Annotated in this window: 56 protein-coding genes and 1 pseudogene (1 of these 57 running past the window's edge); 48 read left to right on the top strand and 9 right to left on the bottom strand. The window is 45.1% G+C overall.

What is annotated here, in order from left to right; genetic code table 11:
- Positions 1-88 (bottom strand): annotated as a pseudogene (locus RWX26_RS09380) (RpiR family transcriptional regulator); the annotation flags it as partial.
- Between the two features lie 414 nt (positions 89-502).
- Between RWX26_RS09380 and RWX26_RS09385 the strand changes: the two are divergent.
- The 12 genes from RWX26_RS09385 (at position 503) to thrC (ending at position 13,042) form a co-directional block, all read left to right on the top strand.
- Positions 503-826, top strand: a complete 324-nt coding sequence (locus RWX26_RS09385) for a hypothetical protein (protein ID WP_314581169.1) — start codon at positions 503-505, stop codon at positions 824-826.
- A complete protein-coding gene (locus RWX26_RS09390) occupies positions 816-2,771 on the top strand; it encodes a V-type ATP synthase subunit I (RefSeq protein WP_314581171.1) in 1,956 nt (651 codons plus the stop codon). Before RWX26_RS09385 ends, RWX26_RS09390 begins: the two co-directional genes overlap by 11 nt.
- Positions 2,772-2,903: 132 nt before the next feature.
- Positions 2,904-3,383 (top strand): V-type ATP synthase subunit K, encoded by a 480-nt coding sequence (locus RWX26_RS09395; protein ID WP_002898768.1) that lies wholly within the window; start codon positions 2,904-2,906, stop codon positions 3,381-3,383.
- Positions 3,384-3,393: 10 nt separating this feature from the next.
- Positions 3,394-3,984: a hypothetical protein gene (locus tag RWX26_RS09400; protein WP_314581173.1), complete on the top strand. Its 591-nt coding sequence runs from the start codon at positions 3,394-3,396 to the stop codon at positions 3,982-3,984.
- 10 nt (positions 3,985-3,994) lie between these two features.
- Positions 3,995-5,008, top strand: coding sequence for a V-type ATPase subunit (locus RWX26_RS09405; RefSeq protein WP_314581176.1), 1,014 nt, complete (start codon positions 3,995-3,997; stop codon positions 5,006-5,008).
- Complete coding sequence (locus RWX26_RS09410; RefSeq protein ID WP_002894448.1) at positions 4,995-5,315, top strand: V-type ATP synthase subunit F; 321 nt, start codon at positions 4,995-4,997, stop codon at positions 5,313-5,315. Before RWX26_RS09405 ends, RWX26_RS09410 begins: the two co-directional genes overlap by 14 nt.
- A gap of 7 nt (positions 5,316-5,322) precedes the next feature.
- Positions 5,323-6,018 (top strand): GNAT family protein, encoded by a 696-nt coding sequence (locus tag RWX26_RS09415; RefSeq protein WP_314581179.1) that lies wholly within the window; start codon positions 5,323-5,325, stop codon positions 6,016-6,018.
- Between the two features lie 109 nt (positions 6,019-6,127).
- Positions 6,128-7,918 carry a V-type ATP synthase subunit A gene (locus tag RWX26_RS09420; RefSeq protein WP_314581182.1) on the top strand — a complete coding sequence of 597 codons (1,791 nt, stop codon included), beginning with the start codon at positions 6,128-6,130 and terminating at the stop codon, positions 7,916-7,918.
- Positions 7,905-9,299, top strand: coding sequence for a V-type ATP synthase subunit B (locus RWX26_RS09425; RefSeq protein ID WP_314581184.1), 1,395 nt, complete (start codon positions 7,905-7,907; stop codon positions 9,297-9,299). Before RWX26_RS09420 ends, RWX26_RS09425 begins: the two co-directional genes overlap by 14 nt.
- The gene (locus tag RWX26_RS09430; RefSeq protein ID WP_314581185.1) at positions 9,296-9,919 is read left to right on the top strand and encodes a V-type ATP synthase subunit D; all 624 of its coding nucleotides are present in this window, start codon (positions 9,296-9,298) and stop codon (positions 9,917-9,919) included. The genes RWX26_RS09425 and RWX26_RS09430 overlap by 4 nt, the downstream gene beginning before the upstream one ends.
- Positions 9,920-10,362: 443 nt before the next feature.
- Positions 10,363-11,445, top strand: a complete 1,083-nt coding sequence (locus RWX26_RS09435; protein WP_314581187.1) for a LysM domain-containing protein — start codon at positions 10,363-10,365, stop codon at positions 11,443-11,445.
- Positions 11,446-11,557: 112 nt separating this feature from the next.
- Positions 11,558-13,042, top strand: a complete 1,485-nt coding sequence (gene thrC, locus RWX26_RS09440) for a threonine synthase (RefSeq protein ID WP_314581189.1) — start codon at positions 11,558-11,560, stop codon at positions 13,040-13,042.
- Between the two features lie 43 nt (positions 13,043-13,085).
- Here the strand turns inward: thrC and pulA are convergent, their stop codons facing one another.
- Positions 13,086-15,161 (bottom strand): type I pullulanase, encoded by a 2,076-nt coding sequence (gene pulA, locus RWX26_RS09445; protein WP_314581190.1) that lies wholly within the window; start codon positions 15,159-15,161, stop codon positions 13,086-13,088.
- A gap of 117 nt (positions 15,162-15,278) precedes the next feature.
- Complete coding sequence (locus tag RWX26_RS09450; protein ID WP_002907713.1) at positions 15,279-16,262, bottom strand: LacI family DNA-binding transcriptional regulator; 984 nt, start codon at positions 16,260-16,262, stop codon at positions 15,279-15,281.
- Between the two features lie 435 nt (positions 16,263-16,697).
- On the opposite strand from RWX26_RS09450, the gene malQ reads away from it, so the two are divergent.
- The 4 genes from malQ (at position 16,698) to nrdI (ending at position 21,755) form a co-directional block, all read left to right on the top strand.
- Positions 16,698-18,209 (top strand): 4-alpha-glucanotransferase, encoded by a 1,512-nt coding sequence (gene malQ / locus RWX26_RS09455; protein WP_314581195.1) that lies wholly within the window; start codon positions 16,698-16,700, stop codon positions 18,207-18,209.
- Positions 18,210-18,242: 33 nt separating this feature from the next.
- Positions 18,243-20,504 (top strand): glycogen/starch/alpha-glucan family phosphorylase, encoded by a 2,262-nt coding sequence (glgP, locus tag RWX26_RS09460; RefSeq protein ID WP_002917857.1) that lies wholly within the window; start codon positions 18,243-18,245, stop codon positions 20,502-20,504.
- A 181-nt stretch (positions 20,505-20,685) separates the two neighbouring features.
- Positions 20,686-21,204 (top strand): hypothetical protein, encoded by a 519-nt coding sequence (locus tag RWX26_RS09465; RefSeq protein ID WP_314581196.1) that lies wholly within the window; start codon positions 20,686-20,688, stop codon positions 21,202-21,204.
- Between the two features lie 62 nt (positions 21,205-21,266).
- Positions 21,267-21,755 carry a class Ib ribonucleoside-diphosphate reductase assembly flavoprotein NrdI gene (gene nrdI / locus RWX26_RS09470; protein ID WP_314581198.1) on the top strand — a complete coding sequence of 163 codons (489 nt, stop codon included), beginning with the start codon at positions 21,267-21,269 and terminating at the stop codon, positions 21,753-21,755.
- A 31-nt stretch (positions 21,756-21,786) separates the two neighbouring features.
- Here the strand turns inward: nrdI and argS are convergent, their stop codons facing one another.
- Positions 21,787-23,475: an arginine--tRNA ligase gene (gene argS / locus RWX26_RS09475; protein WP_314581199.1), complete on the bottom strand. Its 1,689-nt coding sequence runs from the start codon at positions 23,473-23,475 to the stop codon at positions 21,787-21,789.
- A 300-nt stretch (positions 23,476-23,775) separates the two neighbouring features.
- Here argS and argR point away from each other — a divergent pair, with 300 nt between their 5' ends.
- Together argR and mutS are read left to right on the top strand one after the other, a co-directional pair.
- Positions 23,776-24,213: an arginine repressor gene (gene argR, locus RWX26_RS09480; RefSeq protein WP_002920445.1), complete on the top strand. Its 438-nt coding sequence runs from the start codon at positions 23,776-23,778 to the stop codon at positions 24,211-24,213.
- 78 nt (positions 24,214-24,291) lie between these two features.
- Complete coding sequence (mutS, locus tag RWX26_RS09485) at positions 24,292-26,835, top strand: DNA mismatch repair protein MutS (RefSeq protein WP_314581202.1); 2,544 nt, start codon at positions 24,292-24,294, stop codon at positions 26,833-26,835.
- Positions 26,836-26,883: 48 nt separating this feature from the next.
- Here mutS and RWX26_RS09490 read toward each other — a convergent pair whose 3' ends face one another.
- Together RWX26_RS09490 and RWX26_RS09495 are read right to left on the bottom strand one after the other, a co-directional pair.
- Positions 26,884-27,354 (bottom strand): DUF3021 domain-containing protein, encoded by a 471-nt coding sequence (locus RWX26_RS09490; RefSeq protein WP_314581205.1) that lies wholly within the window; start codon positions 27,352-27,354, stop codon positions 26,884-26,886.
- Positions 27,351-27,791, bottom strand: a complete 441-nt coding sequence (locus tag RWX26_RS09495) for a LytTR family DNA-binding domain-containing protein (protein WP_314581207.1) — start codon at positions 27,789-27,791, stop codon at positions 27,351-27,353. Before RWX26_RS09495 ends, RWX26_RS09490 begins: the two co-directional genes overlap by 4 nt.
- A gap of 184 nt (positions 27,792-27,975) precedes the next feature.
- On the opposite strand from RWX26_RS09495, the gene mutL reads away from it, so the two are divergent.
- On the top strand, positions 27,976-29,919 hold the full coding sequence (mutL, locus tag RWX26_RS09500) for a DNA mismatch repair endonuclease MutL (RefSeq protein ID WP_314581209.1): 1,944 nt from the start codon (positions 27,976-27,978) through the stop codon (positions 29,917-29,919).
- 48 nt (positions 29,920-29,967) lie between these two features.
- Here mutL and RWX26_RS09505 read toward each other — a convergent pair whose 3' ends face one another.
- The gene (locus RWX26_RS09505; RefSeq protein WP_314581211.1) at positions 29,968-30,477 is read right to left on the bottom strand and encodes an RDD family protein; all 510 of its coding nucleotides are present in this window, start codon (positions 30,475-30,477) and stop codon (positions 29,968-29,970) included.
- Positions 30,461-30,967: a helix-turn-helix transcriptional regulator gene (locus RWX26_RS09510; protein ID WP_314581266.1), complete on the bottom strand. Its 507-nt coding sequence runs from the start codon at positions 30,965-30,967 to the stop codon at positions 30,461-30,463. Before RWX26_RS09510 ends, RWX26_RS09505 begins: the two co-directional genes overlap by 17 nt.
- A 169-nt stretch (positions 30,968-31,136) precedes the next feature.
- Here RWX26_RS09510 and ruvA point away from each other — a divergent pair, with 169 nt between their 5' ends.
- Positions 31,137-31,727, top strand: coding sequence for a Holliday junction branch migration protein RuvA (gene ruvA / locus RWX26_RS09515; RefSeq protein WP_314581215.1), 591 nt, complete (start codon positions 31,137-31,139; stop codon positions 31,725-31,727).
- 9 nt (positions 31,728-31,736) lie between these two features.
- Positions 31,737-32,309, top strand: a complete 573-nt coding sequence (locus tag RWX26_RS09520; RefSeq protein ID WP_314581218.1) for a DNA-3-methyladenine glycosylase I — start codon at positions 31,737-31,739, stop codon at positions 32,307-32,309.
- 9 nt (positions 32,310-32,318) lie between these two features.
- Here the strand turns inward: RWX26_RS09520 and RWX26_RS09525 are convergent, their stop codons facing one another.
- A complete protein-coding gene (locus RWX26_RS09525; RefSeq protein ID WP_314581219.1) occupies positions 32,319-33,167 on the bottom strand; it encodes a helix-turn-helix domain-containing protein in 849 nt (282 codons plus the stop codon).
- A gap of 607 nt (positions 33,168-33,774) precedes the next feature.
- Between RWX26_RS09525 and RWX26_RS09530 the strand changes: the two genes are divergently transcribed.
- The 27 genes from RWX26_RS09530 to RWX26_RS09660 all read left to right on the top strand — a co-directional run.
- Complete coding sequence (locus RWX26_RS09530; protein WP_223310420.1) at positions 33,775-34,053, top strand: bacteriocin immunity protein; 279 nt, start codon at positions 33,775-33,777, stop codon at positions 34,051-34,053.
- Positions 34,054-34,462: 409 nt separating this feature from the next.
- Entirely contained in the window at positions 34,463-35,719 is a 1,257-nt protein-coding gene (locus tag RWX26_RS09535) for a competence/damage-inducible protein A (RefSeq protein ID WP_314581224.1), read from the top strand.
- A gap of 58 nt (positions 35,720-35,777) precedes the next feature.
- Positions 35,778-36,926: a recombinase RecA gene (gene recA, locus RWX26_RS09540; RefSeq protein WP_314581227.1), complete on the top strand. Its 1,149-nt coding sequence runs from the start codon at positions 35,778-35,780 to the stop codon at positions 36,924-36,926.
- 85 nt (positions 36,927-37,011) lie between these two features.
- On the top strand, positions 37,012-37,410 hold the full coding sequence (spx, locus tag RWX26_RS09545) for a transcriptional regulator Spx (RefSeq protein ID WP_002894078.1): 399 nt from the start codon (positions 37,012-37,014) through the stop codon (positions 37,408-37,410).
- Positions 37,411-37,545: 135 nt separating this feature from the next.
- Entirely contained in the window at positions 37,546-38,118 is a 573-nt protein-coding gene (locus RWX26_RS09550; RefSeq protein ID WP_314581229.1) for an SP0191 family lipoprotein, read from the top strand.
- 105 nt (positions 38,119-38,223) lie between these two features.
- Positions 38,224-38,766: a hypothetical protein gene (locus RWX26_RS09555; RefSeq protein WP_314581231.1), complete on the top strand. Its 543-nt coding sequence runs from the start codon at positions 38,224-38,226 to the stop codon at positions 38,764-38,766.
- Between the two features lie 177 nt (positions 38,767-38,943).
- Positions 38,944-39,210, top strand: coding sequence for an IreB family regulatory phosphoprotein (locus RWX26_RS09560; protein ID WP_002894075.1), 267 nt, complete (start codon positions 38,944-38,946; stop codon positions 39,208-39,210).
- On the top strand, positions 39,210-39,629 hold the full coding sequence (gene ruvX / locus RWX26_RS09565; protein WP_002902035.1) for a Holliday junction resolvase RuvX: 420 nt from the start codon (positions 39,210-39,212) through the stop codon (positions 39,627-39,629). The genes RWX26_RS09560 and ruvX overlap by 1 nt, the downstream gene beginning before the upstream one ends.
- A 24-nt stretch (positions 39,630-39,653) precedes the next feature.
- Complete coding sequence (locus RWX26_RS09570; protein ID WP_002894073.1) at positions 39,654-39,965, top strand: DUF1292 domain-containing protein; 312 nt, start codon at positions 39,654-39,656, stop codon at positions 39,963-39,965.
- Positions 39,966-40,146: 181 nt separating this feature from the next.
- Positions 40,147-41,379 carry a folylpolyglutamate synthase/dihydrofolate synthase family protein gene (locus RWX26_RS09575; RefSeq protein WP_314581234.1) on the top strand — a complete coding sequence of 411 codons (1,233 nt, stop codon included), beginning with the start codon at positions 40,147-40,149 and terminating at the stop codon, positions 41,377-41,379.
- A gap of 57 nt (positions 41,380-41,436) precedes the next feature.
- Positions 41,437-41,916: an SP_0198 family lipoprotein gene (locus RWX26_RS09580; RefSeq protein ID WP_314581236.1), complete on the top strand. Its 480-nt coding sequence runs from the start codon at positions 41,437-41,439 to the stop codon at positions 41,914-41,916.
- A gap of 194 nt (positions 41,917-42,110) precedes the next feature.
- Positions 42,111-43,646, top strand: a complete 1,536-nt coding sequence (cls, locus tag RWX26_RS09585) for a cardiolipin synthase (RefSeq protein ID WP_314581238.1) — start codon at positions 42,111-42,113, stop codon at positions 43,644-43,646.
- Positions 43,647-43,824: 178 nt separating this feature from the next.
- The gene (locus tag RWX26_RS09590; protein WP_002931878.1) at positions 43,825-43,968 is read left to right on the top strand and encodes a hypothetical protein; all 144 of its coding nucleotides are present in this window, start codon (positions 43,825-43,827) and stop codon (positions 43,966-43,968) included.
- 38 nt (positions 43,969-44,006) lie between these two features.
- A complete protein-coding gene (locus tag RWX26_RS09595; protein WP_314581240.1) occupies positions 44,007-45,554 on the top strand; it encodes a heme transporter CcmD in 1,548 nt (515 codons plus the stop codon).
- Between the two features lie 222 nt (positions 45,555-45,776).
- Positions 45,777-47,972 carry an anaerobic ribonucleoside-triphosphate reductase gene (gene nrdD, locus RWX26_RS09600; RefSeq protein ID WP_314581268.1) on the top strand — a complete coding sequence of 732 codons (2,196 nt, stop codon included), beginning with the start codon at positions 45,777-45,779 and terminating at the stop codon, positions 47,970-47,972.
- A 1-nt stretch (position 47,973) separates the two neighbouring features.
- Entirely contained in the window at positions 47,974-48,114 is a 141-nt protein-coding gene (locus RWX26_RS09605) for a hypothetical protein (protein ID WP_002902050.1), read from the top strand.
- 52 nt (positions 48,115-48,166) lie between these two features.
- Positions 48,167-48,664, top strand: a complete 498-nt coding sequence (locus RWX26_RS09610; RefSeq protein WP_314581243.1) for a GNAT family N-acetyltransferase — start codon at positions 48,167-48,169, stop codon at positions 48,662-48,664.
- Between the two features lie 9 nt (positions 48,665-48,673).
- Positions 48,674-49,219: a GNAT family N-acetyltransferase gene (locus RWX26_RS09615; protein ID WP_314581245.1), complete on the top strand. Its 546-nt coding sequence runs from the start codon at positions 48,674-48,676 to the stop codon at positions 49,217-49,219.
- Positions 49,185-49,784 carry an anaerobic ribonucleoside-triphosphate reductase activating protein gene (gene nrdG, locus RWX26_RS09620; RefSeq protein WP_002899261.1) on the top strand — a complete coding sequence of 200 codons (600 nt, stop codon included), beginning with the start codon at positions 49,185-49,187 and terminating at the stop codon, positions 49,782-49,784. The genes RWX26_RS09615 and nrdG overlap by 35 nt, the downstream gene beginning before the upstream one ends.
- A 204-nt stretch (positions 49,785-49,988) precedes the next feature.
- A complete protein-coding gene (locus RWX26_RS09625) occupies positions 49,989-51,497 on the top strand; it encodes an LCP family protein (RefSeq protein ID WP_314581248.1) in 1,509 nt (502 codons plus the stop codon).
- Positions 51,494-52,225 (top strand): capsular polysaccharide biosynthesis protein Cps4B, encoded by a 732-nt coding sequence (gene cps4B, locus RWX26_RS09630; RefSeq protein WP_314581251.1) that lies wholly within the window; start codon positions 51,494-51,496, stop codon positions 52,223-52,225. Before RWX26_RS09625 ends, cps4B begins: the two co-directional genes overlap by 4 nt.
- Positions 52,226-52,232: 7 nt before the next feature.
- Entirely contained in the window at positions 52,233-52,928 is a 696-nt protein-coding gene (locus RWX26_RS09635; protein ID WP_002894051.1) for a Wzz/FepE/Etk N-terminal domain-containing protein, read from the top strand.
- 10 nt (positions 52,929-52,938) lie between these two features.
- Positions 52,939-53,637 (top strand): polysaccharide biosynthesis tyrosine autokinase, encoded by a 699-nt coding sequence (locus RWX26_RS09640; RefSeq protein ID WP_002911466.1) that lies wholly within the window; start codon positions 52,939-52,941, stop codon positions 53,635-53,637.
- A gap of 38 nt (positions 53,638-53,675) precedes the next feature.
- Complete coding sequence (locus RWX26_RS09645; protein ID WP_314581254.1) at positions 53,676-55,052, top strand: sugar transferase; 1,377 nt, start codon at positions 53,676-53,678, stop codon at positions 55,050-55,052.
- Positions 55,053-55,086: 34 nt separating this feature from the next.
- Positions 55,087-56,259, top strand: a complete 1,173-nt coding sequence (gene cps2T, locus RWX26_RS09650; protein WP_314581256.1) for a beta 1-4 rhamnosyltransferase Cps2T — start codon at positions 55,087-55,089, stop codon at positions 56,257-56,259.
- A 3-nt stretch (positions 56,260-56,262) separates the two neighbouring features.
- Entirely contained in the window at positions 56,263-57,420 is a 1,158-nt protein-coding gene (locus RWX26_RS09655; protein WP_314581259.1) for a glycosyltransferase family 4 protein, read from the top strand.
- A gap of 2 nt (positions 57,421-57,422) precedes the next feature.
- Positions 57,423-57,671: the beginning of a Stealth CR1 domain-containing protein gene (locus tag RWX26_RS09660; RefSeq protein WP_314581262.1), read on the top strand. Its footprint extends 750 nt past the window's final position; the window shows 249 of its 999 coding nt (coding positions 1-249); it begins with the start codon at positions 57,423-57,425; its stop codon lies beyond the right edge, outside the window.

Below are 57,671 nucleotides of genomic sequence, written 5' to 3' on the forward strand. Positions count from 1 at the left end.
CCAAAAAATAGTGACCAATCCTCTGTTCCAAGTCGGTCATCTTGTCAAGATGGCTTTCAATGATGGCCAAGATATTCTGCTGACTCATAAAATCACTTTCTTCATGGGATAATGTTTATTAAAAGTTTAAGGGCTGTTCTGGCTGGAAGGTACATTTGAAGCCACTTTTACTTTTCTGCTATTCTATATTTGTCTTAGAATTTGTTTATATTATAACATAGTTATAGACAAATAAACCGTTTGCAAGACTGAAACTTATCAAGAGTGTACAGCTGAGACTGATTTGTAAGTATTGAAATGAATCAAATCTATATTGGCTTTTCCTATCAGTTTGAGATGGATGTTTAGCAATCTCTGACTGTTTTTCTGAAAATATGTTATAATTTATGCAAGTACGAAGCTGTATTCTAGAAGCTGACTGTACCAGATGCGGGACAGTCAGCCAGGAATGCGGATTTTAAAATCCGTTTTCGAAGGTTTTTGAAAACGAGGGGGTGAATAGATGGCCAATGAAACACTTGAAAAAATGCAGGAAATTGAGACTGCTGCAGAAGAAGTTTTGATGGGCTACAGGAAGCAGACTCAGGAGTTGCGACAGCAGGTAGATGAAAATCTCAGGCAGCTAGGTCTAACTTATGACGCTGAAACGCAGAAGCTGGCAGAGGAATTAACTGCGACTTCCCAGCAACAGTTGGTGCACCTGCAGCAAGACTTGGAGCAGACAACCCAGCAAAATGAGGACAAGGTTGCGGCTGCGCTGACGGATAAAAAAGCAGACTTGGCGCGAGCCATTGTAGAGAAGGTGGTAGAAGCCTATGGCCATTAGTCAAATGCGACAGCTGTCTCTGCTTCTGCCCAAGGAACTGCTGGACCAGCTTCTCTTTTACCTACAGGGTTTAGAGTCGGTTCAGATTCATGACTTGCGGCAGGAAGAGGACTGGCAGGCAGCCTTTGAGCAGGCTTTAGTCGGCCAGCCAGATCAGCAGTTATCTCAGCAGGATTTGCTCAGTCGTCAGGAGAAATTGGAACGGCTAATTGCAGAGCTGGAGCCATTTATGCCCAAAAAGAAACTGCTGGAATCCTTAAAAGAAGAGCCTTTGGAGCTGTCCTTTGCTGCTTTAGAGCAGGCAGGGAAGGCTCGGGATGAGGTGGCGCTATTAGAAGGAATCAGCAAGCAGCTCAAGGTCTTGCAAGAGGCCAAGGAACAGATAGAAGCTGACCGCTTGGAAGTGGCTGCGCTGGAGAAGTGGGAGCCTTTGGAGCTAACACCGCAAGCAGCTGCGACTTTCAGTCATCTGGGAGCTTTGATTGGGACGATTCCTAATACTGACGACGATGCTCTGCGTCTGACTTTGGGAGCACATCCCGACCTGAAGTTTCAGGAAGTCTTTACCGATGATACGGAGCATGGGGTTCTTGTCTTTTATAAGACAGGCTCTCTGGAAGAAGTTCGCAAAATCCTGAAAGAGTACGGTTTTAAGCCTTTTGAGTACGACCATGCAGAGTTGCCCTCTGAGAGGGTAACCCAACTCAAGGCCAATATTCGACAGCAAGAGGCTGTGGCAGATGCTATGACCAAGAGTCTGGCAGCTTCCAAGAATGAACTGGATCAGCTCAAGGTTCAGCTGGACTATCTCTGCAATCTCTCCTCCCGTCAAGAAAGTAAAAATCAGTTAGCCAGTACGCAAAATCTGGCAGCCTTGGAAGGCTGGATCGAAAGCAATCAAGTTCAAGCTCTTGAGGCTTGCTTGACAGAGCAGTTTGGTCAGAGCATTCTCATCCAGACCAGAGAGATTCGACAGGATGAGGAAGATAAGGTTCCGACCAAGCTTAAAAACAATGTCTTGGTGGAGCCCTTCGAGCTAGTGACGGAGATGTATTCCCTGCCTAAGTATGGTGATAAGGATCCAACCCCCGTCGTTTCCCTCTTTTATTTTGTATTCTTTGGGATGATGGTCGCTGACATCGGCTACGGTCTCTTGCTCTTTGTAGGCACCAGTCTGGCGCTGCAATTCTTGCATGTCAAGTCGGGACTGGCTAAGAATCTGCGATTCTTCCGCCTGTTGGGTGTGGCAGTCATCATCTGGGGGCTGGTTTATGGCTCTTTCTTTGGCTTTGAACTGCCCTTTGCTCTGATCAGTACCAGCTCTGATGCCATGACGATTCTGGTTATTTCGGTCGTCTTTGGCTTTGTTACAGTGCTGGCGGGCCTTTTCCTCAGCGGTCTGAAAAATATCCGCCTCAAGGATTATGCGGAAGCTTATAATGCAGGCTTTGCTTGGGTGCTGATTTTGCTGGGGCTGCTACTCTTGGCCTTGGGAAATTTCTTCCCATCCTTGGCCTTTGCTGCAACGATTGGTCAGTGGCTGGCTATCATCAATGCTCTGGGCATACTGGCAGTATCCATTGTCAGTGCTAAGAGCTTGGCAGGATTGGGCTCAGGTCTCTTTAATCTCTACAATGTCAGTGGTTATGTAGGGGACCTTGTCAGCTTTACACGGCTGATGGCTCTGGGGCTTTCGGGGGCCAGCATTGGCTCGGCTTTTAACTTGATTGTCAGCCTTTTTCCACCTGTCGCTCGCTTTAGCATTGGCATTCTGCTCTTTATTGCCCTGCATTTGGTCAATATGTTTCTATCTTTTCTGTCCGGTTATGTACACGGAGCGCGTTTGATTTTTGTGGAATTCTTCGGGAAATTCTACGACGGTGGCGGCAAGCCTTTCACTCCGCTCAAGCCTAGTGAGAAATACGTTCAGCAAAGCAAGAAATAAAGATTAGGAACTATGGTAAGAGATGAGAAGCTCATCTTTAGAAAAACACTTTCTACAACATCAAAACAAGCATTATTCATTCAACTAGCTGTTGATTATACGACGATTACAGCATTTTCATAGGAGTAAATCATGGAACATTTAGCATCATATTTTGGAACTTACGGCGGCGCCTTTTTTGCAGGTCTGGGAGTAGCTTTGGCGGTCTTTCTCAGTGGAATGGGTTCAGCGCTGGGTGTTGGAAGCACTGGTCAGGCAGCAGCGGCCCTCTTGAAAGAACAGCCGGAAAAATTCGCTCAAGCTCTGATCTTACAGCTTTTGCCAGGTACCCAAGGTCTCTACGGCTTTGTTATCGGGATTACCGTCTTCTTTAATATCAAGCCGGAATTGGCTCTGCAATCAGGCGTAGCTTATTTCTTAGCTGCTTTGCCAGTTGCCATTGTTGGTTACTTTTCAGCCAAGCATCAAGGACGAGTGGCGACAGCTGGTATTCAGATTTTGGCCAAGCGTCCGGAAGAGGTCATGAAAGGGGTTATCCTAGCGGCCATGGTTGAAACCTACGCTATCTTGGCCTTCGTTGTATCCTTCATCATGGTTCTGAATGTGAAGTAAGGAGGCTTTTATGTCTGACATATCAGATCTCAAAGCTTCTGTCTTGGAGCAGGCTCACGAAAAGGGGCGTCTGCTTTTGGCCGAGGCTACTGAGAAAATAGAACAGGAAGCCAAGGAACGCGAGGCCCAGCTGGTTCGGCAAAAGCTTGGACAGCGAGAGCAGCAGCTGAAAGAAATCGGCCGGCGCAGTCAGCGCGATATTCAGCAGCTGGAAAATCAAAAGCGCCAGTCTACTCTGGTCATCAAGCAGCGGGTTCTCAGAGAGCTTTTTGAGGAAGCCTATGCTCAGATGACGGCTTGGTCACCAGCTGAAGAAGAGCAGTTTCTAAAGAGTGTCTTGACTAAATATCCAGAGGAAGAGTTGACGCTGGTTTTCGGTGCTCTATCAGCTGAGAAATTGAGCTCCAGCCAGTTAGAAGACTTGAAAAAGGCCTTTCCGCAAGTGCATTTTTCAGATCATTCCATAGCAGGCCAGGCAGGCTTTGTGCTGAGCCAAGGACGGGTGGATGATAGTTATCTCTATCGCGACTTGCTGGACTCTGTCTGGCAGGAGGAAAGCTACCGTCTGGCTCAGGACATTTTCAAAGACCAGGCAGAATAGGAGGCGGACCATGAGTGAAACAAGCTTCTCTCAAGTCAATACAGCCATTAGTGTGCAGGAGGCTTTCTTTTTGACGCCCCAGCAATATGATCAATTGCTGCAGGCTGACGATGCTGCCAGCCGTTCGGCTCTTCTGCAGGGAACGGTCTACGCCATGGATGCTGAAGCGATTAAGGATCTCAATGCCATTGAGCAGGTGCTGATGAAGCATTTGTATTCCGTTTATAATTGGGCGCTTGAGATTAGTCCTAGTAAGGAGCTGGTGGAGATTTTTACGCTCCGCTACACCTACCACAATCTCAAAGTTTTTCTTAAAGGTCGGGCGACAGGTCAGTCCTTGGAGCATTTGCTGATGCCAGTGGGGACCTATTCGCTGGAGGTTTTAGAGCACCTAGTTATGGCCTTTTCGGCTGAGTATTGTCCGGATTTCATGCTGGACGAGGTGCTTGCGACCTGGCAGGAATATCAGGATTATCAGGATGTGCGCGTGCTTGAGATTGGTATGGACATGGCTTATTTCCAGCATCTCAAGCGCCTGACACAGGAGTTGAAAGATGAGAGCCTGCTGCAGTTGGTGAATCTGACTATTGATTTTTATAATGCCATCACCGTTAAGCGGGCTGTTGACTTGGGAAAACCGCGCAGCTTTATGAGGCAGCTCCTGTCTGATGAAGGGAGCCTCTCTGCTGCCAACTGGATTGCCATGGCAGAGCAGGGGGATTTCTTGACTTGGTTTAGCCAGGTCAATCCCTGCGGTTACGATCTGGATCTGCGCTCCTATGAGGAAAAAATGCGGAACCAGACCTTGACGACAGTAGAGCTAGAATATCTAGCGGACCTCTTGCAGGCTAAGTTGCTGGCGGCTGGTCAGTTTGAGACAGATGGCCCGCTTCCTCTGGCCCGCTATCTGCTGGGCAAGGAGCTGGAAGTCAAGAATCTGCGGCTGATTTTGACAGGTATGGACAATCAGCTGCCGGTAGAGCTTATCAGAGAAAGGATGCGACCGATTTATGGACAAGACTAGCTACAAGATTGCTGTCGTGGGGAATCGTGATACTATTCTCCCGTTTAAGCTGATTGGTTTTCAGACCTTTCCGGTTAAGGAAGCTCAGGAGACGGTCAATACCCTGCGTCGGCTCGCCCGTGAAGATTTCGGCATTATCTATCTGACGGAGGATATGGCTGCAGATATTCCAGAAACTCTGGCCTACTACGACCAGCTGGAGATTCCTGCTCTTGTGCTCATTCCTACCCATAAGGGGAGCACGGGACTGGCTCTTTCGCGGATTCATGAAAATGTCGAGAAGGCTGTCGGACAAGATATATTGTGAGGTTTTTATGCGAATCAATCAACTAGGTCAGCCCATTGGGGATGCTCTTTCGGATTTTCAGCCGGGGGACTTGCCTAACCTGGAGCGAATCGAAGGGCAGTATGTTATTATCGAGCGTCTGTCCAAGGACAAGCATGGGGCGGATTTGTATGAAGTGTATGGCCCGGATTCTCCTGCGGATATGTGGACCTATCTCTTTCAAAATCCTGCCCAAAGTCAGGAGGAATGGTCCCAGAAGCTAGATCAGATGCTGGCGGCTCAGGATCGTTTTCACTATGCGATTGTGGACAAGGAGAGCGGCAAGGCTCTAGGAACTTTTGCCTTGATGAGGATTGACCGAAATAACCGCGTCATCGAAGTGGGAGCTGTGACCTATTCGCCCAAGCTGAAGCGCACCAGACTGGCTACTGAAGCCCAATACTTGCTGGCACGCTATGTCTTTGAAGAGCTGGAGTATCGCCGCTATGAATGGAAATGCGATGCCCTCAATCAGCCGTCAAGGCGGGCAGCAGAGCGGCTTGGTTTCACCTACGAAGGCAGGTTTCGTCAGGCTCTTGTCTATAAAGGGCGCAACCGAGACACTGACTGGCTGTCTATGATTGACAAGGATTGGCCGGCCGTCAAAAGTCGTCTAGAAAAATGGCTGAGCCCAGACAATTTCGACGAAAAGGGCCAGCAAATAAAAGCCTTATCTGATTTTTAAAATAAAAAAACAATAATACTCTTTGGAAATGAAATTCAAACTACTACTTGGTTTGAGCTTTGATTTTCATTGAGAAACAACAAAAATCTCCCAAGAATGGAGGAAGATTGTGAGTCAAGGAAAGATTGTCAAAGTTTCTGGTCCTCTGGTGTTGGCATCAGGGATGCAGGAAGCGAATATTCAGGATATCTGCCGGGTTGGCGATTTGGGGCTAATCGGTGAAATTATTGAAATGCGGCGGGACCAAGCCTCTATTCAGGTTTATGAAGAAACTTCTGGCTTAGGTCCAGGAGAGCCGGTCATCACGACTGGAAGCCCTCTGTCTGTTGAGTTGGGACCAGGTCTGATTTCTCAGATGTTTGACGGGATTCAGCGGCCTTTGGAGCGTTTCCAAACTATCACGGAGAGCGACTTCCTTGTCCGTGGTGTCCAACTGCCAAATCTAGACCGAGAGACTAAGTGGGATTTTGTTCCAAGTCTGTCTGTCGGAGATGCGGTTGAGCCTGGCGATATTCTGGGAACGGTGCAGGAGACCAATCTTGTGGAGCACCGCATCATGGTGCCAGTCGGAGTCAGTGGACGTTTGACCAATATCTCGGCTGGCAGTTTTACTGTTGAAGAGACTGTTTACGAGATTGAGCAGACGGACGGGGCTACTTTTAAAGGGACTCTCATGCAAAAATGGCCGGTCCGTCGTGGGCGTCCTTTTGCTCAGAAGCTGATTCCGGTTGAGCCTTTGGTGACAGGTCAGCGGGTCATTGATACCTTCTTCCCAGTGACCAAGGGCGGAGCAGCAGCTGTACCAGGACCATTTGGAGCTGGTAAGACTGTGGTTCAGCACCAGGTAGCCAAGTTTGCCAATGTTGACATTGTTATCTATGTCGGCTGCGGTGAGCGTGGCAATGAGATGACCGACGTACTTAATGAATTTCCAGAACTAATTGACCCAGCAACTGGCCAGTCCATCATGCAGCGGACGGTGCTGATTGCCAACACCTCCAATATGCCGGTGGCGGCTCGGGAGGCGTCGATTTACACAGGAATTACGATTGCAGAATACTTCCGTGACATGGGTTATTCCGTGGCCATCATGGCGGATTCTACTTCGCGTTGGGCAGAAGCCCTGCGGGAAATGTCCGGACGTCTGGAAGAAATGCCAGGTGACGAAGGCTATCCAGCTTATCTTGGCAGCCGGATTGCGGAGTATTACGAGCGGGCTGGCCGGGTCAAAACACTCGGTTCAACTGCGCGCGAAGGCTCTATAACCGCTATCGGGGCCGTATCACCTCCGGGTGGAGATATTTCTGAGCCGGTAACGCAAAATACCCTGCGCATTGTCAAGGTCTTCTGGGGCTTGGATGCCCAGCTGGCTCAGCGCCGGCATTTCCCAGCTATCAACTGGCTGAGCTCTTACTCTCTCTACCTAGACGAAGTGGGAGCCTATATCGACAAGCATGAGAAGATTGCTTGGGCAGAAAAAGTCACCAAGGCCATGAATATCCTGCAAAAGGAAAGCGAACTGCAAGAAATCGTGCGTTTGGTTGGTTTGGATTCCTTGTCTGAAAAGGACCGGCTGACCATGAATGCGGCCAAGATGATTCGTGAGGACTACCTGCAGCAGAATGCCTTTGATGATGTTGACACCTATACTTCTTTCAAAAAGCAGGTGGCTTTATTGAGCAATATCCTGACCTTTGATGCGGAGGCCAATCGTGCCTTGGAGCTGGGGGCTTATTTCCGAGAAATCATGGAAGGAACGGTGGAGCTGCGTGACCGAATTGCTCGCAGCAAGTTTATCCATGAAGACCAGTTGGAAAAGATTCAGGCCCTCAGTCAGATTATCGAGGAAACCCTGCACCAGATTCTTGCCCAAGGAGGACTAGACAATGAGCGTCATTAAAGAATACCGCACCGTTAGTGAAGTTGTCGGCCCTCTGATGATTGTCGACCAAGTTGCTGGCGTGCATTTCAATGAATTGGTAGAAATCCAGCTGCATGACGGCAGCAAGCGTCAGGGCCAGGTCCTAGAAGTCCAAGAAGACAAGGCTATGGTCCAGCTTTTTGAGGGTTCTAGCGGTATCAATCTGGAAAAAGCCAAGGTTCGCTTTACCGGGCGCCCGCTAGAATTGCCAGTGTCAGAAGACATGGTGGGCCGGATTTTCAATGGAATGGGCAAGCCGATTGATGGTGGCCCAGCTATCTTGCCAGAAAAATATCTGGATATTGACGGTCAAGCTATCAATCCAGTAGCTCGCGACTATCCGGATGAGTTTATTCAGACCGGTATCTCGGCCATCGACCACCTCAATACCTTGGTCCGGGGGCAAAAGTTACCAGTATTTTCTGGCTCTGGTTTGCCTCATAAGGAATTAGCCGCTCAAATCGCCCGTCAGGCCACAGTGCTTAACTCTGATGAAAACTTCGCCGTGGTCTTTGCGGCCATGGGGATTACCTTTGAAGAAGCCGAGTTCTTCATGAATGACCTCCGAGAGACAGGAGCCATTGACCGCTCGGTGCTCTTTATCAATCTAGCCAATGACCCAGCTATCGAGCGGATTGCGACGCCGCGGATTGCCCTGACAGCTGCCGAGTATCTAGCTTATGAAAAGGACATGCACGTTCTGGTCATCATGACCGACATGACCAACTACTGTGAAGCCCTGCGGGAAGTTTCTGCAGCTCGTCGCGAGGTGCCGGGCCGTCGTGGGTATCCGGGTTACCTCTATACGAACCTGTCAACCATCTATGAGCGGGCTGGACGTCTGGTTGGCAAGAAAGGCTCAGTGACGCAGATTCCGATCCTGTCCATGCCAGAGGATGACATTACCCATCCGATTCCGGATTTGACAGGCTATATTACAGAAGGTCAGATTATCCTTTCGCGTGACCTTTATAACAGCGGCTATCGTCCGCCCATCAATGTCCTGCCATCTCTATCTCGTCTTAAGGACAAGGGTTCAGGTGAGGACAAGACCAGAGGTGACCATGCTGCAACCATGAACCAGCTTTTTGCTGCCTATGCCCAAGGCAAGCAGGCCAAGGAGCTGGCTGTCGTTCTAGGAGAATCCGCCCTGTCCGAAACGGACAAGCTCTATGTGCGCTTTACTGACCGCTTCGAGCAGGAATACATCAATCAAGGTTTCCAGACCAACCGAACCATTGAGGAAAGCTTGGATCTGGGCTGGGAACTCCTGTCCATCTTGCCAAGAACAGAACTCAAGCGGATCAAGGATGATATGATTGACCAATACCTGCCGCAGACCAAGGAGGAAGAAAGATGACACGACTCAATGTCAAGCCGACTCGGATGGAGCTGAATAACTTAAAAGCCCGTCTCAAAACGGCTGTTCGTGGGCATAAACTGCTCAAGGACAAGCGGGATGAGCTGATGCGGCGCTTCATTGAGTCTGTCCGTGAGAACAATCAGCTCCGCCAAAAGGTCGAAGCAGCTCTGGTCGGTCACCTGCAGGATTTTGTCATGGCCAAGGCACTGGAGAGCGACCTCATGGTCCAGGAAATCTTTGCTGTGCCCATGCGGGAAGTCAATCTGCATGTGGAAACAGAGAATATTATGAGTGTGCGCGTGCCCAAGATGCATGCCCATATTGACAATTCATACAGTGATGACGAGGGAGACGTGGTTTATAGCTATGTGGCGTCTAACAGCCAAATGGATGAAACTATTGAAAGCATGAGCGATCTGCTTCCCGACCTGCTGAGACTGGCAGAGATTGAGAAAAGCTGCCAGCTCATGGCGGATGAAATCGAGAAAACCCGTCGACGGGTCAACGGACTAGAGTATGCTACTATCCCTGACCTCAAAGAAACCATCTACTACATCGAAATGAAGCTGGAAGAAGCCGAACGCGCCAGCCTCGTCCGAATGATGAAGGTGAAATAAGATGCGGAGGCGTTAAAAAACGACTGAAAAATAGGAACTGGACGATGGATTCGATGAATCCGAGTTCAGTTCTCTTTTTTCCGAGTTTTTAGCCGAAGCTCGATTTAGCTGAGCTAACCTAGACTGAATAGATCTATTCACAGCAAAAATAGGAAAATAGACGAAAAAGTGACAGCTTCTAGGAGATTTTATCTTTTTTTCCCAGAGCTTAGGTCGGGTTCAGTTCACCAGAGTAGAAAAAATTCAAATAAGCCCAAAAGAAACAGAACCTCTCTAAATCGAGGTTCTTTTGCTTATTGCTAATTTTAATATGTTACAAACAAATCTCCATATTACAGGGGACGGACAGTTCTGTTAAATAGGTCGAAAAAGGCTTTTTTCTTAGAAGATTTATGGTAAGATGGTTTTTGTATCATGAATGATTAGGAAGGTGCATTTTGCATATGAAAATGAATAAGAAATTACTTTTGGCTTCAACTGTTGCTTTGTCAGCATTGCCTTTGTTGACAACGCGAGCTGAGGAGCAGCCACAAAACTGGACTGCCAGAACAGTTGAGCAAATTAAAGCGGATATTACGAGCAATGAAAACCAACAAACTTACACTGTTCAATATGGAGACACTTTAGGCAATATCGCTCAAGCGATGAACATTGACCTTGTTGACTTGGCTAAAATCAACCAAATTGCCAATGCAGACTTGATTTTCCCAGGTACTGTTTTGACTATTACAACAAATGGACACAACGAAATTACCTCTGTAGAAATCCAAAGCTACCAAGCAGGAAATAATGCAGGATTGGTAACGGAAGATTATACGGCTAGCGAGATTTTTGGTACTGAACAAGCCGCTCCAGCGGTACCGGCTCAAGCAGCAGAAACTCCAGCTCCAGCTGTTGAGGAAGCTGTTGCAGCTCCAGCAGACCAAGCACCAGCGCCTGCTGAAGAAGCTCCTGCCCCAGTAGCAGAAGTTGCAAGTGAAGCAGCCCCAGCTGCGGAAGAAAATGCAGCAGCGCCACAACCAGCAGTAGCTGCAAGTCCAGAAGCGCCAGCAGAGGCAACTCAAGAAGTGACTGAATTAGGCCAAGACCAGGTCAGTCAAGCAACTGCCGCTGTTGAACCAACAACTTACAATGCTCCAGCTGTAACAGATGCTGCTAGCGTAACAACTAACAATCCTGCTAATGAAGGTCTTCAGCCACAAACTGCAGCTTTGAAAGAAGAGATAGCAGCTAAATATGGAATTACAGAATTTAGTCTCTACCGCCCAGGTGATAGTGGTGACCATGGTAAGGGCTTGGCGGCTGACTTTATCGTTGGTGAGAATACTGAATTAGGAAACCAGGTCGCAGCCGATGTTACTTCTAACATGACTGAAAGAGGAATCTCTTACGTTATCTGGCAGCAACAGTTCTATGCACCATTTGAAAGCATTTATGGACCAGCTAATACTTGGAACCAAATGCCAGACCGTGGCAGCGTAACTGAAAACCATTACGACCACGTTCACGTATCTATGAATGAATAAGATGGATACAAGCCCAGAAATGGGCTTTTTCTGATATTCTCTGTGAAAAAGCGAGAATTTTCTGATAAATTTTGGTATAATAAAGCGAACTACAGATAAAGGATGAGAGAGAATGACCTTAGTTTATCAATCAACACGCGACGAAAAGAATAGAGTAACAGCTAGTCAGGCGATTCTGCAAGGCTTGGCAACAGACGGCGGGCTCTTTACGCCTATTACCTATCCGCAGGTCGATTTGGACTTTGCCAAGCTCAAAGACGCTTCTTATCAGGAAGTAGCCAAGCTGGTTTTGTCTGCATTTTTGGATGATTTTTCTGAAGAAGAACTGGACTACTGTATCAACCATGCCTACGAAAGCAAGTTTGATGATGCGGCGATTGCTCCCTTGGTCAAGCTGGCTGGTCAGTACAATCTAGAGCTTTTCCACGGAGCGACCATTGCCTTCAAGGACATGGCTTTGTCTATCCTGCCTCACTTGATGACAACTGCAGCTAAAAAGCACGGTTTGGAAAACAAAATTGTCATTCTGACGGCAACTTCTGGCGACACAGGCAAGGCAGCTATGGCAGGCTTTGCGGATGTTCCAGGAACTGAAATTATCGTCTTTTATCCGAAAGACGGTGTCAGCAAGGTCCAAGAGCTGCAAATGACGACGCAGACAGGTGCCAATACGCATGTGGTGGCTATTGATGGCAACTTTGACGATGCCCAGACCAATGTTAAGCACATGTTCAATGACACAGACCTACGGGCTCGTCTTCTGGAGCATAAGCTGCAGTTTTCATCTGCTAATTCCATGAATATCGGCCGTTTGGTGCCTCAGATTGTCTACTATGTCTATGCCTATGCTCAGCTGGTGAAGACGGGAGAAATCACAGCAGGAGACAAGGTCAACTTTACCGTTCCGACAGGGAACTTTGGTAATATTTTGGCGGCCTACTATGCCAAGCAAATCGGTCTGCCAGTTGGCAAGCTGATCTGTGCATCGAATGAAAACAATGTCCTGACTGACTTCTTCAAGACCCACGTTTATGACAAGAAGCGGAGCTTCAAGGTGACATCTAGTCCATCCATGGATATTCTGGTTTCCTCTAACTTGGAGCGTTTGATTTTCCATCTATCTGGTAACAGCTCTGAGAAAACAGCTGCTTTGATGGCGGCTCTGAATGAGCATGGACAGTATGAACTGACGGACTTTGATACTGAAATTTTAGAGCTCTTTGCGGCTGACTATGCGACAGAGGAAGAAACAGCTGCTGAAATCAAGCGGATCTATCAGGCATCTAACTACATCGAAGACCCTCATACTGCCGTTGCGTCCGCTGTCTATCAAAAGTACTTGGCAGAGACAGGTGATCAGCGCAAGACTGTTATTGCGTCTACCGCTAGTCCTTATAAATTCCCAGTTGTAGCCGTTGAAGCTGTGACCGGTCAGACAGGACTCAGTGACTTCGAGGCTTTGGACCAACTGCACGAACTTTCTGGCGTAGCCCTTCCACCAGCTGTGGACGGCTTAGAAACTGCCCCCGTTCGCCACAAAACGACGGTCGCTGCAGACCAAATGCAGGCAGCAGTCGAGGATTATTTGAGATTGTAAAAAACAAAAACATCAGCTTATTCATTGGCTGATGTTTTATAATCTATTTCAATACAATCAACTGTTTGCCAGCTAGGCTGTAAATGTCAGCTAGCGGTGCGATTGGTTTTTGGGCATCAATGGCTGGGTATTGGAGGTGTAGCTTCTGCTTGTTTTTGTTTTCGTAGACAGCCTCTTGGTTGCCAAAGTTGATGACGATTGTCATACTTTCTTTGCTGTCTTGAATCTTGTACTCCAATAAACTGTCTGTCAGCCAGTTGACCTGACAGGCTTGCTTGATGGCGGTGCTGGTCTTTAGATGCAGCAACGGATGTGCCCTGCGAAAGGCAATCAGCTTTTTAAGAAAAGCAATATCCTCTGTATAATGCAGGGAGCGCAGCCAGTCTAGCTTATTGATTTCGTCGGGCATATTGTAGGTGTTGTCAATCAGATTTTTAGTCCGGAAAAATTCCTGACCGCTATGGATAAAGGGCACACCCTGAGCCAGCAGGACGAGATGGAGAGCCAGCCGCGAATTGGCCAGCCGATCCCGTAGGGTGATAGCAGGGTTGACGATATCAAAGTAGTCAAAAACTGTTGCATTGTCATGGCACTCGACATAATTAATAGCTTGCTGAGGCGCTATGAAGTGAGCCTCACCTTTTAGACCTACATTGGCTGTCAGGACATTTTCAAGCTGACTGGCAGGAGTCTTACTCTCGATTTGCCGGCCTTGGGCGATGGTCTGCTTGAGACTGTCGCGAAAATGGTCGCTGAAAAATCCATAATCTGGCAATTGGGCAGCATTGTACTGATGGGCCAATCGCTCACTTGCCAGCCCGGTATCCATCTGCCAGCCTTCACCGTAGAGATAGATGTTAGGATAGAGCGTCTTGAGTTCGTCAGCTATCTGCTGCATGGTTTGGATATCTAAAATCCCCATTAGATCAAAGCGGAAACCGTCAAAGCCATAGAGACTGACCCATTGCTTGACCGATTGCTTGATATAACGGCGGGCCATGGCCTTCTCACTGGCTACATCATTGCCGCAGAAAGTCCCGTTGGTCCGGTAGCCCATGTCATTGAGTCGGAAAAAATAGCCGGGCACAATTTTTTCAAAAGCATAGCTGTTGGCATCATAGACATGATTGTAGACCACGTCCATGATGACGCTGATATCAGCATTGTGGAAGGCAGTAATGGCCGCCTGTAGCTCTATGATACGGGCATAGGGGTCTCGTGGGTCGCTGGCAAAACTGCCGTCTGGGACATTGTACTGGACAGGATCGTAGCCCCAGTTGTAGACGAGCTCAGGATGCTTTTCATCAACGCTGCCAAAATCGTAGACAGGCAGAAACTGCACGTGGCTGATACCTAGCTCTTTCAGATAGTCCAGACCAAACTTCTGACCGTGAACGACTGGAGATTCGCTCAGCGAGGCAAACTTCCCAGGATAGGAGAAACCAGCTTCTTTCTGCATAGAAAAATCGCGGACGCTCATTTCATAAATGACGGCTTCTGTCGGATTCAGCTGTGTTTTTGCTCGTTTGATAGGCTTTTTAATCTTGTCTAGATCGATGACATAGCTGTTTCCCGAATTGACATCTGAGGATAGGGCGTAGGGATCATGGACTTCCACCCATTTGCCATTGATCTTATGGAGATAAGAATAAGAGGCTCCCTCTATATCTCCCTCAATACGTGTATGCCAGACGCCCTTATCCAGACGTTTGAGATGGTGAACCTGGTCTTTCAGATGCAGGAGGACTTTTTCAGAAATAGGTGCCCAGAGTCTGAAGTCGGTGGCTTGGGGACTGTACTGAGCTCCTAAATCGTCGCCTGCATAGTCAAAAATCTCATCGAAAATGGGCTTTTTCACGATATGGCGGTACTGCAGGTCGGTATGGTTGCGGTCTTGGTCATAGACCTTGTAGGACTGCGTCAGGTCAATGGGCTCATTAGCCGACACGGTGTAGATAATCCGCTCTTCCTGATTGTTGATATTTTTGATAGTTAAAGGGCTGGAGCTGTGCTTGTCTTCCAGTGTAAAGTGGATGGAGTAGGCTTCAAAGCTCTTTTCCAGTTCGATGGTGATGATATTTTCGTCATCTAAATAGGCTTGAAAAATACGAAAGGCCATGTTTTTCCTCTTTCTTTGTCAGTTTCTCTTCGTGTAATTGTTTTGAGTTTAGGCTCTGTCCTGGGTTGGGACAAGGCCGTTCAGTGAATCGTTGATAAATGAGCAAAAGCACTCGGATTAGCGAGTGCTGATGCTATGCGGGATCAACTGGCGATAGCAGATTTGCTTGTCTTCTTTATTGTCCTTTATAATTTGGAAGAGGGTCCGGAAAGACTCTTTCCCAAGCTCGAGGGCATTGATATCGATATAGGCATCCACATCAATGCGCGGTTTGAGAGAATCAAAGGTGATAATGGGAATCTGGTAGTCCTGATCTTTGAGATAGTGCAGGGCTCCTTCTGCTACCAAGGTATCAGATGTCACGATAGCTTCAATCTCATCCAGCGGCAGCTCCTCCATAATCTTGTAACTGTTATCTTCCAAAAGGAAGCCGAAGGCAAATTTGATAATGCGTTCATCTAAAGGTCGTTCTGCTTCATTCAGGGCTTGCTTGTAGCCTGTGTAACGATCCTGGGAAACGACCAACTCCTTATTCCCGGCCAGAAAGGCGATTTTTCGATAGCCCTTGTCTAAGAAATATCTGGTCGCGTCATAGCCAGCCTTGATATTGTCATTGTCCACCAGAGAGATGAAAGGTGAGACAGCTTTCCCTAGGATCAGGAAGGGGAAGTTGTTCCTGACTGCAAAGTCGACCAAAGGATCGTCCTGCTTAGAATAAAGGAAAATCAGTCCGTCAACTCGCTTGCCCAAAATCATCTGCTTCAGATTTTCCAAGCGATGCTCTTCATCTTGCCCCGTGCTGATCTGGATGGCATAGTCATAGTCAGAAGCAATCTGAGAAATCCCCCGCAACACAGTTGGGAAAAAAGGGTTTTGATAGAAGACATCTGAGTCATCCGGCAGGACCAAGCCGATGACCTGGCTGGACTGGCTGACCAGACTTCTGGCATTGAGGTTGGGATGATAGTCCAGCTCCTTCATAGCAGCACGGACCCGTTTTTTAGTTTCTTCACTGATGGTTGATTTATTTTGCACGACGCGGGTCACGGTAGAGGGTGATACGCCTGCTAGTTTTGCGACTTCTTTGATAGTAACTCGCATAAAAACCTCCTAAAGGCCTGCATTTGCTGGAAATCCTTACGATAACATGAACTATTTTAAATCTACTAGTAGAAGCACTTGCTTTCTAAGAGTCATGCAAACCTGTGCCAAAAATAGCTAGCAGCGACAGTGGTTTTGCTTGACTATTGTGGTCAAAAAAGCAAGTATGAGGCGGATTCTCCACAAACGCAAACGTTTTCTGTTTGTAAGAACATTTTAACACAAAAAGAGAACGCTTGCAAGAAGAGAAAAACGGTAAACAATTGGGGCTGTAAGAGAGTCCTAAAAGAGCATTATATCCATTAACCAATAAATTGAAAAAAATCTCAAAAACCCCTTGCACTAAAAAAAAAAATAGGTTATAATCAAGTCGACGCAAACGTTTGCATTAAGTAAAAATGAAAAGACGTAGAGGAAAAATAACGAGGTGACAAAATGAAAAAACGTCAAAGCGGCGTGCTCATGCACATTTCATCCCTTCCGGGCAAGTACGGTATCGGATCTTTTGGCCAAAGTGCTTATGATTTTGTAGACTTCTTGGTTCGCACCAAGCAGCGCTATTGGCAGATTTTGCCACTGGGAACTACCAGCTATGGTGATTCTCCTTATCAGTCTTTCTCTGCTTTTGCGGGGAATACCTACTTTATCGATTTTGATATTCTGATAGAAGAAGGACTGCTGAACGAGGCGGATGTTAAGGGAGCTGATTTTGGAGATGATCCTAGAAAAGTGGATTATGCAAAGATTTTCGATGCTCGCCGTCCAATCATGGAAAAAGCAGTAGCTCGCTTCTTGAAAGCAGACGATCTGTCTGACTATGAGAGCTTTGTGAAGCAAAATGCAGCTTGGCTGGAAGTTTTCGCTGAGTACATGGCTATCAAAGAGCATTTTGATAATCTAGCTTGGACAGAATGGCCAGATGAAGCCATCCGTCGCCGTGACGCTACTAGTCTCGCTTCTTATCGTGAGAAGCTGGCTGACAAGCTGACCTACCATCGTGTGACCCAGTATCTCTTCTTTAAGCAGTGGTTAAGATTAAAAGCCTATGCTAATGAACACCACATCGAAATTGTCGGTGATATGCCAATCTATGTGGCAGCTGACAGTGCTGATGTGTGGGCACAGCCTCACTTCTTTAAGACAGATGCTGTTGGCAAGCCGACCTGTGTGGCAGGCTGTCCGCCAGATGAATTTTCAGAAACTGGCCAGCTTTGGGGCAATCCTATCTATGACTGGGAAGCTATGGATAAGGATGGTTATGCTTGGTGGATTGAGCGTCTGCGTGAAAGCTTCAAGATTTACGACATTGTCCGTATCGACCACTTCCGCGGCTTTGAGTCTTACTGGGAAGTACCTGCTGGCTCAGAAACATCTGCTTCTGGTAAGTGGGTCAAAGGTCCAGACTACAAGCTCTTTGCAGCAGTTAAGGAAGCCTTGGGTGATTTGAATATCATCGCAGAAGACCTAGGCTTTATGACGGATGAAGTGATCGAACTGCGCGAGCGCACTGGTTTCCCAGGAATGAAGATCTTACAATTTGCCTTCAATCCTGACGATGAAAGCATCGACAGCCCGCATCTAGCGCCAAACAACTCAGTCATGTATACCGGAACCCATGATAACAATACTGTTCTGGGCTGGTACAAGGATGAGATTGACGACGCTACTCGCGAGTATATGGCTCAGTACACCAACCGCAAGGAGTACGAAACAGTACCCCATGCAATGCTGCGCACAATCTTTTCTTCAGTCAGCTTTATGGCCATTGCGACCATGCAAGATTTGCTGGAATTAGACAGTGCAGCACGGATGAACTATCCATCCACAATTGGTGGTAACTGGACTTGGCGGATGACAGCTGAAGAGCTGAATCCAATCGTCGAAGGTGAGCTTTACAGCTTGACTAAGACTTACCGTCGTATGAATACCGATTTAATTAACGAATAAAGAACAGCCGAATCAGGCTTGAAGGGATTAATCATGTCAAACTTACAAACTTATATCAAAAATACTTATTCAAAAAATCTTGCTGATTGCAGCAACGAAGAACTCTACCTGGCTCTTTTGAACTACACTAAATTAGCCAGCGCTCAAAAGCCAGTCAACACTGGTAAGAAAAAACTCTACTACATCTCAGCTGAATTCCTGATTGGTAAACTCTTGTCTAACAACTTGATCAACCTTGGACTTTACGACGATGTGAAGCAAGAGTTGGCAGATGCTGGCAAGGACTTGATTGAAGTAGAAGAAGTTGAGTTGGAGCCGTCTCTGGGTAACGGAGGCTTGGGCCGTCTGGCTGCCTGCTTCTTGGACTCTATTGCGACCTTGGGTCTCAATGGTGATGGTGTAGGACTGAACTACCACTTTGGTCTCTTCCAACAGGTTTTGAAAAACAACGAACAGACAACGATTCCTAACTTCTGGCTGACTGAGCAAAACTGGTTGGTTCGCTCTAGCCGCAGCTACCAAGTGCCATTTGCTCACTTCACCCTGACATCTACTCTTTATGATATTGATGTGCCAGGTTACAAGACAGAAACTAAGAACCGTCTTCGTCTCTTTGATTTGGACTCAGTGGATGCAGATATCATTACTGACGGTATTGACTTTGACAAGACAGATATCGCTCGCAACTTGACACTCTTCCTCTATCCAGACGATAGTGACAAGCAAGGGGAATTGCTCCGTATCTTCCAGCAGTACTTCATGGTTTCAAATGGTGCTCAGCTGATTATTGACGAAGCGATTGAAAAAGGCAGCAACCTGCACGACTTGGCAGATTACGCTGTCATCCAAATCAATGATACCCACCCATCTCTGGTTATCCCAGAAATGATTCGTCTCTTGACTGAACGTGGTTTGGATCTGGATGAAGCAATTGCCATCGTACAGAAGATGACTGCTTATACAAACCACACGATTCTGGCAGAAGCTCTTGAAAAATGGCCTCTGGAATTCTTGAAAGAAGTAGTACCGCATCTGGTACCAATCATCAAAGAGCTTGACAAGCGCGTGAAAGCTAAATACACAGATCCAGCAGTGCAAATCATTGATGAGGACGACCGTGTGCACATGGCTCACATGGATATCCACTACGGATACAGTGTCAATGGGGTTGCCGCTCTGCATACAGAAATCCTGAAAAACTCTGAGCTCAAGGCCTTCTACGATATCTACCCTGAAAAATTCAATAACAAGACCAACGGTATTACTTTCCGCCGCTGGCTCATGCATGCGAACCCACGTCTGTCTCATTATCTGGATGAGTTGCTGGGCCGTGACTGGCACCATGATGCAACTAAGCTCGAAGGCTTGTTGGAATTTACTGGCGCTGCAAATGTTAAAGAAAAATTGGAAGGTATCAAGGCTCACAACAAACGTAAATTGGCTCGTCACTTGAAGGAAGCCCAAGGCGTGGAAATCAATCCAGAATCTATCTTTGATATCCAAATCAAGCGTCTGCATGAGTACAAGCGCCAACAAATGAACGCTCTGTACGTTATCCACAAGTATCTGGACATCAAGGCTGGCAACATCCCTGCTCGTCCAATCACTGTCTTCTTCGGTGGTAAGGCTGCCCCTGCTTACACGATTGCACAGGACATCATCCACCTCATCCTTTGCTTGTCAGAAGTGATTGCTAATGACCCTCAAGTGGCTCCACACCTGCAAGTAGTTATGGTAGAAAACTACAATGTTACAGCGTCTAGCTTCTTGATTGCAGCTGGTGACATTTCTGAGCAGATTTCCCTGGCTTCTAAGGAAGCATCTGGTACTGGTAACATGAAGTTCATGCTTAACGGTGCTTTGACACTTGGTACTATGGATGGAGCGAACGTTGAGATTGCAGAGTTGGTCGGCGAAGACAACATCTACATCTTCGGTGAAGATTCTGAGACTGTTATTGACCTCTACGCAAAATCTGCTTACAAATCTAGTGAGTACTATGCACGTGAAGCTATCAAGCCATTGGTTGACTTTATCGTCAGCGATGAAGTATTGGCAGTTGGTAAAGCTGAACGCTTGGAACGTCTTTACAATGAACTGATCAGCAAGGACTGGTTCATGACCCTGCTGGATCTAGAAGACTATATCCAAGTCAAAGAGCGCATGCTGGCTGACTATGAAGACCGCGATGCTTGGATGGACAAAGTTATCGTCAATATCGCCAAAGCTGGTTTCTTCTCATCTGACCGTACTATCGCTCAATACGAAGAAGAAGTATGGCACTTGAATAGCTAATATTCTTTAAATCAAAACAAAAGCCGAGACATCAGTGTTTCGGCTTTGATTTTTCAATCGAAGATATGAATGAGGATTTAGCTATTGTGAGAGTTTCTGAAAAGGTGTAAGTCAATCGGCCTTGTCAGCTTTTCCTTTTCGGTGTATAATAAGTGAAAATATTTCTTTACAGGAGGCGTTCATGAAAAAGAAACCAATTTATCTTTATGTTTTGCTGGTCTTGTCAGCAATCGGAACTTTACTGGGAGTATGGAGCCGTTTTTTCTCCAAGTTTTCTGAGGTAGATTATACACAAATCGGTTTCTCAAAAGAGTTGAGTGATCAGACAAATCAGTTTAATAAACTTTATTTTGAATTTCTTCGCAATGGAATGAATATGCTGATTTTTTTCGTTATGACGGCTCTGTTAATAGCATCTATCGTCTTTTTGGTTAGAAAAAATCTGCAGATGGCTAATATTAGCTATATCGTTTATATACTAGTCAGTTTGTTATCTCAAGTTTACGTCTATATTTCATCGAAAGGAATTGTAGGAAAGGTATTTACAAGCCCTGAGAACATTGCGACGCATTCAAACAGTCTTCTTTTAGGAACAGTGCTGGGCTTTATTATCAGTTTAATTTATCTTTCCATCGTCGTCTTTAAGCTAATCCAGCAGCAAAAAGAGGCTGAGAAAGCGGAACTAGCTGCAAAGGAATAAAATTTGACAAATAACAGATAAGTGCTTACAATTTTAAGAAGCAATATCTGTTATTTTTTAGAATGGAGAGTAAAATGACAAAGGTTTCCCTGGTTTACATCAGCTTGAGCGGCAATACAGAGAGTTTCGTCCGTCGGCTGACAGACTATTTGTTGGAGCAGCATCCAAACCTAGAGGTGGAGAAGATTCATATCAAAGACCTGGTAAAGGAAGGGCAGCCCTTTTTTGAAATGGGCAATCCTTTTATCGCTTTTCTGCCGACTTATCTGGAGGGCGGCAATGGTGTGGACAATGGCGATGTAGAAATTCTGACAACCGATGTGGGGGACTTTATCGCCTATGGTCAGAATGCCAGCAAGTGTCTGGGCGTCATTGGCAGCGGCAATCGTAACTTTAATAATCAATATTGTCTGACCGCTAAACAATATTCAGAGCGCTTCGGATTTCCGGTTTTGGCCGATTTTGAAATGCGTGGCATGTTGGGAGATATTAAGAAGGTTGCAGGGATTATTGAAGAACTGTATCATATTGAAAAAAACGAAAACCAGTGAGGTTTTCGTTTTTTGATGTTCTAAATCAAGCTTACATCTTTTCTGGCGCTTCTACTCCCAACAGACGCAGAGCTTCTTTGAGGACAACAGCTGTTGAGTAGCTGAGAGCCAGACGGCTGTCTCGCTCAGGGCTTTCATCCAGAATCCGAGTGTGTGCATAGTATTTGTTAAAGGCTTGAGCCAGACTGATAGCATATTTGGCAATCAGAGATGGCTCATAGTTATCAGCAGCACGCTTGACAACGCGACCGAAGTCTTGGAGCAGCTTGATAATTTCCCAGCTTTCTGGATCGTTCAAGCTGTATGCAGCCTCTGCATCTGGCTGGAAGTTCGCCTTGCGCAGGATAGACTGGATACGAGCATAGGCATACTGGATGTAAGGGCCTGTTTCTCCCTCGAAGGAAACCATAGCTTCCAAATCAAAGTCGTAACCATTGCGGCGGTCAGTTTTGAGGTCGTAGAACTTAACTGCTCCAACCCCAACTGCACGAGCAACAGCGTCCTTGTTTTCCAAATCTGGGTTTTTAGCTTCAATCTGGCTCTTAGCCCGGCTGATAGCTTCCAGCAGAGTTGGTTCGAGAAGGATGATATTTCCTTTACGTGTAGACAGTTTTTGACGGTTCTTAGTCACCAGACCAAAGTCAACGTGAATCATGTCATCGCTCCAGTCAAAGCCCATCTTTTTCAGAACAGCCTTGAGCTGTCTGAAGTGGTTGGCCTGCTCTTGACCTACAACATAGACATTTTTGACAAAGTTGTAAGTGCGAGCCCGGTAGATGGCTGTTGCGATATCACGTGTGATGTAGAGGGTAGCACCGTCTGATTTTTTAATCATAGCAGGCGGAAGGTTGAAGTCTTCCAAGTCTACAATGCTAGCTCCTTTTGACTCCTGTAAAAGCCCTTTTTCTTCGAGGATTTGAATCCCTTCGTCCATCTTGTCATTGTAGAAGGCTTCACCGTTTAGGCTGTCAAACTCGACACCTAGGAGTTCGTAGATACGGTTGAATTCTGTCAGACTTTCATCTCGGAACCATTGCCAGAGCTCAGTTGCTTCTGGGTCGCCATCTTCTAGCTTCTTGAACCAAAGGCGGCCTTCTTCATCCAGAGATGGGTCGTTTTCAATCTCGGCATTGATACGCACATAGAGTTTGAGGAGCTCGTCAATAGGGTTGGCTTCAACAGCTTCCTGATTTCCCCACTTCTTATAAGCTACCATCAAGAGACCAAACTGTTTGCCCCAGTCTCCCAAGTGGTTGATTTTGATGGTGTTGTAGCCAATCTTGCGGAAGATGTTGGAAAGAGCATCACCGATAACAGTAGAGCGCAAGTGGCCGACTGAGAAAGGCTTGGCAATGTTTGGACTGGACAGGTCGATGGTGATATTCTGATTATTTCCTTCGCTTTGCTGGCCATAGTCAGCTCCATCTTTGATGACTTCTTTGATGACTTGGCCAGAAATTTCAGCCTTGCTGAGGAAAAAGTTGACATAAGGACCAGTCGCAACGACTTTATCAAAATGCGCTGTATCAATCTTTTCAGCGATATCAGCAGCGATGATTTGAGGAGCTTTGCGCTCAGTCTTTGCCAGAGAAAAGGCTGGGAAGGCGATATCACCAAGTTCAGAGCTCTTTGGCTGCTCCAATAAATTTAAAATAGCGTCTTGATCAAGGCTGTCAATAACCTTGGCCAATTCGCCGGCAATCAACTGTTTGTTATCCATATTTGCTCCTTTGTGTCTTTTGTTATTATTTTATCACATTTTTCAAGGAATCTTCAATTTTTTTGGGAATAATTTTTGGGCTAATAGGAATTTTTCTGATATAATAAGAGGGATAAGAACCTGTATTTATAGATGAGTTTTCCATCTAAATGCTTCCTTCCCTGACACTCTTGGTTAAAGTTTTTTGTTTATTCTCAGTATTCCTGCAAATCTTTGCCTAGATTGATGGAGAAGCAGCCTTTGATCGGATGAAGTGCCCTTCATGAATGCAGCTTCTAAATATTCAATAATGAGGTAAAAATGAGAAAGAATGACCGTCATCAGTTAGTCAAAACGATGATTAAGGAAGAAAAGCTAGGAACGCAAAAGGAGATTCAGGATCGTCTGGAAGCGCAAGGGATTTATGTAACGCAGACTACCCTGTCGCGTGACCTCCGTGAAATCGGCCTGACTAAGGTTAAGAAGAAGGGGCTGACTTATTATGTTTTGGCGCATGAGACTGAAGAGATTGATTTTATAGAGTTTTTAGCCAAGCATGTGGAGAGTGTAGCCAGGGCAGAGTTTAGTCTGGTTCTTCGTACGGGCCTGGGAGAGGCAACAGTGCTGGCCAATGTCGTGGATAGCTCGCTGGATAGCCGTATTCTGGGAACCGTTGCGGGTGCTAATACTCTTTTAGTGGTTTGCCGGGATCAGGCAGCTGCTCAGGAGATTGAGGAGCAAATACAGGAAGTAATGTAAGAATCACAGTTTTTTCAGGAAAAATGGAGAGGTTTGAGACGGAAGTCCTGACCTCGTTTGTTTTTAGAAAGGATAGAGATGGCAGTAGAAAAGTTATCGCCAGGCATGCAGCAGTATTTGGATATCAAAAAGGACTATCCAGATGCTTTCTTGCTCTTTCGGATGGGGGATTTCTATGAGTTGTTTTATGATGATGCGGTCAATGCCGCCCAGATTTTAGAGATTTCTCTCACCAGCCGCAATAAAAATGCTGAAAACCCCATTCCCATGGCCGGAGTTCCCTATCATTCGGCTCAGCAGTATATTGATGTTTTGGTCGAATCAGGCTATAAGGTAGCGATTGCGGAGCAGATGGAAGATCCCAAGGAAGCCAAGGGAGTTGTTAAGCGGGAGGTCGTTCAGGTTATCACACCGGGAACGGTGGTGGACTCCAGTAAGCCGGACTCTGCTAATAACTTTCTGGTGGCTCTGGATTACTCAGACGGCCTCTATGGTCTGGCTTATATGGACTTGGTGACCGGTGAGTTTCAAGTGACCAGTCTGGAGGACTTTAGCTTGGTCTGCGGGGAAATCCGCAATTTGAAAGCTAGGGAAGTGGTGCTGGGCTATGCCTTGCCAGAAGCTGAGGAGCAGGTCTTGGCTGGACAGATGAACCTTTTGCTGTCCTATGTACAGACGGCTGATGTACAGCTGTTGGGAGAGGAACTGTCTCCTATGGAGCGTCAGGCAGCGGGGAAATTGCTGGAGTATGTGCACCGGACCCAGATGAGGGAGCTCAGCCATTTGAAGAAGGCTCAGCATTATGAAATCAAGGACTTTCTGCAAATGGACTATGCCACCAAGGCGAGTCTGGATTTGACAGAAAATGCTCGTTCAGGCAAGAAGCACGGCAGTCTTTATTGGCTGATGGACGAGACGAAGACGGCCATGGGGGGCCGTATGCTGCGCTCTTGGATTCAGCGTCCACTGATTGATGAAGCGCGAATTAGCCAGCGGCAGAATGTCGTCGAGGTTTTTCTGGATCATTTCTTTGAGCGAAGTGATTTGACGGAGAGCCTCAAGGGAGTCTATGATATCGAGCGGCTGGCCAGTCGAGTGTCTTTTGGCAAGACCAACCCCAAGGATCTGCTGCAGCTGGCAGCTACATTGGGCAATGTGCCTCAGATTAAGGCTATCCTGCAAGGAATCGGCAGCCCGCACCTAGCTCGTTTGATTGAGGGCTTGGATCCTATTCCAGAGTTGGCGGGCTTGATTAGCTCAGCTATTTCGCCGGATGCACCTCATATCATCACCGAGGGCAATATCATTCAGACCGGCTTTGATGAGACCTTGGATCAGTATCGGCTTGTGCTGAGGGAGGGGACCGGATGGATTGCAGAGCTGGAAGTCAAAGAACGTGCTAACAGCGGCATCAGCAATCTGAAGATTGATTATAACAAAAAAGATGGTTACTATTTCCATGTGACCAATTCTCAGCTGGCTCATGTTCCCAGTCATTTCTTCCGCAAGGCGACCCTGAAAAATTCGGAGCGTTTCGGAACAGAGGAGCTGGCCCGGATTGAGGGAGAGATGTTGGAGGCGCGTGAAAAATCTGCTAATTTGGAATACGAGATTTTCATGCGAATTCGCGAGGAAGCTGGCAAATACATCCAGAGCTTGCAGGCCTTGGCACAAACGCTGGCAGCTGTAGATGTCCTGCAGAGCTTTGCTGCGGTGGCAGAACAGCAGCATTTGGTGCGCCCTATCTTTACTGGGGAGCGCCGTCTGCAGATTGAAAAAGGCCGGCATGCTGTTGTGGAAAAGGTCATGGGAGCCCAAAGCTACATTCCAAATAGTATTCTGCTGGACCAGGAAACGGACATCCAGCTGATTACCGGGCCTAATATGAGCGGGAAATCGACCTATATGCGCCAGTTGGCTATCATCGTTATCATGGCACAGATGGGATCTTATGTGCCCGCTCAGTCTGCTAGTCTGCCACTATTCGACGCGATTTTCACTCGCATCGGCGCAGCGGATGATTTGGTGTCCGGCCAGTCCACTTTTATGGTGGAGATGATGGAGGCCAATCGGACCATTCGGCAGGCCAGCGATCGTTCGCTCATCCTCTTTGATGAGCTGGGCCGTGGAACGGCGACTTATGATGGGATGGCGCTGGCTCAGGCTATTATTGAACATATTCATCACTATACTGGGGCCAAAACCCTCTTTGCCACCCACTATCACGAGCTGACAGCCTTAGAGGATAGTTTGGAGCATTTGGAAAATGTCCATGTGGCAACCTTGGAAAAGGACGGTCAGGTGACCTTCCTGCATAAGATTGAGCCGGGTCCGGCTGACAAGTCCTACGGAATCCATGTGGCGAAGATTGCCGGACTTCCTGAGAAATTACTGGATCGGGCGAATAGCATTTTGAGTCATTTGGAAAGTCAGGATACAGGACTAGACTCCGAGCTTCCTGCTGCATCCAGACAAAAACGGTCGCAAGTGGCGGAGCAGCTCTCTCTTTTTGCAGAAGGATCGGAAAATCCAGTCCTGACTGAACTCCGAGACTTGGACATCTATAATATGACTCCCCTGGAAGTCATGGCGGCGGTAGCCGAGCTCAAGAAGAAGCTGTAAAAACAAAGAACAGACTTGTTAATGTTTCAAGTCTGCTCTTTTTATTTCTCACGATTTGCTAGACAAACCGCTATTGATTTTTTGAATTTTACGGTAGGTGTGGTAGTAGATGGCGCCTGAAATGACCAGATAGATGAGGATGAATTCCCCGACGGCAGTCAGTGTCAGGTTGAGTATTTTTTCTCTTGGGAAAAATCCAGCTAGATTAGCCAAAAGTGCAAAGGTCAGAATCATCACACCATAGTGGCTGACGATGGAACGCAGGATGCTCCAGTCTCTTTGGAAGAAGCTTCCGCTCCATCTGAAAATAGCTCCCATGATAAACCAGATAAGCATGCAGTAGAGCATGATGAGGGAAACATGGACATGCTGGCTCAAAAAGAAGTAGCCGATAGGAGAGCGAGGGTGAAGCGGTAGATAAGCTGGATTGTAAAAATAAGAAACAATCATGGAGAAGAATAGACCGATGAAAATCCCCCCAATTCCTCCGAAAAAGAGTTCTTTAAGACGAGTTTTCATAATTGCAACCTTTCTTTGATAGATTTGAGATAACGGCGGGACGAGTATGTCTGATCGCCGTTTTTCAGAAATATTTGAATCAGACCATTTGGAGTCAGCTTGAGATGGCTGATTTGTCGGCTGTTGATAATCTCCGACTGAGAAATCTGCAGGAAATAGTCCGGCAGGACCTGCAGCAACTGATAAAGAGCTTGTTGAGCACGATAGCTGTCTTTTGCTGTTTGGACCCGAACCTGACGATTTTCTGTATAGATTCGGTGGATTTCTTTAGCATCCAGCAGATAGATGTCGTCCTCTTTTTTGACATGAATCTTGTCCTCTTTGCCTAGATGTTGAGCAAAGTGGACCAATTCCTGAATACTTTCTGTCATGAGGCGAGCCTCAATGCTAACGGAGTCTTCGGTAATTTGAGAATCGATTCTTAGCTTAACTTTCATAACTTCCTCCTTTCACCTTTATTAAACCGCAACCATGCAAAGAAAACAAGCCCTTTTGCCTATGTGGCAGTTATTTGTGTCTATCTGGTTTGGCTTGAGAGCAGAGTGGTTGAGATAAGGCTGCCTTCTGATAGAAAGAGCCCAATGTGTTATAATAGATAGCAGAACAAATACGGAGAAAAAGATGTCAAAAATTATCGAACTTCCAGAAATTCTAGCCAATCAGATTGCGGCAGGTGAGGTCATTGAGCGACCTAGCAGCGTGGTCAAGGAGCTGGTGGAAAATTCAATTGATGCGGGTGCAAGTCAGATTACTATCGAAATCGAGGAGGCCGGACTCAAGAGCATTCAGGTAACGGACAATGGCGAGGGCATAGAGCACCAAGATGTCCCTCTGGCACTTCGCCGCCATGCTACTAGCAAAATCAAGAAACAGGCGGATCTCTTTCGGATTCGGACGCTGGGTTTTCGTGGTGAGGCCATTCCTTCTATTGCTTCTGTCTCGCGTTTTACCATTGAAACAGCAACGGAAGCCGGCCAGCACGGGACTCTACTGGTTGCCCAAGGCGGTGAGATAGAAGAGCACGAGCCTGCTAGCAGTCCAGTGGGAACGAAAATCAAGATAGAAGATCTCTTCTTTAATACTCCAGCCCGACTCAAGTATATGAAGAGCCAGCAGGCTGAGCTGTCCCATATCGTTGATGTGATTAATCGGCTCAGTCTGGCCCATCCGGAAGTGGCTTTCACCCTTATCAGCGACGGCCGCGAAATGACACGGACTGCCGGTAGTGGCAATCTGCGTCAGGCTATTGCAGGAATTTATGGTCTGGCAACAGCTAAGAAAATGGTGGAAATCTCTGCTTCGGATTTGGACTTTGAGGTGAGTGGCCATGTCAGCTTGCCTGAGCTGACTCGTGCAAATCGGAATTATATTACGATCCTTATCAACGGCCGCTATATTAAGAATTTCCTGCTCAATCGTGCTATTTTGGACGGCTACGGCAGCAAGCTTATGGTAGGCCGCTTTCCACTCGCGGTCATCAATATTCAGATTGACCCCTATCTAGCTGATGTCAATGTCCATCCGACCAAGCAAGAGGTGCGGATTTCTAAAGAGCGGGAACTCATGGCCTTGGTTTCGCAAGCCATTGCGACCAGTCTCAAGGAGCAAGACCTTATCCCGGATGCTTTGGGAAACCTAGCCAAATCAACTGTTAAGCGTGCGACTAAGCCCGAACAGACCAGTCTTCCGCTGAAGGAAAATCGGCTCTACTACGATAAGGAGCAGAATGACTTTTTCCTCAAGCCACAGGTGGCCGAGCAGCAGCTATCCTTTGAAGAATCAGCGGAGCCTGTTCATGAAGCGACAGATGAAAAAGCAGAACCGCAACCGACTTCGGTCAAATTCGCAGAGAGAAAGCCGGCTAGCTATGACCAGTTAGACCATCCAGAGCTAGATCAAGCCAGTCTGGAGCGGGCTGTGGATAAGTTGGAACAGGAAGAGAAGTCAAGCTTCCCAGAGTTAGAATATTTCGGTCAGATGCATGGCACTTATCTCTTTGCTCAGGGCAAGGGCGGTCTTTACATTATTGACCAGCATGCTGCCCAAGAGCGGGTCAAGTATGAGTATTATCGGGAGAAGATTGGGGATGTGGACAATAGCCAACAGCAGCTCTTAGTGCCCTATATCTTTGAATTTCCAGCGGACGATATGTTGCGAATCAAGCAGCGGATGGAGCTGTTAGAAGATGCTGGCATCTTTTTAGAAGAGTACGGAGCCAATCAGTTTATCCTCCGCGAGCATCCCATTTGGTTCAAGGAAGAGGAGATTGAGGCAGGCATCTATGAGATGTGTGATATGCTTCTCCTGACCAAGGAAGTTTCCATCAAGAAATATCGAGCAGAGCTAGCTATTATGATGAGCTGCAAACGCTCCATCAAGGCCAACCACAGTCTGGATGACTACTCTGCGCGTGACTTGCTCTTTCAGCTGTCCCAGTGTGACAATCCTTACAACTGCCCTCACGGCCGACCGGTCTTAGTCAACTTTACCAAGTCGGATATGGAAAAAATGTTCCGCCGCATTCAGGAAAATCATACTAGCCTGCGGGAGTTAGGGAAATACTAAACTTTATAGAAGATAAAGCAGCCCTAGTCATAGAACTAGAGCTGTTTTTTAATGTTTGACCTGAACTTGTGTTCTAGCAAGCAAATCAGCTGGATGGCGTTTGTCCTTGCGAAACAGTCCCATCAGCAGAAAGATTAAGAAGAGAATCCCTGCCGAAGTTGACAAGAAAATTGACAAAGCATCTGCTTGATAAGCACTACGGATAGCTCCCATATGCCCCAGCTGCCAAGGGAAAAACTTAGTAGCAGAGCGCAAAAGGTTGTGAGCAAAGCTCCTATGCTTGTAAACCAGCTGTAAACCTGCCCAACGCTTGCCAAAACTGCCTTTTCTATAGTCTAGCCAAGCAAAGATGATAGTTAGAGGCAGAACTGAGGTAGAAAAAGCCAGAAGTTGGCTCTGAGCTTCAGTGAATGCAGGAATGCCTCCTAGAACCAGATTGTAAAAGCCCATAGCCAGTAAAAAAAGAGCAATGAGGTAGCCCGAGATGAAAAGCCAGTCTCCAAGCAGCTCCTTCAGACGATTTTTGACAGGTATGGGATTGTCAGTTTTTAGTTTCATCTTTAGCATCTTCTTTCTTAGAATCCTCATCAAGGCCTATAACCTTGTCCAGATACTTTTTCTTAATCTTTAGCGCCTTGTTAATAGCCATCGCTGATGCGACTAAGAGGAAGAAGGATAGCCAGACCAGTTCAGTGAATTTTGCTGGAAAGCTAGAACCCGCAAAAAAGAGAAAGATAGCCAGAGCTGATACAAAAATATACAGAACCTGCCAGAAGCCATAAGATTTTACTTCCTTGTAGTAGCGATCTTTTTCGTCTTCTGAGAGGACGGGTTTTATTTCCGGCTTGTCGCTTTCTTCTAAAAGCAGATAATCTGTCGTCACTTGGAAAATCTTGCTCAGTTCTACAACTTTTTCGAGTTCTGGCAGCGCTTGGCCAGACTCCCACTTGGAAATACTCTGGCGAGAGACATTGATTTGTTCAGCCAGTTTTTCTTGTGACCAGCCTTTTTCTTTTCTTAGTTCAAATAATTTATCGGCGAGTTTCATCATCACAGCCTCCTTTTCTTTCCTAACTCTATCCTAACAGCTTTTAGTCATCTTGAGAATACAGCTTCCTGTACATTTTGTCAACCACCGGTTGCACTTCTATTTGCAGTTTCTAGACCAAAAATATGATATACTAGATAGGCCAAATGATACAAAAAGAAGGAAGATTATGTACGAATATTTTAAAGGAATCATCAGCAAAATTACAGCTAAATACATTGTATTGGAAGTCAACTCTATTGGCTATATTCTTCATGTGGCCAACCCCTATGCTTACTCAGGGCATCTTCATCAGGAAGTCAAGGTTTATGTTCACCAAGTGGTGAGAGAAGACGCGGAGCTCCTGTACGGTTTTGCGACCGAGGAGGAGAAGCAACTCTTTCTCAGTTTGATTTCGGTTTCGGGTATAGGCCCAGTCTCTGCTCTGGCAATTATTGCGGCTGATGATAATGCTGGTTTAGTGCAAGCCATTGAGCAAAAAAACATCACCTACTTGACCAAGTTTCCTAAGATTGGTAAGAAGACAGCCCAGCAGATGGTGCTAGACTTAGAAGGCAAGGTAGTGGCGGCAGGCAGCCCAGCAAAAAGCAAGGCGTCCGTCCAGACTGTGGATAATCAGGAGCTGGAGGAAGCCATGGAAGCCATGCTGGCTTTGGGCTACAAAGCTGCTGAACTTAAGAAAATCAAGAAATTCTTTGAAGGAACAACTGACACAGCTGAAAACTATATCAAGTCAGCTCTCAAGATGTTAGTGAAATAGGAGTAAGCTATGACCAAACGCTGCGGCTGGGTAAAAATGAACAACCCCTTGTATGTAGCCTACCATGATGAGGAGTGGGGCAAGCCTCTCCATGATGATCAGAAATTATTTGAATTGCTCTGCATGGAGACCTATCAGGCCGGACTTTCTTGGGAGACCATTCTGAATAAACGTCAGGCTTTTCGGGAAGTTTTTCATTTTTATGATGCCCAGAAAATTGCTCAGATGACGGATACAGATCTGGATGGTTTGTTGGACAATCCTGACATCATCCGTAACAAGATGAAAATTTATGCGACTAGGGACAATGCCCAAGCTTTTTTGGCTGTTCAAAAGCAGTTTGGCTCTTTTAATGACTATATCTGGTCCTTTGTCGGTTTTAAAACGATTGACAATCAAATTACGAACTACAAGGAAGCACCTACTAAGACAGAGCTGTCAGAAACTATGTCCAAGGCGCTGAAAAAGCAAGGCTTCAAGTTTGTCGGTCCAGTTTGTGTCTATTCATTCCTAGAAGCAGCTGGACTTATCAATGATCATGAAAATGATTGTGACTTCAATCCACATAAAAATACCGTTTGAGAAAAACTCTCAACGGTATTTTTCAATTTCTTCTTTTAGCGATTTTACTAGCTCTTTTTCATCGGCAAGTTGTAGTAGAGCAATCCCTTTTTTTATTAATTCGTTATCATTTTTGCAAATTCCAAGTCGAATCTGTGAAAGCCCGAGGGAATCATAACGTTTTTCTTTTTTTGACAAATCGTAAATGTACGTAGTAATTTCAGCGCATTCTCTCTTTAATCCATTATAAAGATAGATGGTAGAAAGGTTGACTAAGAGTCCGATTTGTACATTATTCCCATAGCGAAATGATTTGTATTTTTTTATGCTATTTAAAATCTTTTGGGTAAATTCTTTAATATTTTCTAAAGGGAAGAAATAAAGGATAGTAGAAAGAAGTCGAAAATCACTTTCATACCAAGTGTCCTGTTTCTCTAAATACGCCCAAATTTTATTGGTAGTAGCATTAATTTCTTTTGTCTCAGCAATTCCATTTTGTCTTAAATGAATAGTAATATTGATGCTATCTAAAGCATGTTTAATCGGAATATCGGAATGTTTATATAGATATGCCTCGCATTCTCTCTTCAATTGTAACAAGCTTTTCGTCCCTACAATAGACTCACCTTGGTTGTAAAGAGAATTTAAAATTTTCTGTCTCTGACTAGGTTGATAATAATCACAAATGTATTTAAATTCTTCTAGTGTCATATCTATCTGGCGAAGTAAAAAAATCATGGTATCGAACTTTGGCACGACTTGCCCGCTTTCAATTCGTGCCAAAGTTGAGCGAGCTAAAAAATCCCCACAAATTTCTTCTTGAGTCAACCCTTTTGATTTCCTAATTTCTTTATAGATTTTTCCATAATCCCAGCGCATAAGAACCCTCTTTGAAAATGTTACTAAAAGCTACGTTTTGAGAAAGCGTTTTAAAATAGTATATCATTAAATAAAAGGGAGGGCAAATATGAAAAAAGTGAAATACAATTCTATTTTATTGGCAATGACGCTAATAATGCTTGTAAATGTACTCCCATGGTGGTGGCCTTGGGAATAGGTCTAAATATGAAAGAGAGGAGGGTGAGCCCAAAAGGCTAAATAAGACTTTACATTAAATTATATTACCTTTGAAAACAAGTAGTCAGTGAGGTACTAAAAATGAGGAAAAGCAGAATAAAATGGTTTTATTCCGTTGTTTTGTTGGTATTTGTTTTATTTGCACCTGTAGCAAGTATCAGAGCTGATATAGTGAACAGCGGAGAGGTAAAAATACAAGGAGAGGTTCCACGATATACTGACCCGGCCAATCAGTTTTACTATAGATATACAGCGAAACCTTATGATTTTTATTATAATCCTTATACAGGTGAGTGGAAAATGGTTCAAGTAATACCCACTTTACAGCACATGGTAAATGTTATGTTTGATGGTTGGGCTAGATACGGACCGTGGGTACCGCGTGTTTATAGATAAGGAGGTAGCTGCTGTGAGAAAAGCTAAAGAAAAAGAGCTTTTACATCTATTGCAAGAAGTATACCATTTAGATACGACTAAAAAGGATGAGAAATTTTCACAGCTAATCTTATCTACTGTTTATAAGATTGAAAATGGTAAGAATGCTTCAATTGAGTGTGTCCGTCTAATCCCTTTTTTAAATCAGTATCTATTGTCTGCCCCTTCAAAAGAATTAGTAGACTTACAGACCTTCTTGCAAAGGGAAAGTAATTTTTACAGGGGCTGGATTAGTTTTTTTAGCTGGTTTTAGTTGTATTTAAAAGAACCTGGGACAAAAGTCCAACCTCAAATATAAAAAGCGAACAAAACTAGTTTTCTGGTAATCAGAATTCTGCTTTGTTCGCTTTTCGCATTTAATTATAAATTTGAAGGGCTTAATAATTAAGATTTTTAAAAATTGAAATCTTTTTGTCCCAAACTCTTTTTATTGGAATTTATCTCTCCATTATAAAAAGATTCAAACCATTTGCCAATAGCATTTTCCTAACAATCTAGTTATTCTGCATAACACCAGTCATTCTTAAAAGTTTTCCACAGCATGTTGACAAGTTTGTCAAGGAACTTGACAGCTCTTTTTATTTCCTGGAATGAAAATCAACTTTTTTAAGATTTTTTGTGATAAAATAAAGCCAATTCCGAATAGTAAGGTAGGAGGTTCTATGAAAGCAGAAATTATTGCTGTGGGCACTGAGATTCTGACCGGTCAGATTGTCAATACCAATGCCCAATTTTTATCTGAAAAACTGGCGAGTCTGGGGATTGATGTCTATTTTCAGACAGCAGTAGGGGACAATGAAAATCGTCTCCTCTCTGTTTTGGAAATTGCTCAAGGACGCAGTAATCTAATTATCCTGACAGGAGGCTTGGGCCCAACAGAGGATGATTTGACCAAGCAAACCTTGGCTAAATTCTTAGAGCGCGAGCTCATTTTTGATCCTCAGGCTGTGGAAAAGCTGGATCGCTTTTTTGCTAGCCGGCCGGATTATGCTCGAACGCCCAATAATGAGCGTCAGGCCCAGCTGGTCGAAGGCTCAACTCCGTTGTCAAATGCGACCGGCTTAGCTGTCGGAGGATTGTTAGAAGCAGACGGAGTGACCTATGTAGTCCTGCCTGGCCCGCCTAGTGAGCTCAAGCCCATGGTCAATAACGAGCTGGTTCCCCTCTTATCCACAGGTCAGAAATTGTATTCACGGGTGCTGCGCTTCTTTGGTATCGGCGAGAGTCAGCTAGTGACTATTTTGGCAGAAATGATTGAACAGCAGAACGACCCCACCATTGCTCCTTATGCAAAGACAGGGGAAGTTACCCTGCGACTGTCCACCAAGGCTCTGAGTCAGGCAGAAGCTGACACCAAGTTTGAGGCTGTGGAAAAGTTAATTTTGGCACACAAGACTTTTGAGGGACATTCACTGTCAGAGATTTTCTATGGTTATGGGGATGACAATTCCTTGGCACAGGCGGCTTTTGACTTGCTGAAGAGTCAAGGAAAGACGATTTCGGCGGCGGAGAGTCTGACAGCAGGGCTCTTTCAGGCGACCTTGGCTGATTTTGCTGGAGCCTCTTCCATTTTTTCAGGTGGCTTTGTCACCTACAGCATGGAGGAAAAGAGCCGGATGCTGGATATTCCGTTGGGAGACCTGGAGAAGCACGGTGTCGTTTCCGCTTTTACGGCTGGGAAAATGGCAGAGCAGGCTAGAAAGCTGACCGAAAGTGACCTAGCTGTCAGTCTGACAGGTGTGGCTGGTCCAGATTCACTGGAAGGCCATCCAGCAGGGACCGTTTTTATCGGCTTAGCAAGTGCTTCAGGAACAGAAATTATTAAGGTCAATATTGCTGGACGCAGTCGGTGTGATGTGCGGAAAATTGCTGTTCTGCACGCCTTCAACCTAGTACGAAAAACTTTATTAAATAGCTGATTTTTGGTATAATGACGAAGATGGCCAAAAGACATTTTAGAAAAAACAGGAGAAATAAATGGCAAAGAAACAAAAAAAATTAGACGAAATCTCAAAGAAATTCGGCGATGAGCGCCAAAAAGCCTTGGATAATGCTCTTAAAAACATTGAAAAGGACTTCGGTAAGGGAGCCATTATGCGTCTTGGCGAGCGGGCAGAGCAAAAGGTTCAAGTTATGAGTTCTGGCTCTTTGGCCTTGGATATTGCCCTTGGTGCTGGTGGTTACCCTAAGGGACGGATTATTGAAATCTATGGTCCGGAGTCTTCTGGTAAGACAACCGTTGCGCTTCACGCTGTTGCTCAAGCGCAAAAAGAAGGTGGTATCGCAGCCTTTATCGATGCTGAGCATGCTTTGGATCCGTCATACGCGGCTGCTCTAGGTGTTAATATTGATGAGTTGCTGCTGTCTCAACCGGATTCTGGCGAACAGGGACTGGAAATTGCCGGTAAGCTGATTGACTCAGGTGCGGTGGACTTGGTGGTTGTGGACTCAGTTGCAGCCCTGGTACCGCGTGCGGAAATCGATGGCGATATCGGTGACAGCCATGTCGGCTTGCAGGCTCGGATGATGAGCCAAGCGATGCGCAAGCTGTCTGCTTCTATCAACAAAACGAAGACGATTGCGATTTTCATTAACCAGCTGCGCGAAAAAGTTGGCGTTATGTTTGGTAATCCTGAAACAACACCAGGTGGCCGTGCACTGAAGTTCTATGCTTCTGTCCGTCTGGATGTCCGTGGTAATACTCAAATCAAGGGAACTGGTGATGAGAAGGATACCAATGTTGGTAAAGAAACCAAAATCAAGGTCGTTAAAAATAAGGTAGCTCCGCCATTCAAAGAAGCTTTCGTGGAAATCATGTACGGAGAAGGTATTTCTAAGACAGGTGAGCTGATTAAGATTGCGACTGATTTGGATATCATCAAAAAAGCTGGTGCTTGGTACTCCTACAATGATGAAAAAATCGGTCAAGGATCCGAAAATGCCAAGAAATACTTGGCGGATCATCCAGAAGTCTTTGACGAAATTGACCGTCAGGTTCGTGTCCGCTATGGTTTGATTGAAGGCGATGAGCTAGCAGAAGCGGTTGGCAGCAAGGCTGACAGCCCTGTGGAAACGATGGAAGAAGTGACTCTGGATTTGGACGATGCCATCGAAATTGAAGAGTAATTTTGCAAAATAGGTCGCAAGACCGATGGTTTTTGTGATATAATAGACTACGATATTAGTATCGTGTAGCGAAAGGAGTACTTACATGATCACAATCTATACTGTCTCAAGTTGTACTAGTTGTAAAAAAGCAAAAACCTGGCTAAACGCTCATCAATTAACTTATAAAGAACAAAATTTAGGCAAAGAAGGCATCACCAAAGAGGAACTTCTGGATATTTTAACCAAAACAGAAAATGGTATCGCGAGCATTGTTTCATCAAAAAACCGCTATGCTAAGGGGTTGGGTGTTGACATTGAAGAGCTAAGTGTCAACGAAGTTCTTGACATCATCATGGAGACCCCGCGTATTTTGAAAAGTCCTATCTTAGTGGATGATAAACGTCTCCAAGTTGGTTACAAAGAAGATGATATCCGTGCTTTTCTGCCGCGTTCTGTTCGCAATGTTGAAAATGCAGAAGCTCGTCTGCGGGCAGCTCTCTAATCTTTGAATATAACTGAAAGAGTCGGGAAGAGGATCTCGGCTCTTCTTTTTGTTCAGATTGACAGCAGTCTTTAGCGACTGGATGGATTGACAAGGAGCAGAACTGTGATACAATATCTCTGAGGAGGATGGAAGATGAAGAAAATTTTATTAGGACTGGGATTGAGTGTGGCACTGTTAGCAGGCTGTGGACATAAAAAGACAGAGACGAATTCGAATGCGGCTGACAAGAAAGAAATCAGCAATAATCTGCCTATCATTGATAATGCCAAGCAGCAGGAAGTGATTACTCGGACGCTTGTTTTTCCAAAGGATGAACGAGGAAATCAGCAGAGTCAGATAGTGACTTATCAGGGAGAGCATTTCAAACGCTTGGTCGTTGAAAGGCTGACTGCGACTGATGATGAGATGAAAGAAGCCATCAAGCAAATGGGGCTGGAGGAAGCGCAGAAGTCGCTCAATGAGTCACTGGAGCAGGATGCAGACTATGTGCAGGCTCGTGGACTTCAAGGCTTCAGCGGTTCAGTGACAATTTTGAATGAGAACGAACTGAAAATGACTTCTACCTATGACTTTGAGAGTTTGGATATTGAAAAAGCAGCGTCTATGCCTTATTTTCAAAATCTCAAGCTCAAAGAAATGATCAAGCTGACGCCAGAAGAATATATCAACAATCTCCTGATGAATGGAGCAGAAGAGCAGAAATAAGCTGCTCTTTTTTATTACATTTTAATGACAGAGTGACAATCAGTTTGACAGCGCCATTTTTATAATGATATGATAAAATCAGCTCAATATTGAAGGAGATAAGACATGAGAAAATTAATTGTCTTTTTGCTGGCAGCTTTGGCAATCTTAACAGCTTGCAGTCAGCAGTCAAATAACAGTTCATCCTCACAGGGAGGAGCTGGAAAAGGAGATATTGTCACTAAGTCCTATAAAACTGAGAAGCAATTGGAACATGGAAAAGAAACCAGAATCTTAACCGTCAGCTACAGCGATCAGAAGTATGATAAGGTTATCCTGCATGTCAGCAAGGCTATTCCTGACAACATCAAGGAAGCTCTGTCAAAACAGGATGTTTCCACTGTGAAGAAGGAAATGCTGTCTTTGATCGAGGAAGCACTGGGTCTGAAAGAAGCGGTGAATATCACCGGTCTTGACTTGAAAACAGATATGACAGCGGAAGAGATTTCCCTGGAGATGACTATCGATCCTGAGAATCTAGACTACGAAGCAGCCAAAAAGCTACCAAACTACGCGCAGCTGTTTGAGCAAATCGAGACCCTGACTCCAGAAGAATTGCTGAACAAGTTTAAGGGAAGCGACGGCGTGGAAGTGCCCGCTTCAAATTAGGAAGTTTCCATCCAGCTCTCTGAAGAGAGCTGGATTTTTGCTGGATTTCAGAGCCAGACTTGGGATAAATATTAGCTAAAGCTTATTGAAAAATTAGGAGAATTCGGGTGAATTAAATTTGTGAAAAGCCTATAATTATGCTATAATAGGGATATTCTAAAGAAAGAGGGTGTAATTGTGGGATTTACAGATGAAACAGTACGTTTTAATCTCGATGATTCAAATAAAAAGGAAATTAGCGAGACTTTGACCGATGTCTACAAGTCGCTCAATGAAAAAGGATACAATCCAATCAATCAAATCGTGGGATACGTACTCAGTGGCGATCCTGCGTACGTACCTCGCTATAACAACGCCCGCAATCAAATCCGCAAATACGAGCGCGATGAGATTGTTGAGGAGTTGGTTCGTTATTATTTGAAAGGACAAGGCGTCGATCTCTAATGAGAATTATGGGATTAGATGTGGGCTCGAAAACGGTTGGGGTTGCCATTAGTGATCCTCTTGGTTTTACGGCCCAAGGACTGGAGATTATTCCGATTCATGAAGAAAAGGGTGAATTCGGCTTAGAGCGCTTGGGCGAGCTGGTGAAAGAGTACAAGGTTGATAAGTTTGTTATTGGCCTGCCTAAGAATATGAACAATACCAGCGGGCCTCGAGTGGAGGCTAGCCAGGCTTATGGCCAGCGGGTTGCTGAGCTATTTGGCCTGCCGGTTGACTATCAGGATGAGCGCTTGACGACTGTGGCTGCTGAGCGCATGCTGGTGGAGCAGGCGGACATTAGCCGCAGTAAGCGCAAGAAAGTTATTGATAAGCTGGCGGCGCAGCTGATTTTGCAGAATTATCTGGATCGAAATTTTTAGAAAAGAAATGAAGGAGACACTAGTATGACACATGATCATAACCATGACCACGAGCATGAAGAGCGTGAATTAATCACCTTGGTTGACGAGCAAGGAAACGAGACTTTATTTGAAATTCTTTTGACCATTGATGGTAAGGAAGAGTTTGGCAAGAATTATGTTCTTTTGATTCCGGCCAATGCGGAAGAAGATGAGAACGGTGAAGTAGAGATTCAAGCTTATTCCTTTACCGAAAATGAAGACGGTACAGAAGGCGACCTGCAGCCAATCCCAGAAGACTCAGATGCTGAATGGGATATGATTGAAGAAGTCTTCAACAGCTTTATGGAGGAGTAAGACTGGCCTAGCCTCGCTTCTGGAAATGGGCAAGCGCAGGCAAGATGCTAGCTGAACTTGACAGATAAAGGAAGTAGCCAAGGCTGGGCTATTTTCCATCTCATATCATAAACATTAGAAAGAGGAGCGAGTTGCAATTCAGATTTGAGTTCTGCTTCGCTGCTCTTTTTTAGGTAAGAAAATGAATGAAATTGAAGAATGGCTGAACAGCCGAATTGGTCTAAACTTTCGTTCGGGTCTGGGGCGGATGCAGCAGGCTGTAGCTCTTTTGGGGAATCCTGAGCGGAGCTATCCAACGATCCATGTAACGGGTACAAATGGCAAAGGTTCTACTATTGCTTTCATGCGTCGGCTGTTTGCGGAGCATGGTCGCAAGACAGGAAGTTTTACCTCGCCCCACATGATTAGTATTCATGATCGGATTTGTATCAACGGTCAACCGATTGCCTCGGCTGATTTTATCCGTCTGGGTCAGCAGGTGCAAAAGATGGAGCAAGAACTGATCAAAAGTCATGACCAGTTGTCCTATTTTGAAATTCTGACCTTGATTGCCTTTCTTTATTTCAAGGAGCAGGCAGTGGATCTGGCCTTGATTGAGGTGGGGATTGGCGGACTCTTGGACACGACTAATGTCATTACAGGAGATATTGCAGTCATCAGCTCTGTGGGCTTGGACCATCAGGAGACTCTGGGAAGGAGCTTGACGGCGATTGCGGAGCAAAAGGCAGGGATTTTCAAGCCGGGGCGGCCAGCGGTCATCGGGCCGCTGCCAGAGGAGGCACGATTGGTTTGTGAGCAGCGAGCTCAGGAGCTGGGAATAGAACTCTATCAGTATGGTCGCGATTTTTTTCTGACGAATCAGACTTTTTCTAATTCGATTAGGACCCTATCCAATCTTGAACTGGGACTCAAGGGAGGCTATCAGGAGGAAAATGCAGCGCTGGCTCTGCAGGCTTTCCTGCTCTTCATGCAGCAGCAGGGCTGGGAGATAGATTCTGCTAAGATTCGGATGGCCTTGCAGGAGACTCGATGGGCAGGGCGCTTGGAAGAAGCCAGCCCAGGTATTTATCTTGATGGGGCTCACAATCTGCCCGCGCTGGAGAGGTTAGTGGAGTTTATCCAGAGCCAGAATGACAAAGAGTGCTTGCTTCTTTTTGGTGCTCTCAAGCGTAAGGACTATAGCACTATGCTGGCTTATCTGCGAGAGGCTCTGCCAGATGTTCAGTTGACGGTCACTTCCTTTTCTGATGGAGATTCCCTTGGTCAAGCTGAAGCGGAAGGCTTCTTATACATAGAGGATTATCGGCAGCTTATTCAGAATTTTCAAGAGAGACAAAACGATAATCAGCTGCTTTTCATTACGGGCTCTCTCTATTTTATTGCAGAAGTCAGAGCTTATTTGACAAGTTTATAAATTGACCGCCGGAGTCCTGCTTTGGTACAATAAAGACAGAAGAAAAAGGAGAATACTATGGCAATTTCTAAAAAGTTAATGTTTTCAGGTCTAACTGCTGTGGCTGTTTTTGCCTTGGCAGCTTGCGGTTCTAATCAGAACCAGACGGCACCTTCCTCTCAGTCTCAGTCAGCCGCTTCCAGCAAGCCAGCAGAGTCTTCGTCGATAGCTAGCACGTCTAGTGCGGCCAATAACAGCTCATCTGCTTCAGCAACTTCTTCTGAGCAAGCAGGCAATGGCGAGCTGGATGGCAGCTACCAGACAAGTCATGAAGGCGATCAGCTGACCTTGCAGATTTCAGGCACTACTGGCCAGCTGACCAAGGTTGAGGCGGATGGTGAGCAGGAGATTGAACAGGTTCAGATTGATGCTACCAACCAGACCATGATCATTGGGGATGACGTCAAACGCTATCGCATTGAGGGCAATCAGCTGACAATTGAGGATCTTTCCCAAGAACCTTATGATGATGACACACTGGTCTTTACGAAACAATGATGAAAGAGCCCTGTCTTGAATAGGGCTTTTCCTTTTATCAGTTGTAATCTTGTAGTGAAATTTTGAGGATAGCGGTCTTCAAATACTGTTCTTGGATTTTCATCAGCTAGAAATACAGTTTGCATTGATATAAACGTTGTTTTAAGGCAGTTTTACTGATATACTAGAATATATGTAATGAGATAGGAGAGTGTATGACTTTCAGGAAATTCCGCTTATTAATGTCAAAATACGGCTTCAGCATCATTATTATGCTGCTGGAGCTAGCCTTTGTCTTTGTTGCGTTCTTCTATTTTAATGAGATTGCACCCAACTGGCTGTCAGTGGCGATGATTGTTTTCCTGTATATTGGGACTATTTTAGCGATTGTCAACCGCAATATGCCGCCTGAGAGCAAGGTCACCTGGCTCCTGATTGCTGTGGTGCCGGTATTTGGCTTCCTACTCTATCTGATGTTTGGCGAGCGGCGGCTGTCTAAAAAGGAAATGATCCAGCTGGAAAATATGGACTCTATGAAATTTCGAGAGGACAATAGCTATGATCTTCGCGTCCAGCTGAAAAAGGAAAACAAGTCGGCTTACGGTATTATCAAGTCGCTGCTGAGTATGGACAATAACGCAGATGTCTATGACGGTACAGCTTCTCGTTATTTTCCCATCGGTGAGGAGATGTTTGAGGCCATGCTAGCAGATCTGCGGGCTGCTGAGAAATTCATTTTTCTGGAGTTTTATATCATCGATGAAGGACTGATGTGGAACAGTGTTCTGGATATCTTGGTCGAAAAAGCCGCCCAGGGCGTTGAAGTCAAGCTGCTCTATGATGATATTGGCTGCATGGCAACTCTGCCGGGCGATTATACCCGTAAACTGCGCAAGATGGGCATCGAGGCTTATAAGTTTAACAAGGTGATTCCGCGAATGACGGTATCCTACAACAACCGTGACCACCGCAAGATTTTGGTCATTGACGGTCAGGTTGGCTATACTGGCGGCATCAATCTAGCTGACGAGTATATCAATCATATTGTTCGTTTTGGCCATTGGAAAGATGGCGGCGTACGCTTGGAAGGTCGGGCAGTCAAGGCTCTGACGCGGCTCTTTCTCATGAACTGGTACATCAACCGCGGGGAAATCACAGACTTTGACAAGTACCATCTGGAAAATAAAGCTGTCAAAGGCAAAGGGCTTTACGTTCCCTATGGCAGCGGGCCTAAGCCTATTTATAAGGGTCAGGTTGGCAAAACGGTCTATCAAAATATCATCAGTCAGGCTACGGACTATGTCTACATTACCACGCCTTATCTGATTATTGACTATGACCTGACGGAGGATATCAAGAATGCTGCTATGCGGGGAGTGGATGTCCGCATCGTGACTCCTTTCATTCCGGACAAGAAGCTGATTCAGATTGTTACCCGCGGAGCCTATCCAGATCTGATGGAGGCAGGGGTTAAAATCTTTGAGTACACGCCAGGGTTTATCCACAGCAAGAATGTGGTGGCTGATGATGAATTTGCTGTGGTAGGGACGATTAACTTTGACTACCGCAGTCTGGTGCACCATTATGAAAATGCAGTTCTGATGTACCATACGGAGAGTATCCCAGCTATCAAGGAAGATTTTGAAGCCATTTTTGAAGCTTCTGAGGAAATTCTTCCTGAAAATCTTGATAGCAGCTGGTATCGTCGCCTTATCAAAGAAATCATGCAGCTCTTTGCACCTATGCTCTAATGCCGGAGGAGGGTAAGTTCTGCAGAAATATACAGAAAATCTGAGGCGGAAGTCTCAGATTTTTTTGTATGTGCTTTTGCGGTTTGTGCTGAGATATCTTTTTGGCATTCTCACTTTTATATGGGGACGGATTTTTGCTCTGTTTTTACGAATGTAAAAAATAAAGGAATTTTTTAAGATGATAATGGAGAAAATTTCCAGTCAGCCGCTTGCTTATGAAACGAGAGAATATCGCTGTTTTCGGGAATTGGAGGAGCTGGCTAGAAGCTATAATACTCAGAAGAAGGGGCAAGAGAAAGCTGACAGGAGGACAGGAATTTGATATACTAGATGGGACTGATATCAAGGAGAATATTTTATATGCATGATACAACGGAAGAAAAAGTTTTAGAGGTTTCAGAGGAGCAGCTGACTAGGGCTGAAAGGTCTGAGCAAAAATTCACCAAGCCAGAGCCGACGCCCTATTTTTTGACCCTCTTGTGCAGTTTGGCTATCAGCCTACTGAGTGTGGTCAATCCTTTGTTGACTAATCTAGCAACGAATTTACAAAGTCAGAACCTCTATGCCGGCTGGGCCATGACTCGGGGGCAGGTGCCTTATTCGCAAATATATGGGACTAGTGGTCTGCTTTACTATCTGATGGCTTGGACTAGCAGTCTGGCTTTTGGACAGCTTTTGTGGATGGTCTTTCAGACGCTGGCTCTGTGGCTGGCCGGACTTTTCCTGTACAAGACCTTGGTGCTCTTACAGCCTAAACAGGATTTATCGCGCAGCCTCCTGCTGCTCTTTTACCTGCTAGTCTTTGCCCTTGGATTTGGCGGTCTTTACTCTAGTATTTTTGTTCTGCCCTTTATTTTTTGGAATCTATCTTTTTTGGTGCGCTATCTGCAGGATTCAATCAAGGATGAAAAGTTCATTCTTTATGGGGCTTTCGGAGCCCTTGCTTTTATGATTGATCCGGTTTCCAGCCTAGTCTTCTATTCTTTGACTGCTCTGGTACTTTTGGTCTACAATATCGCAGCCAAGCGTGCGGCTCGAGGCTTCTATCAGCTTTTAGCTGGTCTCTTTGGCTTCTCAGTGATTTTTTATCCTATTGGCTACTTTACTGTTGCCAATCAAACCTTTGGCCAAGCCATTAGTCAGGTGACCTATGCTTGGGATTCTATTAGCTTGATTGGCAGTCATAGTCTTTCTAATTTGATTTATTATGGCTTGCTGACGGTCGGTCTAGGTTTCATTTCTGCTTTGGGTATCAATCTCTTTTCAAGAGAAAAGGGACAAGCAACTAGCTTGCGCGTCTTGCGCTTTATCGGTCTGCTAGGGCTCTTCATTACTGTCTTTGCGGCTTTTATCCTGCCAGATCAGGGCAGTTATCAACTGCTTCCGGCCCTACCTTTTGCCATGATTCTTTTTGCTTTGTGGTTCAATAAAGGCAAGCAGCAGGCACCAGGGCGTCATCGCCGGGATCGCCGTCGTCCTACGATGTGGACTTCCTATCTCTCAGGCCAGTTCTTTCTGCCGCTCGTAGCCATTTTCTATCTGATTGGCTATCCTTTGGTGAATGAGTATATCCTTTCCAGCGGTGTCTCTGCTGAAAGAAGTGAGGCAGCTCAGTACATTAAGGAAAAGACCAAGGACGGGGATACTATCTATGCTTGGGATACCTCGGCTAGTCTGTATCAAAAGAGCGGCCGTCTATCTGCTGTCTCTCTCTTGTCTCCAACTTTGTATGTGGGAACGGCTGAAAATCGTTTGGGTCTTCAGAATGGACTGGAAAACAGTCAGCCCAAGTATATTTTGGTTAACAATGATGTCAAACTGCTGTCGGATGTGAAACAGCTAATTTCCAAAAATTATAAGGAATCTGACCTCAAACTCGACCATTTCAAGCTTTATCAACTTAAGTAGTAAAAAATCAATATGTTGTGTATAAAAAGAAAAAATAACTTTTTTGCCACAACATATTGATTTTTAATTTTAACGTGCTATAATGAGTCTTGTATCGACTTATTTATAAAATACTGTTCTTTGGATGAACTACTATCGGAGATTTCTTGGAAATTTCTTAGCAAGCGATAGGTTTAAAGAGGCTTGATTTGTCCTAAGGGCAGAGAAAAGGAAGTGTTCGTGATGATTTTAAGGGAAGAGAAGTTTGAAACTGCTCCAGCGATTTATGTGGAGAAGCGGGACGGCCGCAGAGTGGCTTTTGATGTGTCAAAGATCTATAAGGCTATGGTGCGGGCAGCTCAGGAAGTCGGTCCGCTGAATCCAATGCTGGAAGCCAAGCTAGAAGCTATCACAGACCGCATTGTGGCAGAAATCAGCAGTCGCTTCGCTAAGTATGTCAAAATCTATGAGATTCAGAACATCGTTGAACATGAGCTTTTGAATGCCAAGGAATATGCCATTGCAGAGAACTACATCACTTACCGCACCCAAAGGGATTTTGAACGCTCAAAAGCGACAGATATCAACTTTACTATTGACAAGCTCCTCAACAAAGATCGCACGGTGGTTAACGAGAATGCCAATAAGGACAGTGATGTTTTCAATACACAACGGGATTTGACGGCTGGGATTGTCGGCAAATCCATCGGCCTTAAGATGCTGCCGCCTCATGTGGCCAATGCCCACCAGAAGGGGGACATCCACTACCATGATTTGGACTACAGCCCTTATACGCCAATGACGAACTGCTGTTTGATTGACTTTAACGGCATGCTGAAAAATGGCTTCAAGATTGGCAATGCAGAAGTAGAGAGTCCCAAGTCTATCCAGACTGCGACAGCTCAAATCTCGCAAATCATTGCCAATGTAGCTTCCAGTCAGTACGGCGGTTGTTCGGCCGATCGGATTGATGAAGTCTTGGCGCCTTATGCTGAGCTTAATTATCAAAAGCATCTCAAGGATGCGGAGCAATGGGTTTTTCCGGATAAGCAGGAAGAGTACGCCTGGGCGAAGACCAAGAAGGACATCTACGATGCCATGCAGTCGCTGGAGTATGAGATCAATACCCTCTTTACCTCTAACGGTCAGACGCCTTTTACTTCGCTAGGCTTTGGTTTGGGGACCAATCGCTTTGAGCGGGAGATTCAGAAGGCTATTCTCAATATTCGTATCAAGGGACTGGGAAGCGAGCACCGCACAGCAATTTTCCCTAAGCTGATTTTCACCCTTAAGCGTGGGCTCAATCTCGAGCCGGGAACGCCGAACTATGACATCAAAGAACTGGCTCTGGAGTGTGCCACTAAGCGCATGTATCCAGATGTGCTTTCCTATGACAAGATTATCGACTTGACTGGTTCTTTCAAGGTGCCGATGGGCTGCCGTTCTTTCCTGCAAGGCTGGAAGGATGAAAATGGCCAGGAAGTCAACTCCGGCCGTATGAATCTAGGTGTCGTTACTGTCAATCTGCCACGAATTGCCCTTGAATCCGAGGGGGATTTGGATAAATTCTGGGAACTTTTTAACGAGCGGATGAATATAGCTGAAGATGCTTTGGTCTACCGAGTGGAACGGACCAAAGAAGCTAGTCCAGCCAATGCACCGATTCTTTATCAGTATGGGGCTTTTGGCCAGCGCTTGGGCAAGTATGATCAGGTAGACCAGCTCTTTACTCACCGTCGTGCGACGGTTTCCCTAGGTTATATCGGTCTGTATGAAGTGGCAGCAGTCTTTTATGGCGGTAATTGGGAAACTAATCCAGAAGCCAAGGACTTTACGATTGCTATTGTCAAAGATATGAAGCGCCGGGTGGAAGAGTGGTCCGAGCAGTATGACTATCATTTTTCTGTCTACTCGACACCATCTGAAAGCCTGACCGATCGTTTCTGCCGTTTGGATACAGAGAAGTTTGGGGTCGTTCCGGATATTACTGACAAGGAATACTATACTAACTCCTTCCACTACGATGTGCGAAAGAATCCAACGCCTTTTGAAAAGCTGGACTTTGAGAAGATTTATCCTGAAGTGGGGGCCTCAGGTGGCTTTATCCATTATTGTGAGTACCCTGTGCTGCAGCAAAATCCCAAGGCACTGGAAGCTGTCTGGGACTATGCCTATGACCGGGTTGGCTATTTGGGAACCAATACACCGATTGACCGCTGTTACAAGTGTAATTTTGAGGGAGACTTCACGCCGACCGAGCGGGGCTTCACCTGTCCAAACTGTGGCAACAGCGATCCCAAGACGGTTGATGTAGTCAAGCGGACCTGCGGTTACTTAGGAAATCCGCAAGCCCGTCCAATGGTCAATGGCCGACACAAGGAAATATCAGCTCGGGTTAAGCACATGAATGGCTCGACTATTAAGTACGAAGGAAATTAAGATGGGAAAGTATCAATTGGACGACAAAGGAAAGGCTCAGGTGCAGCGTTTCCATGAAAAACATTCGCAGGGCGGCAGCAGCAAAAAAGAACGATTAGCCAAACTGCGTCAGCAATTTTTAGAAAAGAACAAGAAACAATAGAAGTCAGAGTGGGGCGCAAGGCGGTCTCACTCTCTTCGTATCAGGAGGATCTATGGAGCTGAGACGACCGAAACTAGAAGACAAGGAAAAGATTTTAGAGATGCTGGCTGACTTTGAAGCAGCTGGTAGTCGGCAGGATGGCTTCTTTGGCGGAGCGGATTTTGTCTACGAGGACTGGCTGGAGACTATTCAGCTAGCTGAGGCAGGTCTAGGCTTGCCAGAAGGGTTTGTGCCTTACATCCAACTAATCTCTTTTGCTGCGGATGGTCAGGTTGTAGGCTTTCTCAATCTGCGCTTGCGGCTTAATGACTATTTGCTCCAAGAAGGCGGGCATATCGGTTACAGTATCCGTCCCTCTGCGCGTGGGAAAGGATTGGCCAAAGAGCAGCTGCGACAAGGCTTACAAGTAGCCAAAAGTAAAAATATTAAACAAGTCCTAGTGACTTGCGATAGTGATAATGCTGCCAGTCGAGCAGTGATTCTGGCTAATGGCGGAGCTTTAGAGGATATTCGAGGCGGGAAAGAGCGCTACTGGATTGATGTCAATTAAGGAGGGAGCATGGAGCTAAGACGACCAACTTTGGAAGATAAAGACGCTATTTTAGAGATGATTGCGGAGTTCGATGCAGCAAAATCCTATATGCACGGTGGCATGGGCTCCACTTGGAAGCGAGCAAAGGATTATGAGGATTGGTTGAAAATTGTAGAACAGAAGGAAGATGTGGCAAACTTGCCAGCAGGTTGGGTTCCTGCCATCCAATTTTTGTCCTTTGACGAGACCGGCTTGCCTCTGGGCTTTTTAGCCCTGCGCTTGTCCTTAAATGACAAATTATTTGTAGAGGGTGGGCATATTGGCTATTCTATTCGGCCTAGTCAACGCAGAAAGGGCTTGGCTAAGTTGCAGCTAAAGCTAGGACTGGCAGAAGCTAGAAAGCAAAGACTAGAACGAGTGCTGATTACCTGCGATGAAGACAACGAAGCCAGCCGACGCACGATTCTCTCTGCTGGCGGTGTTTACGAAAATACAATTGACAGAAGTCAGCGCTACTGGATTGATTTGGAGGATGAAGATGAACAATCCCAAACCTCAAGAATGGAAAAGTGAGGAGCTGAGCAAGGGACGAATCATTGACTATAAGGCCTTTAACTTTGTAGATGGCGAAGGCGTCCGCAACTCCCTCTATGTCAGTGGTTGTATGTTTCACTGTGAGGGCTGCTATAATGCCGCAACCTGGTCCTTCAATGCTGGCATTCCCTATACCCAAGAGTTGGAGGAGCAGATTATGAAAGACTTGGCGGAGCCTTATGTACAGGGGCTGACCCTCCTAGGCGGCGAGCCCTTTCTCAATACAGGCATTCTCCTGCCCTTGGTCAAGCGGATTCGGAGAGAGCTTCCAGACAAGGATATCTGGTCCTGGACGGGCTACACCTGGGAGGAGATGATGCTGGAAACGGAGGATAAGCTGGAGCTGCTGAGTTTGATTGACATTCTGGTGGACGGCCGTTTTGACCTTACCAAGAAGAATCTCATGCTGCAGTTCCGCGGTTCCTCCAATCAGCGCATCATTGATGTGCAGAAATCCCTTCAGTCAGGCCAAGTAGTCATCTGGGATAAGCTGAATGATGGCCTTCAGGCCTATGAGCAAGTTGACAGGGATAAGATGCTTTAAAAACTAAGTAGAATACTGATATAAAAGAGGTTTTGCCTCTTTTTTCTATTGTCAAAAACAGTATAAAATATTGGTTTTTCGAGAAGGAAAAAAGAATTTACCGAAAATTAATACAGACTGTCCTTTTTTGTCAACAAATTTTGGAAAAAACTAAAATATTTTTAAATATTTTAGTGTATCATAATGCATTTATGATATAATAAAATGTATTTATATCTCAGGGGAGAAAAAGGGAGAATTATGAATCAACATAGGAGAAATGTGCCTGCTTCTAAAAAGGGGAAGAAGCTGAGGCTCTTTAATGCAGCTTTACTGACATTGGTAAGCTTGGTTTCAGGTTTGCTTGTTTTTTCTATATTTAAAAATAATGTTCTGGCGTTTCATCACCTGAACCTTATTTTGTCTGCTCTTTTGGCGGCTGTTATTTTACTGGCAGCCTTCTTTGTATGGAAAAATAAGTTCAAAGTTCTGACAACCTTACTTTTGCTTGTGACTCTGCTGGTATCTTCAGGAGCCATGTACGGGGTCAAGGAGCTGATGGACTTATCTAGAGGTGTGAACTCCACTTCAAATTACTCTGAAATTGAAATGGCCGTTTATGTCCGGACAGACAGCGATAAATCAGATGTAACTCAACTGAAGAAGCTGACAGCTCCGACTGAAAATGGGGATAAGGACAATGTGACAGCTCTTCTGGAGCACATCAAGAAGACTAAAAAGACAGAACTCACAGTGGAAAACAGCACGTCTTATATCGCAGCCTACAAGGCCCTCATCAATCAAGAGACTGAGGCCATTGCCCTCAATAGCTCGTTTGGAGACATGCTGGCTTCTCATGATGCTGACTATGCTTCAAAGATAAAGAAAATCTATACTTATAAAATCACCCGTCAAGTAGAGACAGGCAAGCGCAGGGATGCTGCCAATGCGGATGTCTTCAATATCTATGTCAGCGGTATCGATACTTATGGCTCGATTTCATCTGTCTCTCGCTCAGATGTCAATATCATCATGACGGTCAATCGCAAGACCAAGAAAGTCCTCTTGACGACAACTCCTCGTGATTCTTATGTGGCGATTGCAGATGGAGGAGCTGGGCAGATGGACAAGCTGACCCATGCAGGTATTTACGGAGTAGATGCTTCTGTCCACACGCTGGAAAATCTTTACGGCATTCGCATTGATTACTATGTTCGTCTGAATTTCTCTTCTTTCCTCAAGCTAGTAGACCTGTTGGGAGGGATTGATGTTGAAAATGACCAAGAATTTACCAGCCGACATGGTAATCATCATTTCCCAGTAGGGAAAGTTCATATGAACTCAGATCAGGCATTAGGCTTTGTTCGCGAGCGCTACTCTCTTCAGGGAGGCGACAATGACCGCGGGAAAAATCAAGAAAAGGTTATCGAAGCAGTCATTAAAAAGCTGACTTCAACTAGTGCTTTGAAGAACTACAACGAGATTATTTCCGGCTTGCAGGACTCTATCCAGACCAATATGGAGCTGCCTGTTCTTATGAATCTGGTCAATACCCAGCTGGAGTCAGGTGGAAACTATCAGGTTCAGTCACAAGCTATCAGCGGAAACGGACGCATGGATCTACCATCCTACGCTATGCCAGATTCCAATCTCTACATGATGGAAATCCAGCCAGAAAGCCTTGATAATGCTAAGGCAGCGATTCAGCAGGTAATGGAAGGGAAAACACCATGATTGATATCCATTCTCATATTATCTTTGATGTGGACGATGGTCCTAAGAATTTTGAGGATTCCAAAAAACTGCTGGAAGAAAGTTATCGACAGGGAGTTCGGACTATTATCTCTACCTCTCATCGCAGAAAGGGCATGTTTGAAACGCCTGAGGAGACCATTAGAGCTAACTTTAAAATGGTAAAAGAACTGGCAGAGCTTGTAGCGCCTGACTTGACGGTTCTCTATGGGGCAGAGATTTATTACACCAGTGATGTGGCGGATAAGTTGGAAAAGGGGATTTTCCCCAGTCTAGCTGGCACACGTTACGTGCTGATTGAGTTTAGCATGGCAACGCCTTATAAAGACATCCATAAAGGTTTGGCTCAGATTCTGCGGCTTGGTTTGACACCGGTCGTGGCTCATATTGAGCGCTATCACTGCCTGGAAAATGATGAAAAGAAGGTTCAGGAGCTCATTAATATGGGCTGCTATACTCAGATTAACAGCTCCAGTGTTCTGAAGCCTAAGTTGCTTGGAGACTCGCATAAATTTATGAAAAAACGGGCTCAGTTCTTTTTGGAGAAGGACTTAGTCCACTTTGTTGCCAGCGACATGCACAATCTAAGCCAGAGACCGCCCTTTATGAAAGAGGCCTTTGACATCGTCGCTAAGAAATACTGTTCCCGCCGGGCAGAAGCCCTCTTTGGCGGCAACCAAGCATTATTATTGAAAAATGAATTGATTTAGGGGAAAAATGGAAAAACAAGAAAAGCAAATCGTAGAAATCGATATTCTGTCCTTGCTGAGAGCCTTATGGCTGAAGAAATTTACCATCGTATTGGGAGCGGTGCTCTTTTCTTTACTGGCTTTTGGCTACAGCGTCTTTATTGCTAAGAAAATGTATCAGAGTACCACGCGCATCTATGTGGTCAGCCGTCAGAACGAAACACAGGCAGCTTTGACTAATCAGGACTTGCAGGCAGGGTCTTACCTCGTTAAGGACTTTAAGGAAATCATTCTGTCACAGGCGGTTCTGTCACAGGCAATTAGTGAGTTGAAACTGCAAACGTCACCAAGAGAGCTGACGCGTCACATCACCGTTTCCGTTCCGGCGGATACTCGTATCGTTTCGATTACGGTTAAAGATGACAATCCAGAGGAAGCGGCTCGCATTGCCAATGCCTTTCGGAATATCGCTGCTGAGAAAATTATTGAAGTGACAAAAGTTTCTGATGTGACAACTTTGGAAGAAGCAACAGTCCCAGCAGAGCCTTCTTCACCAAATATTCGGCGTAATGTTATCTTAGGATTTTTAGGGGGCAGTGTCCTGATGTCGATCTTTATCATCGCGGTAGAAATCCTGGATGATCGGGTGAAGAAGCCAGAGGACATTGAAGAAGTCATGGGCTTGACGCTGTTGGGCGTTATCCCAGATATGAACAGAATGTAAGGGAGAGAAAATGGCAACCTTAGAATTAGTTAGGAAAAAAAGGAACCTTGTCAAACTAACCGAGGAATACTACAATGCTCTAAGTACTAATGTACAGCTGAGCGGCGCCAATATCAAGATGGTCGAAATAAGCTCGGTGACGGCAAATGAAGGAAAGTCTACAACCTCAGTGAATCTCGCGGCCGCCTTTGCCAGAGCTGGTCATAAGACCTTGATGATCGATGCGGATATCCGCAACTCAGTTATGTCCGGTGTGTTTAGCAGTCAGAGAAAAGTATCAGGACTGACGGACTATTTGTCAGGACAGGCTGCCCTGCACGAAGTCATCAATGATACAGATCTGGACAACCTAGATGTGATCTTGTCTGGTCCAGTATCACCTAATCCGACTGGGCTTTTGCAAAGCAAGCAGTTTGATGCGCTTTTGACGGACTTACGTGTTCGTTATGACTACATCATTGTGGATACTTCACCGATTGGTCTGGTCATTGATGCGGCTATCATCGCTCAGAAATGCGATGCCAGCTTCTTGGTGACACAAGCAGGCCATATCAAACGAAAAGCAGTCATGAAAGCTAAAGAGCAGTTGGAACAAACGGGAACTCCTTTTTTGGGTGTTGTCCTCAATAAATATAACATTGATTTGGAACGCTATGGTGCCTACGGAACTTATGGAGGATACGGCAGCTATGGCAATTATGGGAAATAATAGGGATTAAAGAGTTTTAGGATAATTGGGAGATTATTATGTTTAGGGACAGGAAGGAATTTCAAAAGGCAGAACTTGCCTTTGTTCAGCTTTTTGCTGTACTCTTTACAGGATTTTTAGTGAGTCCTTTAAGGGAAACGGAAATTAATCAGCACAGTATTTTAGTGCTTGCATTCTTGCATGTCATTGCTTTTTATGCCAGCGATTTTTGCTATGACATCCTGAAGCGGGGCTATTTAGAAGAGTTTATTTTCACTGTGAGATATAGTATTTTTTATAGCTTGGCGATTAGTTTTGCTTCTTTCATGATGCAGGATAGATTTTCTATTTCTCGAAGAGGGCTTATTTACTTTGTCATTGTAAATGCAGCGCTAGTCTATTTTGTTAATTTGGCTTTTAAACGTTATCAGAAGACTGTTTATCCAAACTTGAAAAATAGTAAAAGAGTTTTTCTAATTACAACAGGTGATTCTCTGGATAAGGTCTTTGATCGCCTGCAAGAATCATTCGATATAGGGGGCAGGATTGTTGCGGTGTCTTTACTAGATGATGCTCCGTTTAGCAATCCCAATGTAAAAATCGTTCCTAAAGAAAAAATCATTTCATTTGCAACGCGTGAAGTAGTGGACGAAGTGTTCATCAACCTGCCAAATGAGGAATATAACATTGAAGGATTTATTTCACAGTTTGAAGCAATGGGAATCGATGTTTCTGTCAATATCAATGTTTTCGATTTTATCTCTATGGGAGAGAAACGGGTTCGAGAAGTTGCAGGCTTGAGTGTGGTCACTTTTTCAACAAACTTTTACAAGTATGGCCATGTGTTAGCAAAACGCACGCTGGATATTATCGGTGCTTTGGTAGGTCTCTTCTTCTGTGGTTTGGCTGCTCTTGTTTTAGTTCCGCTTATCAAGAAGGATGGTGGACCTGCTATCTTTGCCCAGGAGAGAATTGGAAAGAATGGGCGTCGTTTCAAGTTCTATAAGTTCCGGTCTATGTACACTGATGCTGAAGAGCGGAAAAAAGATTTGATGGCGCAAAATACTATGGTTGGCGGTATGTTTAAGGTCAATAATGACCCACGGATTACGCCTATCGGCCACTTTATCCGTAAAACTAGCTTAGACGAACTACCGCAGTTTTATAATGTTTTAATTGGGGATATGAGCTTGGTTGGGACGCGACCGCCAACTGTTGATGAGTATGAGCAATATACACCAGAACAAAAACGCCGCCTCAGCTTTAAGCCAGGTATCACAGGTCTCTGGCAGGTTAGTGGACGCAGTCAGATTACAGACTTTAATGAAGTGGTGCGTTTGGATGTTGCTTATATAGATGAATGGACGATTTGGTCAGACATCAGAATTTTGCTAAAGACTTTTAGAGTTGTATTGGCTAGAGATGGAGCAAAGTAGGGGGAGAAACAGTTTTTTTGCAGTTAGGAGGAGTATGAAAAAGTCAGTTTATATCGTGGGATCTAAAGGTATCCCAGCTAAATATGGTGGATTTGAGACCTTTGTTGAGAAGCTGACCGCCTGCCAGAAAAATTCTAATATCCAGTACTATGTGGCTTGTATGAGGGAGAATTCAGCCAAGTCTGGGATTTTAGAGGATACTTTCGAGTATAATGGAGCTATATGTTACAACATAGATGTGCCTAAGATTGGCTCAGCTCGAGCGATTGCCTACGATATTGCTGCGCTAAATAAGGCTATTGAGCTAGCTGAGCAGAATCAAGATTCTGAGCCAATTTTCTACGTTCTAGCTTGTAGAATTGGCCCTTTTATCGGAAACATCAAAAAGAAAATCAAAGCACTGGGCGGCAAGCTCCTTGTCAATCCCGATGGTCATGAATGGCTGCGAGCTAAATGGAGCATGCCAGTACGCAAGTATTGGAAAATTTCTGAAGCACTGATGGTTAAGCATGCAGATCTCTTAGTTTGTGATAGTGAGAATATCGAATCTTACATAAAAGCAGACTATGTGAGATATGCTCCAAAGACAACTTACGTTGCCTATGGGACAGATACAAGCAGATCTGAGTTGTCTGCTAACGAAGACAAAGTTCGATTATGGTATCAGGAAAAAAATATTGCTGAGAATGAGTATTACTTAGTTGTTGGGCGCTTTGTGCCAGAAAATAACTATCAAGCCATGATTAAGGGGGTTATGGCATCTCATTCTAAAAAAGACTTTGTCCTGATTACCAATGTTGAAGAAAACAAGTTTTACAATCAGCTGCTCAAAGACACAGGATTTGATAAAGATCCAAGGATTAAATTTGTTGGAACAGTTTATGATCAAGAATTGCTCAAGTACATTCGGGAGAATGCATTTGCCTATCTTCATGGCCACGAAGTTGGCGGAACCAATCCGTCTCTTTTGGAGGCCTTGGCATCTACTAAATTAAATCTCTTATTGGATGTTGGCTTTAACCGTGAGGTTGGTGAAGACGGGGCCATTTATTGGAAAAAAGATGAGTTGGCTCGTGTCATTGAGGAAGTAGAAGGATTTGATCAGGCAGCAATAACTGACTTGGATTTCAAGTCAAGTCAAAGAATCCTCTCAGCTTTCACATGGGAAAAGATTGTGTCAGATTATGAAGAAGTGTTTAAAGGATAGGGAATGAAACGGATTTTATACTTGCATGCTGGTGCAGAAATGTATGGAGCAGATAAGGTTTTATTGGAATTGATCAAAGGATTGGATTCCAAAGAATTTGAAGCTCATGTCATCCTGCCAAATGATGGTGTTTTAGTCGAGGCCTTGCGTCAGGTTGGGGCTCAGGTCAGTGTGTTGGATTATCCGATTTTACGAAGGAAGTATTTTAATCCCAAAGGCATTGCCGACTATATTCGCTCTTATAATTTCTATGCTAAGCAAATCGCCCTCTATGCTCGAGAACACAGTATAGATATGGTTCACAATAATACAGCGGCTGTTTTGGAGGGCATCTATTTGAAACGCAAGCTCAAGCTGCCTTTGATTTGGCATGTTCATGAGATTATCGTCAAACCCAAAGCTATTTCTGACTTTATCAATATGCTCATGGGACGATATGCAGACAAGATTGTGACGGTGTCCCAAGCGGTCGCTAATCATATCAAGCAGTCTCCCTTTATCAAAGATAGCCAAGTGGAAGTGATTTATAACGGTGTCGATAATGCTGTCTATTATCCAATGGATGCGTCTTCTATTCGTGAAAAATTTGACATTGCGCAAGATGCACTTGTGATTGGCATGATTGGTCGGGTCAATGCTATCAAAGGACAAAATGATTTCATAGAAGCAGTCGAGCCACTTTTGGAAAAGAATGAGCAAGCGGTGGCTTTCCTAGCTGGAGGTGTTTTTCCTGGTGAAGAATGGCGCTTAGAAGAACTAGATAAGAGAATAGCTTCTTCATCTGTTGTGTCACAAATTCATCGTATTGATTACTACGATAAGACTTCTGAACTTTATAATATGTTTGATATCTTTGTCTTACCAAGTATAAAACCTGATTCCCTACCTACAGTAGTCCTAGAAGCCATGGCTTGTTCAAAACCAGTTGTTGGTTATAACAATGGGGGAATAGCTGAAATGGTAGTAGATGACAAAAGTGGTTGCTTAGTCAAACCAAATCGTCCTCAAGAACTTTCTAATACCATTTCTCTCTTACTAGATAGTTCTGAAAAAAGAGAAAAATTTGGGCGAGTAGGATATCAGAGACAAAAAGAGCTGTTTTCTTTGGAGAGTTACATCAAGAACTTTTCGGAGTTGTATAAAACAGATAGAAAAGATTAGTTATGAATAAAATAGATTTTGTTGTTACTTGGGTTGATGGGAATGATCCTGTGTGGCAAGAAAAAAAATCAAGCTATGATGGCTCGGTTAATACTTCTAAACAGAGTATGAATTCAGCCAAGGCTTACCGAGAATGGGGGACCTTTAAATATTGGTTTAGAGGAGTTGAAAAATTTGCTCCTTGGGTCAATAAGGTCTACCTCGTGACCGACCAGCAAAAGCCAAGCTGGTTAGATATAAATAGTGAAAAA

The organism is uncultured Streptococcus sp. (assembly GCF_963536705.1).
In the GTDB taxonomy this organism is placed as follows: Bacteria; Bacillota; Bacilli; order Lactobacillales; family Streptococcaceae; genus Streptococcus.

Bases quoted from the DNA above. Each gene is read 5' to 3' on its own strand.
- ruvX (WP_002902035.1), top strand. From the start codon at position 39,210: ATGAGAATTATGGGATTAGATGTGGGCTCGAAAACGGTTGGGGTTGCC.
- RWX26_RS09405 (WP_314581176.1), top strand. From the start codon at position 3,995: ATGAGTGAAACAAGCTTCTCTCAAGTCAATACAGCCATTAGTGTGCAG.
- RWX26_RS09430 (WP_314581185.1), top strand. From the start codon at position 9,296: ATGACACGACTCAATGTCAAGCCGACTCGGATGGAGCTGAATAACTTA.
- argS (WP_314581199.1), bottom strand. From the start codon at position 23,475: ATGGATAACAAACAGTTGATTGCCGGCGAATTGGCCAAGGTTATTGAC.
- RWX26_RS09450 (WP_002907713.1), bottom strand. From the start codon at position 16,262: ATGCGAGTTACTATCAAAGAAGTCGCAAAACTAGCAGGCGTATCACCC.
- recA (WP_314581227.1), top strand. From the start codon at position 35,778: ATGGCAAAGAAACAAAAAAAATTAGACGAAATCTCAAAGAAATTCGGC.
- RWX26_RS09525 (WP_314581219.1), bottom strand. From the start codon at position 33,167: ATGCGCTGGGATTATGGAAAAATCTATAAAGAAATTAGGAAATCAAAA.
- RWX26_RS09645 (WP_314581254.1), top strand. From the start codon at position 53,676: ATGTTTAGGGACAGGAAGGAATTTCAAAAGGCAGAACTTGCCTTTGTT.
- cps2T (WP_314581256.1), top strand. From the start codon at position 55,087: ATGAAAAAGTCAGTTTATATCGTGGGATCTAAAGGTATCCCAGCTAAA.
- RWX26_RS09400 (WP_314581173.1), top strand. From the start codon at position 3,394: ATGTCTGACATATCAGATCTCAAAGCTTCTGTCTTGGAGCAGGCTCAC.
- nrdI (WP_314581198.1), top strand. From the start codon at position 21,267: ATGGAGAGTAAAATGACAAAGGTTTCCCTGGTTTACATCAGCTTGAGC.
- RWX26_RS09610 (WP_314581243.1), top strand. From the start codon at position 48,167: ATGGAGCTGAGACGACCGAAACTAGAAGACAAGGAAAAGATTTTAGAG.
- RWX26_RS09580 (WP_314581236.1), top strand. From the start codon at position 41,437: ATGGCAATTTCTAAAAAGTTAATGTTTTCAGGTCTAACTGCTGTGGCT.
- RWX26_RS09510 (WP_314581266.1), bottom strand. From the start codon at position 30,967: ATGAAACTCGCCGATAAATTATTTGAACTAAGAAAAGAAAAAGGCTGG.
- malQ (WP_314581195.1), top strand. From the start codon at position 16,698: ATGAAAAAACGTCAAAGCGGCGTGCTCATGCACATTTCATCCCTTCCG.
- RWX26_RS09435 (WP_314581187.1), top strand. From the start codon at position 10,363: ATGAAAATGAATAAGAAATTACTTTTGGCTTCAACTGTTGCTTTGTCA.
- nrdG (WP_002899261.1), top strand. From the start codon at position 49,185: ATGAACAATCCCAAACCTCAAGAATGGAAAAGTGAGGAGCTGAGCAAG.
- RWX26_RS09425 (WP_314581184.1), top strand. From the start codon at position 7,905: ATGAGCGTCATTAAAGAATACCGCACCGTTAGTGAAGTTGTCGGCCCT.
- RWX26_RS09625 (WP_314581248.1), top strand. From the start codon at position 49,989: ATGTATTTATATCTCAGGGGAGAAAAAGGGAGAATTATGAATCAACAT.
- RWX26_RS09490 (WP_314581205.1), bottom strand. From the start codon at position 27,354: ATGAAAACTCGTCTTAAAGAACTCTTTTTCGGAGGAATTGGGGGGATT.
- RWX26_RS09465 (WP_314581196.1), top strand. From the start codon at position 20,686: ATGAAAAAGAAACCAATTTATCTTTATGTTTTGCTGGTCTTGTCAGCA.
- glgP (WP_002917857.1), top strand. From the start codon at position 18,243: ATGTCAAACTTACAAACTTATATCAAAAATACTTATTCAAAAAATCTT.
- RWX26_RS09555 (WP_314581231.1), top strand. From the start codon at position 38,224: ATGAGAAAATTAATTGTCTTTTTGCTGGCAGCTTTGGCAATCTTAACA.
- RWX26_RS09520 (WP_314581218.1), top strand. From the start codon at position 31,737: ATGACCAAACGCTGCGGCTGGGTAAAAATGAACAACCCCTTGTATGTA.
- mutS (WP_314581202.1), top strand. From the start codon at position 24,292: ATGGCAGTAGAAAAGTTATCGCCAGGCATGCAGCAGTATTTGGATATC.
- RWX26_RS09505 (WP_314581211.1), bottom strand. From the start codon at position 30,477: ATGAAACTAAAAACTGACAATCCCATACCTGTCAAAAATCGTCTGAAG.
- RWX26_RS09590 (WP_002931878.1), top strand. From the start codon at position 43,825: ATGATAATGGAGAAAATTTCCAGTCAGCCGCTTGCTTATGAAACGAGA.
- argR (WP_002920445.1), top strand. From the start codon at position 23,776: ATGAGAAAGAATGACCGTCATCAGTTAGTCAAAACGATGATTAAGGAA.
- thrC (WP_314581189.1), top strand. From the start codon at position 11,558: ATGACCTTAGTTTATCAATCAACACGCGACGAAAAGAATAGAGTAACA.
- spx (WP_002894078.1), top strand. From the start codon at position 37,012: ATGATCACAATCTATACTGTCTCAAGTTGTACTAGTTGTAAAAAAGCA.
- RWX26_RS09395 (WP_002898768.1), top strand. From the start codon at position 2,904: ATGGAACATTTAGCATCATATTTTGGAACTTACGGCGGCGCCTTTTTT.
- RWX26_RS09595 (WP_314581240.1), top strand. From the start codon at position 44,007: ATGCATGATACAACGGAAGAAAAAGTTTTAGAGGTTTCAGAGGAGCAG.
- RWX26_RS09655 (WP_314581259.1), top strand. From the start codon at position 56,263: ATGAAACGGATTTTATACTTGCATGCTGGTGCAGAAATGTATGGAGCA.
- RWX26_RS09570 (WP_002894073.1), top strand. From the start codon at position 39,654: ATGACACATGATCATAACCATGACCACGAGCATGAAGAGCGTGAATTA.
- RWX26_RS09640 (WP_002911466.1), top strand. From the start codon at position 52,939: ATGGCAACCTTAGAATTAGTTAGGAAAAAAAGGAACCTTGTCAAACTA.
- RWX26_RS09415 (WP_314581179.1), top strand. From the start codon at position 5,323: ATGCGAATCAATCAACTAGGTCAGCCCATTGGGGATGCTCTTTCGGAT.
- RWX26_RS09550 (WP_314581229.1), top strand. From the start codon at position 37,546: ATGAAGAAAATTTTATTAGGACTGGGATTGAGTGTGGCACTGTTAGCA.
- mutL (WP_314581209.1), top strand. From the start codon at position 27,976: ATGTCAAAAATTATCGAACTTCCAGAAATTCTAGCCAATCAGATTGCG.
- RWX26_RS09410 (WP_002894448.1), top strand. From the start codon at position 4,995: ATGGACAAGACTAGCTACAAGATTGCTGTCGTGGGGAATCGTGATACT.
- RWX26_RS09390 (WP_314581171.1), top strand. From the start codon at position 816: ATGGCCATTAGTCAAATGCGACAGCTGTCTCTGCTTCTGCCCAAGGAA.
- nrdD (WP_314581268.1), top strand. From the start codon at position 45,777: ATGATTTTAAGGGAAGAGAAGTTTGAAACTGCTCCAGCGATTTATGTG.
- cps4B (WP_314581251.1), top strand. From the start codon at position 51,494: ATGATTGATATCCATTCTCATATTATCTTTGATGTGGACGATGGTCCT.
- pulA (WP_314581190.1), bottom strand. From the start codon at position 15,161: ATGGCCTTTCGTATTTTTCAAGCCTATTTAGATGACGAAAATATCATC.
- RWX26_RS09385 (WP_314581169.1), top strand. From the start codon at position 503: ATGGCCAATGAAACACTTGAAAAAATGCAGGAAATTGAGACTGCTGCA.
- RWX26_RS09605 (WP_002902050.1), top strand. From the start codon at position 47,974: ATGGGAAAGTATCAATTGGACGACAAAGGAAAGGCTCAGGTGCAGCGT.
- ruvA (WP_314581215.1), top strand. From the start codon at position 31,137: ATGTACGAATATTTTAAAGGAATCATCAGCAAAATTACAGCTAAATAC.
- RWX26_RS09495 (WP_314581207.1), bottom strand. From the start codon at position 27,791: ATGAAAGTTAAGCTAAGAATCGATTCTCAAATTACCGAAGACTCCGTT.
- cls (WP_314581238.1), top strand. From the start codon at position 42,111: ATGACTTTCAGGAAATTCCGCTTATTAATGTCAAAATACGGCTTCAGC.
- RWX26_RS09575 (WP_314581234.1), top strand. From the start codon at position 40,147: ATGAATGAAATTGAAGAATGGCTGAACAGCCGAATTGGTCTAAACTTT.
- RWX26_RS09535 (WP_314581224.1), top strand. From the start codon at position 34,463: ATGAAAGCAGAAATTATTGCTGTGGGCACTGAGATTCTGACCGGTCAG.
- RWX26_RS09615 (WP_314581245.1), top strand. From the start codon at position 48,674: ATGGAGCTAAGACGACCAACTTTGGAAGATAAAGACGCTATTTTAGAG.
- RWX26_RS09635 (WP_002894051.1), top strand. From the start codon at position 52,233: ATGGAAAAACAAGAAAAGCAAATCGTAGAAATCGATATTCTGTCCTTG.